Below are 43,425 nucleotides of genomic sequence, written 5' to 3'. Positions count from 1 at the left end.
CCCCCCCCGCCCCGGCGGGGGGGCCGGGGGGGGGCGGGGGGAAGGGGGGGGTGCGCCGCCCCCCGGGGCGCGGCGGGGGTGGCGGGCTGTGGGGTTGCGCAGCACCCCTGGGCCGCGAGCCTGCGTAACAGCGCCGTAAGGAGGGGACCCGTAGCGCAGCGAGGGGCCAACGGCGGGGCGAGAATTTTTGGTTACTTTTTTTTCGCCTGAAAAAAGTGCCCCGCCGTAAGGGCGGAACCATAAGCCCAGACAACACCTATTCCGGATATGCCCACAAACCCCAAAGCCATTTGACGACCACTACCCCCCCATGCTCTCCTACGCAGATTCGTTTGGGTGCCCTTCACAGGGTGAAACGGGAAACCGGTGCGTCAGGAGCTACTACACTCCCTGACAAGTCCGGCGCTGCCCCCGCAACGGTAAGCGAGAGAAGAATCAGATCCACTGTGCCAGCAGTCCGGCATGGGAAGGCGATTCTTGCAGGCTTGAGCATCGCACAAGCCCCTCGCAAGCCCGGAGACCGGCCCAAGACAGACCTGACAAACCCGCGGTGGGCGGGCGCTGTTGATACCCTTGCGTGCTTGCACGCAGGGGTTCTTCGCGCATGCCTGCCTCGATTACCACAGAGGGAAGCGCCATGCCGATCACTACCGCCAGCCACTCAAGCGTCGTCACATCCACCCAGACCCAACGCCTGGTCGTCGCCATCAGCGCCGCCATCCTCGGCGCCTGCCTGGTCTACTTCGCCGGGTTCTCGCACATCGAAGCCGTCCACAACGCCGCGCATGACACCCGTCACAGCTCAGCCTTCCCGTGCCATTGAGAACCGACATGATCAAGCGCATCGCCCGTACCGCCGGCTTCACCGGCCTGCTCGCGGCCCTGTTTCTGACCCTGCTGCAAAGCTTCTGGGTCGCCCCGCTGATTCTCGAAGCGGAAACCTATGAACATGTGGCGCCCGCTGTCGAAACCCACGAACATGCCGACGGCGCTGCCGGCCACACCCACGACGCCGAAGCCTGGTCGCCGGAAGACGGTTGGCAGCGCGTGCTGTCCACCACCGGTGGCAACCTGGTGGTCGCCGTCGGCTTTGCCCTGATGCTGGCCGCGCTCTATACCCTGCGCGCACCGGGCCGCACTTCCGAAGGCGTGTTGTGGGGGTTGGCCGGCTTTGCCGTGTTCTGCCTGGCGCCGACCCTGGGCCTGCCACCGGAGCTGCCGGGCACCGCCGCCGCAGACCTGGCGCAACGTCAAACCTGGTGGGTCGGTACCGCCGCCTCCACTGCCGTGGGCCTGGCACTGATCGTGTTCGGCAAGAACGGGCTGCTGAAGGTTCTGGGTGCAGCCATCCTGGTGGTGCCACACGTCATCGGCGCACCACAGCCCGAAGTGCATGAAAGTCTGGCGCCTGAAGCACTGGAATCCCAGTTCAAGATCGCTTCGTTGGTGACCAATGCCTTGTTCTGGGTTGCCCTGGGCCTGATCAGCGCCTGGTTGTTCCGCCGTAAAAGCCAGGCCTGATGCACAAGGCCGTCGTGGCCGGTTTCGGCTGTCAACAGGGTTGCCCCGCCAGCGAGCTGGGCGCCCTGCTCGACCGGACGCTGCAGGAACACCACCTGCCGCGTTCGGCGCTGACGGGGCTTGCCAGCATCGAGCTCAAACGCAATGAGCCCGGATTGCAGGAATTGGCGGCACAACTCCATGTGCCCCTGGTGTTTTTCAGCGCCGCCGAACTGGCCCGCTTCGAACCCCGACTCAGCCACCGCTCCGCCCTCGCCCATCGCCATACCGGGTGCTTCGGCGTCGCGGAAAGCGCCGCGCTGGCGCTGGCCGAACAGCTCGGTGGTCCCCCCGCCGAGCTGACGGCACCACGCCGCACATCCGCACATGCCACCCTGGCATTGGCCACCCCAGGGCAAAATATTCGATAATCCGCCCCTGCCCTGCGCTGGCTACTTGAATTTTATTCAAGCACAACGCGTCTCCAGACTTTTTTCAGGAACCTTCCATGACGGTCTTCTTTATCGGCGCTGGCCCCGGTGACCCCGAGTTGATCACGGTCAAGGGCCAACGGTTGATTCGCACTTGCCCGGTGATCATTTACGCCGGCTCCCTGGTACCGGCGGCCGTGCTTGAAGGCCATTGCGCCAAGGTGCTGGTCAACAGCGCCGAATTGCACTTGCAGCAGATCATCGAAATCATCGAGGCCGCCCACGCAAAAGGCCAGGACGTGGCACGCGTGCACTCCGGCGACCCGAGCCTGTACGGCGCCATCGGCGAACAGATCCGCTATTTGCGCGAGCTGGATATTCCTTACCAGATCATCCCCGGCGTAACCGCCACGGCAGCCAGTGCCGCCCTGCTGGGCGTCGAGTTGACGCTACCGGCGATCTCCCAGAGCGTGATCCTGACCCGTTATGCCGACAAGTCGCCAATGCCCAGAGGCGAGGAACTGGCCAGCCTGGCCCGGCATGGCTCGACCATGGCCATCCACCTGGGCGTCCAGCACCTCGAGAAAATCCTCGAGGAACTGCGCCCGCACTATGGCGGCGACTGCCCGATCGCCGTGGTCCACCGCGCCACCTGGCCGGACCAGGACTGGGTCACCGGGACCCTCGACGACATTCTCGACAAGGTGCAGGGCAAGGGCTTTCGCCGCACGGCACTGATTCTGGTCGGCCGGGTGCTGGCCAATGACACGTTCTCCGAGTCGGCCCTGTACCGCGCCAGCCACGCCCACTTGTATCGCCCCTGAGTGGCAGGATCTGTGGGGTTATTGTCATTGCCGCCATAACGCTGAAAACGCACACTGACACTTCAACGACCTTGAGGTGTCTATGCACTCCCTTCGGCGCATTGCCTGCCTGATCTTCCCCGACGTGATGAGCCTGGATGTAACCGGGCCCATGCAGGTCTTTGCCAGCGCCAATGTGGAACTGTCGCGAATCGGCCAACCGGCGGCCTATGAACTGCTGATTCTGGCCGACAGCGCAGGCCCCGTGGCAACTTCCGCAGGGTTGCGCCTGCATGCCGATCAGGCCTGGCGTGATATCGACCCCGGGCAACTCGATACCCTGCTGATTCCCGGCGGCAGCAACATGCACGCCCAATGCGAAAACATTGCCCTGCGTACATGGCTGCAGGCCAGCCAGCCACGCATCCGCCGCCTCGGCTCGGTCTGTTCCGGCGCCCTGATCCTGGCCAGCGCCGGCTTGCTCGACGGCCTGATCGCCACCACGCACTGGGACGACATCGAAGCCTTGAGCCGTTACAGCGCCATCGACGTGCAACCAGATCGTTTGCATACCTATGACCCCGATAACCGCAACGGCAATGCTCATCTTTTCACTTCGGCGGGGGTGACCGCCGGCATCGACCTGGCCCTGGCTCTGGTCGAGGCCGACCTTGGCCGTGAGCTGGCCCTGGCCGTGGCCCGCCGCCTGGTCATGTTCCTCAAGCGCCCGGGCGGCCAGACCCAGTTCAGTGCCTGCCTGGCACCCCAGGCCAGCCGTGCGCCACGCCTGAGCAACCTGCTGGAATGGATTCCCGCGCACCTGCATGAAAGCCTGACACTGGAGACCCTCGCCACCCAGGCCGGGATGGCGCCGCGTACCTTATATCGGGTGTTCCTCAGCGAAGTGGGCGTCACGCCCGGCCGGCATATCGAACGCGTGCGCCTGGAAGCCGCTCGGGCGCTGCTGCAAAGCGGCCAGGCCTCCATCGGGCGCATCGCCCGGCAGTGTGGTTTCGGCCACCCGGAAAACCTGCGGCGCACCTTCCAGAAAAACCTGGGCGTCAGCCCGCAAGCCTATGCCGAACGCTTCGGCAGCCACTCATCGCTGCAATGAAGGAGAAGACCATGCTCGAACTACGCCCATTTTGCGAATGCTGCGGCGCGGATCTGCCGGGTGACAGTCAGGATGCTTTTATCTGTTCGTACGAATGCACCTTTTGCCGTGAGTGCAGCGAGAACTGGCTGGTTGGCCGCTGTCCGAATTGTGCGGGGGAATTGATGCCCCGACCACCGCGGGTCGGCACTGCATTGCTGAAAAATCCGGCTTCGACCCTGCGCATCGTCAAGGCACAAGGCTGCGCCCGGACCTCGGCCTGAGTTCGTAAAAATAAGCTCAGGATAAAAAAACGGCGCTCACGGGGCGCCGTTTTTTCTATCTGCAGCGAACGCCTTAGTAATAGGCGTTTTCTTTCTGCGAGTGGTCGGTCACGTCACGCACGCCCTTGAGCTCGGGGATGCGTTCGAGCAAGGTGCGCTCGATGCCTTCCTTCAGGGTCACGTCGGCCTGGCCGCAGCCCTGGCAACCACCGCCGAACTGCAATACGGCAATGCCGTCTTCGACCACTTCGATCAGGCTCACCTGACCGCCGTGGCTGGCCAGCCCCGGGTTGATCTCGGTTTGCAGGTAGTAATTGATGCGCTCGTTGATCGGGCTGTCGGCATTGACCATCGGCACTTTTGCATTCGGTGCCTTGATGGTCAGTTGCCCACCCATACGATCGGTGGCGTAGTCGACGACCGCGTCTTCGAGAAACGCTTCGCTGACGCCGTCGATCCAGGCGGTGAAGCTTTTCAGCCCCAGCGCGGTGTCTTCGGGCTTTTCTTCGCCCGGCTTGCAGTAGGCAATGCAGGTCTCGGCATACTGGGTGCCAGGCTGGGTGATGAATACGCGTATGCCAATGCCCGGGGTGTTCTGCTTGGAGAGCAGATCAGCCAGATAATCGTGCGCGGCGTCGGTAATAGTAATGGCGCTCATGGAAGTTCCTCACAGACTTGCGGGCAGTTTACGCCAAACGGGGCGCTCGAAAAAGTCCTAGTGTTTTTGTCGGGATATTGACAGACCGCTCCTCGTTCCCACGCTCTGCGTGGGAATGCATCCTGAGACGCTCTGCGTCGACGCTGGAGCGTCTGGTAAAGCATTCCCACGCAGAGCGTGGGAACGAGTTGGAGTCAAAGGTTTTCATAGCGATTCATGTCCAGCACGCCCGCCTCCACCGGCTCGGTTTCACGAATGTAGCTGTTCAAGTCATGGAAATACTGCCAGAACTGCGGATGACTGCGACGCACGCCCCAGCGCATGACGATGCGCTCGAAGTTTTCCGGGGTCTTGGCCAGTTCCATGTCCTCGACGAACTCCGGCACATCGCTGGCAGGGATATTGAACATGAAATTCGGATAGCTGCTCATCACCCCGGGGTAAATGGTCAAGGTATCGAGCCCCGGCTGATAGCGATAGGCCTCACCGAGCATGAATGCCACGTTACTGTGGGCCCGGTTGCGCAGCAAGCTGTAGACCACGCGCTTGCCGTTACTGCCTTCGATGCGCAGCATGTTTGCCTCCGGCAATTGGTCGATGACCTTGAGTCCGGCAGCCGGGCGTGAAGCCAGGCGGCTGAGCGCCTGCTCCACATCCCGGAACTCCTCGCCAATACCGGGCCGCGAGCAATAAGCCCCCTGGCAGCGGTTGATCGGGTCGGGCCTGGCGTTGAGGGTGCCGGCACGCTCGATGAGTTTGAGCGCGAAATCGCGCTTGGGGTCGTTCGGGTCGAGCTTCAGGCCAGTGGGCGTGTCGGTATCGATGCTTTCATAGTCCATCCACATCTTGATCTTGCCGCTGTTCTGATACCAGTCGCCGAGGATCCGGCTGCGCTGATCGGCCGGCATCAGGCGCAGGAAGTTGACCTCGGCGCCATTGCGGATCAGGTCGAAATACAAGCGCGTCTGTGCCTGGTGCGAGACGTTGCCGAACACGTCGAAGTTGACGGCCAACTGATAATAGGTGCGCTCGAACAACGGGTAGTCGAACAGCCACATCGTCTTCGGCACGTCGCCCACCAGCCCCTTGCTCACCGATGCACTGTCAAAATGCCGGAAGATCGTCAGCAAGGCGTTGTCGTTGCCGGCCCAGAGGGCCGACCAGCTCGGCGGCGGCATCTGGGCATAAGCTTCGCGGCGCAGGATTTCATAGTCGTTGCGCTTGTCGCGGTACTCATGCCACAGGGTCAGTACGCTGCCGACATTATCGATCTGCCCGGGCATGGCCAGCAATGGCGTGGCCTGGCCCCGGTAGTGGGCATCGGTGATGTAGCGATCATGGGCCGGTTCCTGGAACAGCGCCCAGAAGTTGTCGCGGATGACATCGGTGGCAATCTGGCCACGACACACCGGCCCGCGAATGAAGGTGCGCACGAAATACTCGGCGTTATCGAGCATGAACTGGTATCGCGCAACCGCCGGAATCGCCTCGAAGGTTTCGAACGGGTTAGCCCGATGGCGCGGACCGTACCCCGGCAATGCGCTGGCATGCCAGTTGCCGCTATAGAACAGTTGCTCCACGCGCTTGAGCTTGTTCGGCCCCATGGGGTACGTGATGTGGGTCTTGTGCACGATCACGCCCTGCACCGGCATCAAGCGGTAATAGAACACCGTGCCCGGCTCGTCATTGGGCCGGCGGCTGGCGATCAGGTCGATCGGCTGGCCGCTGGGCGTGCGCGAGCGAACCCACTGGAAGTAGTGCCCCGGCTCTCCCCCGCTGAAATAGATGTGCGCCAGGAACAGATGCTCGTACAACCAGCGCGCCACCAGCGCCTCGGTGGAGCCCGGGCGATTGAACAAGGCTTCCCACTCGCTGATCTGCGCGGCCTCTTTGGCGCTGGGCATGATGGCGTTCTGATCGACCGGAGCACCGGCGGCCAGCCAACGTTGCAGGGTCTGATACTGGCCATCGGTCAGGCCGGTGACGGCCAGGGGCATGCCCTCTTTGGGATGCGACCTGGCATACCCCTCGAACTCAACCGGTAGCGGGCAGGTATTGTTGCGGTTCAGCCCCAGCACGATCTCTTCGGGCAGCTTGGCATTGGGTTGCACGGGGGTGGTATGGCCCAGCTCGAGCATGCGCGCCATCAGGGCCGCCTGGCTGCCTTGGGCGTCGAGCACCGAGTAGAAACCCTTTTGACGCCAGGCGGCGCTGCCGTGGGCGTCGTAGAACAACCGGGTCGGCGCCTCGGCCACACTGCGACCGCCGTCATACACCGGGATTTTCGAAGCACCTCGCGCCGCGCCTTCGCCGCTGCCCAGGTTGAGCTGGCAGGCGGCGTCGTTGCAGGCATGGCAGGCTACGCACTTCTCCGTCAGGATCGGTTGAATATCCCGGGTATAGGAAATAGCGGGACTTGCAAGAGGGGCTTGCCCAAGCGCCGAACTGCAAACAAGCAGTGCGAAGGCGCTGGCAAGGAAGCGATGGAGCATGTGCCGGTGTCCTGAAATTTAAAAGCTCGACGATTCTACCCGTGGGCGACACCCTTCAACTTGAGCGAAATTCATGAAAAGGGTATGCATGCTTAAATACCGCGCAGGTTTGTTATGATTCGGCATCTTTTGCATTCGCCCTATCAGGTAGTCCTATGTCTGACCGCAGCGCTCGTCTCCAAGCACTTCAGCAAGCCCTCAAAGAGCGCATTCTGATACTCGATGGCGGCATGGGTACTATGATCCAAAGCTACCGCCTGGAGGAACACGACTATCGTGGCACGCGTTTCGCCGACTGGCCGAGCGACGTCAAGGGCAACAACGACCTGTTGCTGCTGTCGCGCCCGGACGTCATCGCGGCCATCGAGAAAGCCTACCTGGACGCCGGCGCCGACATTCTCGAAACCAACACCTTCAACGCCACCCAGATTTCCCAGGCCGACTACGGCATGGAAGCGCTGGTCTATGAGCTGAACGTGGAAGGTGCACGCATCGCCCGCCAGGTGTGCGACGCCAAGACCCTGGAAACCCCCGACAAGCCGCGCTTCGTTGCCGGCGTACTGGGCCCGACCAGCCGCACCTGCTCGATCTCCCCGGACGTCAACGACCCGGGCTACCGCAACGTCACCTTCGACCTGCTGGTGGAAAACTACGTCGAGGCCACCCGTGGCCTGATCGAGGGCGGTGCCGACCTGATCCTGATCGAGACCATCTTCGACACCCTCAACGCCAAGGCAGCGATCTTCGCCGTGCAGCAGGTGTTCGAGGAAGACGGCGTCGAACTGCCGATCATGATCTCCGGCACCATCACCGACGCCTCCGGCCGGACCCTGTCCGGGCAGACCACCGAAGCGTTCTGGAACTCGGTGCGCCATGCCAACCCGATCTCGGTGGGCCTGAACTGTGCCCTCGGCGCCAAGGACCTGCGCCCCTACCTGGAAGAGCTGTCGACCAAGGCCGGCACCCATGTTTCGGCGCACCCCAACGCCGGCCTGCCGAACGCCTTCGGCGAGTACGACGAGACCCCGGCGGAGATGGCCGTGGTGGTCGAAGAGTTCGCCGCCAGCGGCTTCCTCAACATCATCGGCGGTTGCTGCGGTACCACCCCGGGCCATATCCAGGCCATTGCCGAAGCGGTGGCCAAGTACCCGCCGCGGGTCATCCCGGACATTCCGAAAGCCTGTCGCCTGTCCGGCCTTGAGCCGTTCACCATCGATCGCAACTCGCTGTTCGTCAACGTCGGCGAGCGCACCAACATCACCGGTTCCGCCAAGTTCGCCCGGCTGATCCGCGAAGAAAACTACACCGAGGCCCTGGAAGTCGCCCTGCAGCAGGTCGAGGCCGGTGCCCAGGTGATCGACATCAACATGGACGAAGGGATGCTCGATTCCCAGGCGGCCATGGTCAAGTTCCTCAACCTGATCGCCGGTGAGCCGGACATTTCGCGCGTGCCGATCATGATCGACTCCTCCAAGTGGGAGGTGATCGAAGCGGGCCTCAAATGCATCCAGGGCAAGGGCATCGTCAACTCGATCTCGATGAAGGAAGGCGTCGAGGCCTTCAAGCATCACGCCAAGCTGTGCAAGCGCTACGGCGCCGCCGTGGTGGTGATGGCCTTCGACGAAGTCGGCCAGGCCGACACCGCCGCACGCAAGCGCGAGATCTGCCAGCGCAGCTACGACATCCTGGTCAATGAAGTGGGCTTCCCGCCGGAAGACATCATCTTCGACCCGAACATCTTCGCCGTCGCCACTGGTATCGAAGAGCACAACAACTACGCCGTGGACTTCATAGAAGCCTGCGCCTACATCCGCGATCACCTGCCCTACGCATTGTCCTCTGGCGGTGTGTCCAACGTGTCGTTCTCCTTCCGTGGCAACAACCCGGTGCGCGAAGCGATCCACTCGGTGTTCCTCTACCACGCGATCCAGAACGGCCTGACCATGGGCATCGTCAACGCCGGTCAGCTGGAGATCTACGACGAGATCCCGCAGACCCTGCGCGAGAAGGTCGAGGACGTGGTGCTCAACCGCACCCCGGAAGGCACCGACGCCCTGCTGGCCATCGCCGACGACTACAAGGGTGGCGGCGCGGTCAAGGAAGTGGAAAACGAAGAGTGGCGCTCGCTGCCGGTCGGCAAGCGCCTTGAGCATGCTCTGGTCAAGGGCATCACCGCCTTTATCGTCGAAGACACCGAAGAGTGCCGCCAGCAGTGCGCGCGCCCCATCGAAGTCATCGAAGGCCCGTTGATGAGCGGTATGAACGTGGTCGGCGACCTGTTCGGCGCCGGCAAGATGTTCCTGCCCCAGGTGGTCAAGTCGGCACGGGTGATGAAGCAGGCGGTAGCCCACCTGATCCCGTTCATCGAAGCGGAAAAAGGCGACAAGCCCGAAGCCAAGGGCAAGATCCTCATGGCCACGGTCAAGGGCGACGTGCATGACATCGGCAAGAACATCGTCGGCGTCGTCCTGGGCTGTAACGGCTACGACATCGTCGACCTGGGCGTGATGGTCCCGGCGGAGAAGATCCTGCAGACCGCCCGCGAGCAGAAGTGCGACATCATCGGCCTGTCCGGATTGATCACCCCGTCGCTCGACGAGATGGTCCACGTGGCTCGCGAGATGCAGCGCCAGAACTTCCACCTGCCGCTGATGATCGGCGGCGCGACCACCTCCAAGGCGCACACGGCGGTGAAGATCGAGCCCAAGTACAGCAATGACGCCGTCATCTATGTCACCGACGCCTCGCGCGCCGTGGGCGTGGCCACGCAACTGCTGTCCAGGGAGTTGAAGCCGGCCTTCGTCGAGAAGACCCGCCTGGAATACATCGAAGTGCGCGAACGCACCGCCAACCGCAGCGCCCGCACCGAGCGCCTGAGCTACCCGGCAGCCATCGCGGCCAAGGCCAACTTCGACTGGAGCAGCTACCAGCCGGTCAAGCCGACCTTCACCGGGGTCAAGGTGCTGGACAATATCGACCTGAACGTTCTGGCCGAGTACATCGACTGGACGCCGTTCTTCATCTCCTGGGACCTGGCCGGCAAGTTCCCGCGCATCCTCACCGACGAAGTGGTCGGTGAAGCGGCCACCGCGCTGTACGCCGACGCCCAGGAAATTCTGCGCAAGCTGATCGACGAGAAGCTGATCAGCGCCCGCGCCACCTTCGGCTTCTGGCCGGCCAACCAGGTGCAGGACGACGACATTGAAGTCTACGGCGATGACGGCAAGCCCCTGGCGCGTCTGCATCACCTGCGCCAGCAGACCATCAAGACCGATGGCAAGCCGAACTTCTCCCTGGCCGACTTCGTCGCGCCCAGGGAAAGTGGCGTGACAGACTATGTCGGTGGCTTCATCACCACCGCCGGCATCGGCGCCGAGGAAGTGGCCAAGGCTTACCAGGACAAGGGCGACGACTACAACTCGATCATGGTCAAGGCCCTGGCTGACCGCCTGGCCGAAGCCTGCGCCGAGTGGCTGCACCAGCAGGTGCGTAAAGAGCACTGGGGTTACGCCAAGGATGAGCAACTGGATAACGACGCGCTGATCAAGGAACAATACATGGGGATCCGCCCTGCCCCGGGTTACCCGGCGTGCCCTGATCACACCGAGAAAGGCACCTTGTTCGAATTGTTGGACGACAATGGCCAGAGCGGCGTGACCCTGACCGAGCATTACGCCATGTTCCCGGCGGCGGCTGTGAGCGGCTGGTATTTCGCCCATCCGCAGGCGCAGTACTTTGCCGTGGGCAAGATCGACAAGGACCAGGTGCAGAGTTATTCGGGGCGCAAGCACCAGGATCTGGCGGTGAGTGAGCGGTGGTTGTCGCCTAACCTGGGGTATGACAACTGATTGCGACTGCTTTGCGGTCGATCGCTGGCAAGCCAGCTTCCACAGGGGTAGGTGTTGTGCGAAACCTGTGGGAGCGGGCTTGCCCGCGATAAGGGCCAAAGGCCCTTCAAAGGCCTACACTGATGGCATCACCCCAGCCATCAGGAGCCCCTCATGGACGACCCCGCTCAACACAAGCCACCGACCTTCTGGCAAATGCTGCACAGCGTCATCGCTGCCGCCTTCGGCGTGCAAAGCGCCAGGAATCGCGCCCGCGACTTCACCCACGGCAAGCCCGGCCACTTCATTGCCCTGGGTGTGCTATTCACTGTGCTGTTCGTGCTGGTACTGATCGGCGTGGTGAAGCTGGTGTTGCATCTGGTCGTGGCCTGAACGGCAAACCGCCCGCAGGTCTCCCTGCCGGCGGTGCCGTTGTCGCGCGCATGCTTTAGCCGCTACTGGTGGCTGACCCAGTACACCGCAGTCGATACCGCCAGGATGATCAGAAACAGAATTGCCCATGCATCAACAGTGCTGTCGCTTTTCCTTGCCTTGGTCGAGTTTCCCATTGCATCGCCTCTTGTGATTTCTTATTGGGGAATGCACATGTCACGCTCTGCAGTTAAGTTCAGCATTGTCCATAACTCAAGCAGGGATATTGACGGTTACTTTTAATACCTGCTCCGTCAAACGCCCGATCAATTCGCGCTCACTTCGCTGTTGGGAATGATTGAGCGCATGGATGGCCCTGAGATACTGGTCATCATTGATAGCAACCTTCTGCACCGCACCATTGGCGTAAAGTGAGTCCAAGGGCATTTCCAGAGACTCGGCCACTACGCCCAGGCCCTCCTGCGAAACGTTAGCGGGCAGAACATTCGCAGTCTCCAGGCAGGCGTCCAGATATTCCAGACCAAGATGCCAGGGTTGTGCCGCCTTCTCGAAATCAGCGGCATAGCGGGACTTGAGAAACTCGATCCAGAAGTCCTGCTGGACGCCCCACTGGGGCAAAGCCGTGGTTTGCTCCCTTGAGCGGATCAGTTGCGCCGTTTCATCCAGCATTGCCGGGGTTACCTGCTCGGCCAGGTCCAGGTACAGCGCATTGGCCGGTTGATCGGGCAACTCCAGTGATCGCGCCAGGCCGATTCGAAACGCCAGCAGCACTTCGATGTCGTCGACATTGTCCCCAGACGCCGCCCTGCGCCATTGGTTGATTATCCGCCTGGCCGCGATGTCGACTTCATCGAGCCGAAACAGCTGCCTGGCCAGGTTGGCCATCCGCTCGTTGTGCTCCTCGATAGGCAATGCCTCCAGACGCAGGTCGTAGACCCGACGCTCGACTTCCAGCTGGCTGAAGACCAGCGCGGCCCGATCGGCGCAGGTCTCCTCCCCTCGTGCCAGGGCATACAGACGCTCGCGCAAATCATGGGAGTCGGCAGCGGCATCGAGCAGGCCCCAGACCCGCTGTCGTGACGCGAGGGAGCCTGGATCATGCTCGGCCGTGTCCCGCAAACGTTGAAGCACCCGGAAAAAGGGTTGTGCGCTCTCCTGCTCCTGCATCTCTTGCCAACGCTCACGCTGCTCATCCGTGGCGCCCTGCAGCCATTCGCTGATGTCTGCAACCTGCTCGGCGCTTGAAACCGATGAACCACTGCGTCCTGCGCGATAGTTTCCGCCCCGTGCGACAAAGTCCTGCAGCGCTTCAGCCGAAAGCGGGTTACCGTCAAGGTTGATATGCCACATGCGTTGCATGCCAGGCAGCACCGTCTCGAGCCGATTGAAACTCAGGTTGACGGCGTGGAGACTTTCCAGATGGGCCAAGCCCGCAGGCCACTGGGTCAGCCCGGTGTTTTCCAGGCTGAGTTGAACCAGATGACGCATTTGCGAGACATCGGGTGCCAGCCCCAGGGGATTGTCATTCAGGCTGAGGATTTCAAGCTCGGTCAACCTGGCCAGGGCCTGCACGTCCGCTGGCAACAGAACGATCCAGTTGCCCGACAGGTAGAGCTTGGTCAATTGGGTCAGTTCGGCAATTGGCCCAAAGGCACCGGCAGGAAACAGGCTCGCGTTGCCGGCCAGGTTCAGCGAGCGCAATTGCCTGAGCAGCGCCAGTTGTTCAAGCACTTCCAGCGTCACCGAAAGGCCATTTCCGGACAGGTCCAGCGTGTGCAGAAAGCGCAGGTCACGCAAGCTGGCAACTGCGCCGGTGGTCAACTGGATGTGATTATCGGCCAGCAGCAGCTCGCGCAACTGCGACATGTTGCGCACTGCCTCGGGAATAGTGGTCAAGCCGGTCTGGTTCAGCACCAGTGCCCGAACGCCTGTGAACCCGCGCAAGAAAGCCTCGCCGTCGTCACCCAGAGCAACGTCATGGAGCGCCAGTTCAGTCACATGTTCGAAACCTTCACCAATAGGCGGCAGCGCACCAACCTCCAGCTCGGAAATGTCCAGGCGATAGCCCTCATAGGCGTAGGCCCGTGCGCCGGGCAGTGGGTTTCGTTGCCAGCAATCCACAAGCTTGTCGGCCAACAATCGTCGCGCAACGGCATCCGTGCCGTTTTGCTCGACCCAGGCGGACAGGCTGCCCTTGAGTTCGCGCAACTGCTGCTCAAGACGACTGACCTCGGTCGCCAGCGGGATCCGCGCAAGGCTCAACCCGGCCTTGAACTCGTGAAGCCGTGCGACACTGTAACTGGGGAACAACGCTTGCAGGCGCAGGTCCATATCGATCAACGGCCGGCCGACCACACCGCCCAGCGGGTAGCCCAGTCGTCCACCGGACAACCGTTGCAAAGCGCGAAAAACCGGCCGCAAGGGCTGCATGCCGAGCATCTTCGCGGCATCGCTGCGCCGCGCGACAAGTTTATCGGCGAGCAACCGACGCAAGGTTGCAGCGGCATCGGCCTCCTCCAGCTTCAGCAACTGTCGCCGGGACTCCGGCATGGCTTCGACCAGCCGTGAAAACAGACCTTGCTGTTGCGCGCCCGGACTGACCGACGGATCGATGTGCCAATCCCGAGTACCGCCCGGCAGCTGTTCGAGCTGGCGCACGGCCAGGGTAAGGGTATCGATGTTGACCAGCTCATCGAAGTAAAAACCCAGCAGTGCCTGGCTCAACCGCGACTGTTGCAGGTAAGCGCGCGCACCTTCGCCCAGCCGCAACGCAATGCGCCCGGTCTTGAGCATTCGCAGGCGTTCGGACGATCGACTGAGGTCCACCAGCTCATTGGCACCGGTGATGGTCAACCCGGGAAAGTCACGCTGCAGCAATCCGCTCAATCGCGCCTGCCGAGATGATGCCTGCAGGTGCGGTAATGGCTGCCCGGGCCGATACGCCTCAAGCACATCAAGCAAAATCGCGGGTGTGGGCAAACCGCTGGTGTGGATGCGCGACAGACTCGCCTCGCTGACGCCACTGACCCGCCAAAGCGCCAGCAGGCTGTCATCGGGCAGGTCGTCGAACCCATATCCCAGGCGCCGTATCAGTTTGAGCGTTGGCCACTGCGCCGGCTTTTCACCCACATAATGCCAGGCGCCCATACCGTTGTGCTCCAGCAGCGGCTGGTAAGCCTGCGGATCGGTGGGGTGCTGAATTCGCCACTTTTTCAAGCGACTGTCGAATGCCGCCTCGTACAAATGGCCATCCATGGATACGCAGGTCTTGCCTGACACTTCATATTGGCCCAGTGCATTGGGCCTGAGCGCAGGCGTTCGCAAGACATCACTGCGGTACAACGAAAGATCAGGCTTCCATAGGCGCACTTGACCATCGGGCAAGGTCACCGCTTCCAGCCTACCGACGAAGCGTCCTGCGGCAACGACCGAGGGCTCGGCGTGCACAGCGCCCAGTGCAACCAGCAATGTGAGGTTCTGGGCCACCCCCGTCAGGTACTCGAGGGCCAGGTCGGTCTCATCGGCCTCCCAGGCTTCGATGCCATGAAACACATCGCCCAGCAACTGCGCTCCGGCCACCGGCAGCATGATCAACCCGAGCGTGGGTACGAACAGTGCGGCTGCATTGAGCACGTTCATGCCGATATCCAGCCAGTGCTGCACCCGCTCCAGGCGCTGCTGACTGTCGATCTGCGCGGTCGGCACCGCCAATACCTGCGCGTCGTCCTTGATCCGCAACACATGTCGGTCGTAATTACGACGCAACAGGTTGCCGCTGATCAGGTGCGCCTCCAGGTTCAGCCGTACTTTGGAGACATCAAGGGGCTGTATCACGCTCCCATGTGTCACGCGCAAGGCATTGAATCTTTTTTCGACCTCGTGCCAGTACGCCGGTCGGTTGCGCTGACCAACGAAACGGCTGAAAAACGACTGATAGCGACGCTTGCACAGACGCTCGCGCAATACCTCCATGACTGCACTGCGCGAGGTGTACTGATGGAACGTACCCTGCGAGTCGCCCGGGATGTATAGCAGACAAGGCTGGACTTCGGTGCCATCCGGCGCCGGTAGCTCGAACAGCAGCACCTCGTCGAGCGCCAGGCCCCACAGGCTCAGCCAGTACGCCTTGAAGCCCTGGGCAGGGCGAAAATGCAGGGCTGTCACCAACAGGTCATGAGCACTCTGGTCAAGGTGCCCCCGAAGCAGTGCCAGGTTGGCCTGGGCCAACAGCGCATTGCGCTGACAGTGCATCAGGGTGGCGCGCAAATTGGATTGGGCTGAATCCACCCCATCACCCGGCTGCGAGACTGGCTCGAAGATCCGCTTCAGGTGTTCCTGATAGCGCAGTCCCAGGTCCAGGCCCCGACAGAGCCTTGCGAACGCATCGGGGCCAATGGCAATCGAACGACCATCGGCGGACTGCAACTCCGTGCCGTGGTCGAAGGTTTCATCCGCACCGAAGTTCTGCATTGCCGCCTGCAGCAAGCTTTGCCGTACCACCTTGCGAATAGGTCCCGGCCGGCTGCTCGCCGCCCTTGAACTGCGAATCACATGGAAAAAGATCGAGGATGCCAGGTCGGGGACGAAGCCGAATTCGCGTAGCAGCGCGGCGGCCAACAGAGGCTCGGCGAATGCCTTGAGCCCTTGCCAGCCGGCCAGCGCCTGGCGTACCTCACGCTTGCTGCGCTCACTGCGTGCGATGGCTGCGCGCAATGTTTGGCGCTGCTCGATACTGGCGGCCGCCAACCACGACGGCACACGCTGCTGGGTAAAACGATCATGCGGCCCCGCACCGAGAGTGCCCGCGGCGGGTGACTGAGTGGCCGCAGTGCCGTTCACGTTGGTAGATGTACTGGGCATGGCGAGATTCCCGAACAGGTCAGAACCCGCAGGAAACCAGATCACCAGCGACCAAAGGCTTTACATATTTACTACCACACCGAGGCCGACAAACGGCCATACGCACCCATCGAACTGCTGGCATGCTTTGCACCGCCGTGCATTGGGGCAGACATTTAGTCTTTTTAGTTCTTTGCATATATTAAAACATCACTTTTGCGCATAACTACAAGCTGTTATCTTCTGCCCGCTCCGTCGAGGGAGTGCGCGGCCGTGCGCGCAGATTAGCTGTAAGCAGCCTGAGAACAGGACCTATATGTACGTATACGACGAGTACGATCAGCGGATCATCGAGGACCGCGTCAAGCAGTTCCGTGATCAGACCCGCCGCTATCTGGCTGGCGAGCTTAGCGAAGAAGAGTTTCGCCCCCTGCGCCTGCAAAATGGCCTCTATATTCAGCGGTTTGCCCCGATGCTGCGGGTGGCCGTGCCTTATGGCCAACTGACTTCGCGCCAGACGCGGATGATGGCCAAGATCGCTCGCGATTACGACAAGGGCTATGCCCACATCAGTACCCGCCAGAACGTACAGTTCAACTGGCCGGCGCTGGAAGATATCCCGGACATCCTGGCAGAGCTGGCGACCGTGCAGATGCACGCGATCCAGACCAGCGGCAACTGCCTGCGCAACGTCACCACCGATCAGTTCGCCGGTGTTGCCGCCGACGAGCTGGTCGACCCGCGCCCATGGTGCGAAATCGTTCGTCAGTGGACCACCTTCCACCCGGAATTCGCCTACCTGCCGCGCAAATTCAAGATCGCCATCAACGGTTCGGTCAGCGACCGCGCCGCCATCGAAGTGCACGACATCGGCCTGGAGCCTGTGCGCAACGAAGCCGGCGAGCTGGGCTTCCGCGTCCTGGTCGGTGGCGGCTTGGGCCGTACCCCGGTGGTGGGTGCATTCATCAACGAGTTCCTGCCGTGGCAGGACCTGTTGAGCTACCTGGATGCCATCCTGCGGGTGTACAACCGCTACGGCCGTCGTGACAACAAGTACAAGGCGCGTATCAAGATCCTGGTCAAGGCCCTGACCCCGGAAGTCTTCGCCGAGAAGGTCGAGGCCGAAATGGCCCACCTGCGTGGCGGTGCCACGACGCTGACCGAGGCTGAACTGCATCGCGTCGCCAAGCATTTCGTCGATCCGCAGTACAAGGCCCTGAACGACTTCGACAAGGAGCTGGCCGAGCTCGATCAGGCGCACCCGGGCTTCGCCCGCTGGCGCACCCGTAACGTGCGTGCGCACAAGAAGCCTGGCTATGCCGCCGTGACCCTGTCGCTCAAGCCGACCGGCGTTGCCCCGGGCGATGTCACCGACAAGCAGCTCGATGCGATCGCCGATCTGGCCGACCGCTACAGCTTCGGCCAACTGCGCACCTCCCATGAGCAGAACGTCATCCTGGCCGATGTCGAGCAAAGCCAGCTGCACGCCCTGTGGCTGGAACTGCGCGAAAACGGTTTCGCCACGCCGAACATCGGCCTGCTGACCGACATCATCTGCTGCCCGGGCGGTGATTTCTGCTCCCTGGCCAACGCCAAGTCGATCCCGATCGCCGAATCCATCCAGCGTCGCTTCGACGACCTGGACTACCTGTTCGACATCGGCGAGCTGGACCTGAACATCTCCGGCTGCATGAACGCCTGCGGCCACCACCACGTGGGCCACATCGGCATTCTGGGCGTGGACAAGAAAGGCGAAGAGTTCTACCAGGTCTCCCTGGGTGGCAGCGCCAGCCGCGACGCCAGCCTGGGCAAGATCCTCGGCCCATCCTTCGCCCAGGACGCCATGCCCGACGTGATCGAAAAGCTGATCGACGTGTATGTGGAGCAGCGTACTGAAGACGAGCGCTTCATCGACACTTACCAACGTATCGGCATCGACCCTTTCAAGGAGCGCGTCTATGCAGCGAATAATTAAGAACAACGAAATCGTCGACGAAACCTGGCACCTGCTGCCCAAGGACTTCAACATCGACGAGTTGACCAACTGCGACGACTACATTGTCCCGCTGCAGCTGTGGCGCGATCACAGCCGCATGCTCAAGGCCCGCGACGGCGGTCTGGGCGTGTGGCTGGATGCCGATGAAGAAGCCGAAGAGATCGGTGAAGACGCCAACGAGTTCCAGGTCATTGCCCTGAACTTCCCGGCCTTCACCGACGGGCGCAACTACTCCAACGCCCGCCTGCTGCGTGACCGCTATGGCTTCAAGGGTGAACTGCGGGCCATTGGCGACGTGCTGCGCGACCAGTTGTTCTACCTGCACCGCTGCGGTTTCGATGCCTTCGCCATCCGCCCGGACAAGGACCCGTACGAAGCGCTTGAGAGCCTCAAGGACTTCTCGGTGACCTACCAGGCCGCCACCGACGAACCGCTGCCGCTGTTCCGTCGCCGCTAAGGCACAAGCCCCGGCTGGATCAGCCGGGGCTTGCACATCAGCCTCCCCTTTGCATTTGCCGACAAACACTCAAAGTTCCGTGATTTCAATCTCCGGCACAGCCTCGTCCATGGCTTTGCGAGTAAGCTCTTCAATCAGCGTTTGAATTTCAGCCTTGCGCTGTGCATCCAAGGCTTCAGTCGATTTCAGATAATGTTCACTGGTCATCGTCTGACTGACATCATCCAATTCCGCCAAGCGTTCGTGGAAGGGTTGCGTGACCTGCTCGAAACGTTCGGAGTAAGTTTTTTTCAGAAATTTACGCCAAAAATCACGCTGACAAATCGATACAAATTGTGCCGTGGTCTGCTCGTTTGCCAGCACAGTTACCTTCGCGGCATCGAGCATTGCCTGGCTGACGTTTGCAATTCGCGTAAACCGCACGGCCGATGGCTGCCCCGGCAAGTCCAGCGCTTCACGAAGGCCCACGCGGTAAGCCAGTCGCACCTCCACCTGATCGAGCCTGTCGATTTCCCATTCTCGTTGCCGGGCTGAAAGCTGGGTTTTTTCGTTGATAGCCTTGATGCGCGCAGCAATGTCCTCCAGCGCAATACGTTCGACCTCATCGAGTCGATACAAACCAGCGGCCAGGCTCAACAAAGCCTGCTCCTGAGCCGAACCCGCAGCCAGGGTAGCCTTGTATACCAGCACCCGGACTTCCAATTGACTGAATACCAATGACGCGCCATCGGCGCACGTTTGCGGCTGCGCCGACAGTTTGAACAAGATCGCACGTAATTCGGTATCGCCGGTGACCTCGTCAATCATCCCCCAGACACGTGATTTCAGGTCTGCATAGCCATCGCCCTGGAACTCTCCGCTTTCGCCCAGCGTGTCGAGGATCCTGAAGAAGTCTGCCGAACCCGGCTCTGCGACCAGATCAGCCCATATGACGCTTTTCAGCTCGATCTGCTCGGCCGATTCGTCCCGCAGCCAGCGAGCAACCAGCGTGACAGGCGCTGCTGCCGTGATCGGAGCTCGAGCCTGGATAATACCCATGGCAATACCGGCACGCTGCAGATACTCAGCCAGTTGCTGAACACTCTCCGGCGACAGCGGATTGCCATCCAGGAAGGTCACACGGTTGACTTGGGTGACGGCCTCGGCGCTCTCGGGTAGCGGATTGAGAATGCCTTGCGGCAAGCTTTGAATCCGGTTGTCACGCAGATCGAGCTGCGTGAACAACGTCGGCTGTGGTCGTTCGAAAACGCCGGTTGGCCAGCGTTCGATCCCGGTCGCGCGTAGTGTCAATATGCGCAAGTCCGTCATCAGGCTGACGTCCGGCACATCACCCAGCGGGTTGAAATCGAGTGCCAGGATCTTCAAGCCGCTCATCCCGCGCAGCTGCTCCAGACCCTGGGGTGTCAGGCGAATCTGGTTGTGTGACAGATACAATTTGGTCAACCCCGCCATTTCACTGATGGCTTGCGGGAATTCAGTCAACTTGTTGTTCGCCATATTGAGCCAGCGCAGTCGGGGAAAATGCCTCAGGAAAGCATCCGGCGATCGGAGCAGGCGCATATTGGTCAACGACAAGGACGCCACATGGCTGAGATCCGCCGTGAGTTCCGGGAGTGGCCCCAGGGTATGGAAGGACAGGTCGAGTTGGTAACCGATGAACTGACCATCACCACTGTGGAGCCGCTCGGTTTGCCGTTGCCAGCAGCGCAGGATGTTGTCAGCGACCTGCCGCTTGCTTTGCGATGAAACCCTCAACGCATGGGTCTCACTGGTGGTGTGCCAGGAAGGACTTTGTACCCAGGCGTCCAGATCCCTGCTCAATGTTGCGAACTCAGCCTCACGCCTGAGCAACTCCTGACCTGCCTGCGCCTCTGACAGTCCAAGCGTGGACAGGAACTCCTCGGCCTGGGTTGCCGTAAAGCCGGGATAGAGTCGGCTGACCCGGGTCAACAGTACACCGCGCGTGGTGACCGCCCCTCGCCCGCTCAAGGGATAGCCCAAACGCCCGGCCGCCAAACGCGTCGGGACCTGAAACCCGGGCCTTGTCGCGCGCTGCCCGAGCGCCCGCGCGGCGCGACCACGGTCCTTCACCGCCAGCTCGGCGACCGCCTGGCGCAGCTTCTGGCTTTCATCGAGCCCATACCCCAATGCCTGGCGTTGGGCATCCGGCAATGCATGCAGAATCGAAGGAAACAGATTATTGCCCGTGCTGGCCAGGCCATTGAGTGAATTACCGTTATCGTCATAGGCACGATACCCCCCACCCTCCTTGACCAGGTACCTCACCATGGCGGCATCACGGCTGCCAACCTCATCGAGCAGTTGTCCTGCGGAACTGCCCTGGCGCACTTCAAGACGCACATCCTTTGACCAGCCAGGCAACTGTTCGAGCGTGCGCAGCGCCAGCGTGTCGCTATCTGCCACGTTCAGGTCCTCAACATACAAGCCCTCAAAAGCACGATTCAGGCGTAATGGCTGTAGATACGCCCGAGCCTCCTCTGCCAGTCGCAGCGGTACGCGTGCACTGTCGGTCATCCGCTCTCGTTCGACGCCGCTGGCCTGTTCGACAAGTGACTGCAAGATGGATCTTGGCAGGCCTGGAAAATCGCGCTCCAGGACCATCACCTCGGTCGATGCAGGTGGTTGCGTCATGAGCGGGTCCACTGCCTTGCCAGTCTCCAATCGCCGCAGCGTCTCGGCCAGCAATGGCGGCACCGGTTGATGGTCGACATGCATTTGGCGCAGTGCATCCTCATCGATACCACTGATCCTGAAGGCCTGCTCCAGTTGCGCATCCGTCAGGGTGTCCACGGAGTGGCCGATGCGCCGCAGCAAGGTCGGTCGGTCCCAGCTCAGCGGGTTTTCATGGACCAGGAGCCAGGCGCCACGACCGTTATGCGCCAGTAGCGGCTGGTAGGCTTGCGGATCGCTGGGGTGTCTGATTTGCCATTGCTTGAGTCCGGTGTTGTAAACCTGCTCATAGACCTTCCCTTGCAGCCGAATGTAGTGCCTGCTGCCCACCACGTATTGTCCCTGGGCATTGGCTGTGTACGGCGCAAGCTCGACGTCCTGCTGGTAAGGCGTCATGTCCGGTTTCCATAAACGTCGCTGGCCGTTGGGCAGCTTGACCGTCTCCAGGTGATCGGTAAAACCCACGCCTTCGGCCGGCAGCACAGACTCGCCAACACCCTGGGCGCCACCGAGGGCGGCAAGCAGGGCAAGGTTCTGCGCCACCCCCATCAAATAGCCCAACGCCTGGTCCGTCTCGCCGGCTTCCCAGCTTTCCACTCCGTGGAAAAACGCCCCAAGCAACTGCGCCGCGGCCACCGGCATCATCACAATCCCCAGCACGGGTACGAACAGCGCGGCCGTATTGACCACATTCAGCCCCAGTTCCAGCCATTGCTCCAGACGTTGCAGACGCTCGTTGGCATCGATGTCCGCGGTGGGAACCGCCAGCACCCGTGCGTCATCCCTGATGCGCGCCAGATGCTGATCGAAACAATGGCGAAAGACATTGCCTACGATCTGAGTATCGTCGAGGTCAATTCGTACATGGGAGGGGTCGACGGGCACCAACTGGCCAGATACCAGACGCACCGCGTTGAACAGCTGCTCGACCTTTTGCAGATACGCTCCCCGGTTGCGCTGCCCCACAAATCGACCGAACCAGGCTTGATAAGTACGCTTGCGCAATCGCCCACGCAGGGCCTGTATGAACGCTCTGCGCGAAGGGTAATGGCGCAATGCACCGTTGACGTCATCGGGTATATACACCAGGCAAGGCTGTACACCGTCGTCATCTGCTCCCTGGACTTCAAACAGCAATATTTCATCCAGCGCGAGCCCCCACAGACTCAATCTGAACACTCTGAAGCCCGGCCCCGGATGCGGGTTCAGGCCCGCCAGCAACGCATCATGGGCTTGCTGTCCGATGTGCCCCTGAAGAAGCGCCAACTCAGCTTGCACCGCCAGGGCATCACGCTGGCAGATCATTACACTGGCTCGCAGATTGCTGCTGGCTGCATCCGGCGCCTCGCCTGGCAGCGAGACGGGCTCGAAAATTGTAGTCAGGTGTTGCTGATAGCGGCGCCCCAGGTCCAGCTCCCGGCAAACCCGGGCAAAGGCTTGTGCATCGATGCCCAGGAGACCGTCCCCCTGGCGCAACCCGGTTCCGGCAGCGAAGGTTTCACCGGACGCGAAGTTCTGCAATGCGGCCTGTAACAGGCTTGACTGCAAGACTTTGAGAACAGGGCCCGGACTGCTGGTGCCAGCTCGCGAACGGCGAAACAGATGAACAAAGTTGGTGTGTTCAAGGTCCGGGCTCTGCCCGAACTCACGTTGCAGGGCATTGCTCAACAGGGGCTCGGCGAATGCCTTGAGGCCTTGCCAGCCGGCCAGGGTCTTGCGTACTTCAGCCTTGCTGCGTTGGCTGCGCAGGATGGCAGCGCGCAGCTGCTGGCGTTGCGCGGAGCTGGCGTTGCGTAACCAGTCGGGCAGGTGCTGCCGGATGAAATGGTCGTGCACGCCCTCCGCCGTCACGATGGCGGTGGGCAGTGCTTGCGAAGTGGTTTCGTCGTGAATATCTCGCATGTCGTCTGGTCCTGATGATTCCTTTTGGGAACCGTCATCCAAACAACATGCCGCCCTCACGAGGGGCTATATATTTAGGGGTATTTACCAGAAACGCTGCTGGGTCAACTTGCTCCAGGCATTGACCACCACGCGCTCGATCGAGCTGCTGGCCGCCAGGCCGACACGCTCCTGCAGGCTCTTGCGCTCGGCATAGTGAAGATGATGCAGCTCGGCCTCCCTGGCGCGTTCGCACAGGTACTCGTCACTGGTCTTCAATTCGTCGATCAGGTGCTTGTTCAGCGCCGCAACACCCAGCCAGACTTCACCGGTGGCCACTTCATTGATCGCCAGTTGCGGTCGGTAGCGGGACACGAAGTTCTTGAACAGCTCATGGGTGATATCCAGGTCTTCCTGGAACTTTTCCCGGCCCTTCTCGGTGTTTTCGCCAAACACCGTCAAGGTACGCTTGTATTCACCCGCGGTGAGCACTTCGAAATCGATGTCATGCTTTTTCAGCAGGCGATTGACGTTAGGCAACTGCGCGACCACGCCGATGGAGCCGAGTATGGCGAACGGCGCGCTGATGATCTTCTCGCCGATGCACGCCATCATGTAGCCACCGCTCGCCGCGACCTTGTCGATGCACACGGTCAACGGCACGCCAGCCTGACGGATGCGCGCCAGCTGCGAAGCTGCCAGGCCATAGCTGTGGACCATGCCGCCACCGCTTTCCAGGCGCAGCACCACTTCGTCCCGGGGCGTGGCCAGGCTCAGCAAGGCGGTGATCTCATGGCGCAGGCTGTCGGTGGCCGAAGCCTTGATGTCGCCATCGAAGTCGAGCACGAAAACCCGCGGTTTCTCCTCAGGGGTTTTCTTTTTCTTCTTCTCGGCCTTGGCCTGCTCCTTGCGCAGGGCCTTGAGCTGGGCCTTGTCGAGCAGGTTCGACTCCAGGCGCTCGCGCAGTCCCTTGTAGAAATCGTTGAGCCTGGTCACCTGCAATTGGCCAGTCGGTTTACCACGCCCTTTGCTGCGCAAGGCAGCAGCCGTGGCCAGCACCACCAGGATGGCGATGACCAGGGTGACGGTTTTGGCCAAAAAGATGGCGTACTCGGCGAGAAACTCCACAGCTACTCCTCAGTCGCTTTGCGCCCCTCTGGGTAAAGGGCTAGGGTATGTCTCAAGCATACCGACGTGCCTTGCCGGCTGCCAGTTGCGAAAGGGTTGTTGAATATTTTCAAACGACCTTTTCAAACAAGCGTATGTTTTTTATTGACAGGTCCCGGCCATCCCCATAACCTCGCCAAACCTTCAACGTACCGGGACGACACGTACGTGGGCAGCATCTACCTGATTAGACATGGCCAGGCCTCTTTCGGTGCAGACAACTACGATGTGCTGTCACCGGTCGGCATTCGCCAGTCCGAAGTACTCGGCATGCACCTGGCTCAATTGGGCCTGCGCTTCGATCGCTGCCTGGCCGGCGAGTTGCGGCGCCAGCAGGACACCGCCCAGCATGCCCTGGCCCAAGTGCAAGCGGCCGGCATCGAAGTGCCCCGGCTGGAAATCGACAGTGCCTTCGATGAGTTCGATGCCGATGCGGTGATTCGCGCATTGCTGCCGGCACTGTTGCCGGAAGAGCCCGAGGCCTTGCACATACTGCGCAACGCCAAAGAGAACCGCGCCGAATTCCAGCGCCTGTTCTCGTTGCTGGTGGCCCGCTGGGTCAGCGGCAACCATGATACTGACGGGCTGGAAAGCTGGCTCGGCTTCGTCGGGCGTGTACAAGCCGGCCTGCAGCGTATCCTTGAGCAGGCAGAGCCTTCCCATAACATTGCGGTCTTCACCTCCGGCGGCACCATTACCGCCCTGCTCCATCTGATTACTCAAATGACCGCCACCCAGGCTTTCGAGCTGAACTGGCAGATCATCAACACCTCGCTCAACCAGCTCAAGTTTCGCGGTCGCGAGGTGGCCCTGGCTTCCTTCAACAGTCAGACCCATTTGCAACTGATGAAGGCGCCGGAACTCATCACTTACCGCTGAGTACCGGCTAATCGCGACTTTCAACGGTCGCTGGAACCACTCAATAAGGATCGAACCATGACCTCTGTAGCTGACGCCGTTCAAGCAATGAAAGCCAAGTTCAACCCAGCCGCTGCTGCAGGCCTGGACCTGGTGTTCGGCTTTCGCATCGACGATACCAAAAACTTCTCGCTGATCGTCAAGAACAGCACTTGCGAACTGCAGGAAGGCGAAAACCCTGACGCTCAGGTGACCCTGGTGATGGACGGCGAAACCCTGGAAGGCATCGTCAGCGGCGAAACCGACGGCATGCAGGCTTTCATGGGCGGCAAGCTGCGCGCCGAAGGCGACATGATGCTGGCGATGAAGCTGAGCGAACTGTTCCCGTCCTGAGCTGTAACGCCGGATCGAAAAAAACCGAAGCCTTGCCTGCTTCGGTTTTTTTTCGCCTGACGCTCTATCAAGAGCACTGATTGACCAGCAACACCCTCGCCAATAAGGCCGTTCGGTGCTTGTGAGCACAGGCCCTGCGAATTAGATTAGCCAATAATCTCTGGCCTCAATTATAAGGGATAAGCATGTCGCTTACTGACCAGTCCACCCGCATTCGCTCAGGCGAAGAACTCGATGCCAGCCTGATCGATCCTTACCTCAAGGCTCATATTCCGGGGCTTGCAGGCGAGCCTGTGATCAGCCAGTTTCCCGGTGGTGCCTCGAACCTGACCTACCTGCTGGAATACCCGGAGCAGGAATTCGTACTGCGCCGGCCGCCCTTCGGCCACAAGGCCAAGTCTGCCCATGACATGGGCCGCGAATACCGTATTCTCAACCAGCTCAACAGCGGCTTCCCCTACTGCCCCAAGGCCTACGTGCATTGCACCAACGAATCGGTGATCGGTGCCGAGTTCTATGTCATGGAGCGGGTCAAGGGCATCATCCTGCGCTCGGACCTGCCGCCCGAACTCGGCTTTGACGCGGCCAGGACCGAAACCCTGTGCAAGAGCTTCATCGACAAACTGGTCGAGCTGCACCAGGTCGACTACAAGGCCTGCGGCCTGGCCGACCTGGGCAAGCCCGAAGGCTACGTACAACGCCAGATCAATGGTTGGAGCGACCGCTATGACAAGGCGCTGACCCCGGACGCGCCGAGCTGGGAAGCGGTCAAGGCCTGGCTCAGGGACAAGATGCCCGCCGACCACCCTCAGCCGAGCATCGTCCACAACGATTACCGCTTCGACAACGTGATCCTCGATCCGGCCAACCCCATGCAGATCATTGGCGTGCTCGACTGGGAACTGACCACCATCGGCGACCCGCTGATGGACCTGGGCAACACCCTGGCCTACTGGATCGAAGCCGGTGATCCGGCGCCGGTGCAACTGATGCGCCGCCAACCCAGCCACGCGCCCGGCATGCTGACCCGCCGCCAGTTCGTCGACTATTACGCCGAACGCTCAGGGATCGCGATCGACAACTACGACTTCTACTACACCTATGGCCTGTTCCGCCTGGCCGGGATCGTGCAGCAGATCTACTACCGTTACTACCACGGCCAGACCCAGGACAAACGCTTCGCGCAATTCATCGGGATGAACAAGCTGCTCGAACACATGAGCTTGCAAGTCATCAACAAATCCAGCCTCTGACAGCCATTACAACAAGGAAACACCATGTCCAAGACTCAGTTGTTCGACCTCGATGGCAAGATCGCATTCGTCTCCGGCGCCAGCCGTGGTATCGGTGAAGCCATCGCCAAATTGCTGGCCCAGCAAGGCGCGCACGTGATCGTCTCGAGCCGCAAGATCGAAGGCTGCCAGCATGTGGCCGACGCCATCATCGCCGCCGGCGGCAAGGCCACCGCGATTGCCTGCCACATTGGCGAGATGGAGCAGATCCGCGAGGTCTTCGCCGGCATTCGCGAGCAGTTCGGGCGGCTGGATATCCTGGTCAACAACGCGGCCACCAACCCGCAATTCTGCAATGTGCTGGACACTGACCTGGGCGCCTTCCAGAAGACCGTCGACGTCAACATCCGCGGCTACTTCTTCATGTCGATCGAAGCCGGCAAGCTGATGCGCGAACACGGCGGCGGCAGCATCATCAACGTGGCCTCGATCAACGGTGTTTCGCCGGGCGAATTCCAGGGCATCTATTCGGTGACCAAGGCCGCGGTGATCAACATGACCAAGGTGTTTGCCAAGGAGTGCGCGCAGTTCGGCATTCGCTGCAACGCGCTGTTGCCGGGTCTGACCGACACCAAGTTCGCTTCGGCGCTGGTGAAGAATGATGCAATCCTCAATAGCGCGTTGCAGCATATTCCTTTGAAACGCGTGGCGGCGCCGAGCGAGATGGCGGGGGCTGTCTTGTACCTGGCCAGTGAGGCTTCGAGCTACACGACGGGTGTTTCGTTGAATGTGGATGGTGGGTTCCTGTCCTAAGCCGCCGCACACCCCTCGTTCCCACGCTCTGCGTGGGAATGCATCCTGAGACGCGCCGCAAAGCGTACGTGCACGTCGACGCGGAGCGTCTGGCACGGCATTCCCACGCAGAGCGTGGGAACGAGGTAACGAGGTATAAATCTCTGTGGGAGCTGGCTTGCCAGCAATTCGGGCGCGCAGCGCCCGCGCTTTTCCGGCTACAATACGCCGCTTTACGCGCAGCCATTCCCCCATGCCCTTCGAACTCAGCGTCGACCTGACCACCCTCGCCATTCTCGCCGCCGTAGCCTTTGTCGCCGGTTTCATCGATGCCATTGCCGGTGGAGGTGGCCTGCTCACCACACCCGCACTGCTCACCGCCGGCCTGCCCCCGCATCTGGTGCTGGGCACCAACAAGCTCAGCTCGACCTTCGGCTCGGCCACCGCCAGTTTCACCTTCTACAAGCGCAAGCTGTTCCACCCCGAACAGTGGCGCCATGCCCTGGTCGGCACCCTGGTGGGCTCGGCGATCGGCGCGGTCACGGCCCATTACCTGCCCGCCGAATGGCTGAACAAGATGTTGCCGATCATCGTCTTCGCCTGCGGTGTCTACCTGCTGTTCGGCGGCACGCCGAAAGCACCGCTGGATGCGGACGCACCGATCAAGAAAAAGTGGCAATTCCCCCAGGGCTTCGGCCTGGGTTTCTATGATGGCGTGGCCGGCCCCGGCACCGGCGCATTCTGGACGGTCAGCAGCCTGCTGCTCTACCCCATCGACCTGGTCCGTGCCAGTGGCGTGGCGCGCAGCATGAACTTCGTCAGCAATGCGGCGGCCCTGACCGTGTTCATCCTCTCCGGCCAGGTCGACTGGCTGATTGGCCTGAGCATGGGTTCGGCCCTGATGGTCGGCGCCTTCTTCGGCGCCCGCACCGCCATCAGCGGCGGTGCCAAGTTCATCCGCCCGGTGTTCATCACCGTGGTGCTCGGGTTGACCGTGCGCCTAGCCTGGCAGCACTGGTTCGGCCAGGCCTAGGCGGCGCGCCACGTACAGGTCGATCAGGTAGCGGGCAATCGAGCGCCCTGCCGGCAATGGCGGTAGCGCATCGATGCGGAACCACTGGGCATCCTCGATCTCGTCTTCCTGACAGACGATCTCGCCGCCGGCGTATTCGGCATGGAAGCCCAGCATCATCGAGTGCGGAAATGGCCAGCACTGGCTGCCCACGTACTGGATATTGCGCACCTCGACCTGCACTTCTTCACGCACCTCGCGAATCAGGCAATCCTCGGCCGACTCGCCGGGCTCGGCGAAGCCGGCCAGGGTGCTGTAGACCCCGGCGACGAAGCGCGGCGAACGCGCCAGCAGGATCTCGTCGCCACGGGTGATCAGCACGATCATGCTCGGCGCGATGCGTGGGTAGCAACGCAGGTCGCAAGGCGCGCAAAACATGGCGCGCTCACGGGGGATCTGGGTCATGGCCGCACCACAGCTGCCGCAAAAGCGGTGCTCGCGGGCCCAGGTGCCGATCTGCGCGGCATACCCCAGGAGCTTGAAGATGTCGAAATCCCCTTGCAGCATGAACTGGCGCAGGCCCTGCCAGGTGCAACCCGGCACGTCCTGCGGGCTTCTCAGTTCCAGCAGGTAGACCGGCTCGCCATCGAAATGGCCAATGCCATGCTCGCAGAGCACGTCCAGGTCCTGACGCTTGAGCCATTCACGCGAGAACAGCACGCCGTTGCCGTCAAGGAGAAAACCCTGATTGCTGCGGGCAACCGCCCAACCACCGCTGATGCTCGTATCCAGTACTGCGGTTGTCCAACGCACAGACATGTTCAGGCTCCTTGGTTGCACGCCACGATCGCCGCCCCGTCAGTCGGCGAATTCCGGTTTCTGTTTGCTCATGCTGGCCGCCATGGCCACGCGCAGGTCAGTCGACTGCAGCATGGCGGCGTTCCAGGTAGCAATGTACTCCAGGCCGTCGTCGATTCGATGATCGCGCATATAGGTGATCATCTCCTTGGTGCCGGCGACGGCGATAGGTGATTTTCCTGCAATTTCACGGGCAATGGCAAAGACTCCGTCGAGCAGGCTGGCAGTATCGGGCCAGGTGCGGTTGACCAGGCCGATGCTGCGCGCCTCATTGGCATCGACGGTACGTCCGGTATAGGCCAGTTCACGCAGCATGCCGTCGCCGATAATCCGTGGCAAGCGTTGCAGGGTGCCGACATCGGCGGCCATGCCCATGTCGATTTCCTTGATCGAGAACTGCGCGTCTTCGGCGGCGTAGCGCATGTCACACGCGGCGATCAGATCAATGGCACCGCCCAGGCAGTAGCCCTGGATGGCGGCCAGTACCGGTTTGCTGCACTGGTCGACGGCATTGAACGAGGCCTGCATCTTGAGAATCTTGCGCCGCAGCAGGCGCGCGTTGCGGCCAACGTCCTTGCCCATCTCGTTGGCCACCGAGGCCAGCAGCATCAGGTCGATACCCGAAGAGAAATGCTTGCCCGCCCCGCTGAGCACCACGACCCGCACCGCGTCGGTGTCTTCGATCCACTGGAAAATCTCGACAATCTCGCTCCAGAACGCCGCATTCATGGCGTTGATCTTCTCCGGACGGTTGATCTGGACATGGGCGATGTTGTCCGCAAGTTCTACTTTAAACGCCTGGTAATCGGCCACGATTCAATCCTCGAAGTGGTTGCGTCAAATAACCGAAGGACTATATCAAGGCTGCCCGCGATGGCAGGCAGCACTTGTGCCAAAACCGGGACCGCTTGAACTTCGCTAGCATATAGGGCAAGTTGCGCGCCCTGTTGAACTATAAGGATACATCTTCAATGTCCGGCTCCTTGGCCCAGGCCTTTACTCGAAACTTTCTTGGGCACTCTCCGCGCTGGTACAAAGCGACCATCCTGCTGTTCCTGATCGTCAACCCGCTGTTGTTGTGGACCGCTGGCCCCGTGGCAGCAGGCTGGCTGTTGGTGGCCGAATTCATTTTCACCCTGGGCATGGCGCTCAAATGCTACCCGCTGATGCCGGGTGGACTGCTGATGGTCGAAGCGCTGCTGTTGAAGATGACGACACCCCAGGCCTTGTATGAAGAGTTGCAGCACAACTTCCCAGTGATCCTGTTGTTGATGTTCATGGTCGCCGGCATCTACTTCATGAAGGACCTTCTGCTGTTCCTGTTTTCGCGCCTGCTGCTGGGTGTCCGCTCCAAGAGCTTGCTGGCGCTATTGTTCTGCTTTCTCTCGGCGTTTCTGTCGGCCTTCCTCGATGCCCTGACCGTGACCGCCGTGATCATCAGCGCCGCCGTGGGTTTCTATTCGGTCTATCACCGCGTCGCCTCCGGCAGCAATCCTCGGGAAGAGTCGAGCTTCGACGACGATGGCAGCATCGCCACCTTGCACCGTGATGACCTGCTGCAGTTCCGCTCCTTCCTGCGCAGCCTGTTGATGCATGGCGCCGTGGGCACAGCGCTGGGCGGCGTCTGCACCCTGGTCGGCGAGCCGCAGAACCTGTTGATCGGCCATGAGATGGGCTGGCACTTCGGCGAGTTCTTCAGCAAGATCGCCCCGGTCTCCCTGCCAGTGCTGGTGGCCGGTCTGGTGACCTGTGTCCTGCTGGAGAAACTGCGCTGGTTCGGTTATGGCACCCTGCTGCCGGATAATGTGCGCCAGGTGCTGGCTGCCTACGCTGCCGAAGACAACGCCGAGCGCACCCCGCAACAGCGCGCCGCCCTGCTGGTGCAGGGGCTGGCTGCGCTGACTCTGATCGTCGGCCTGGCCTTTCATGTTGCCGAAGTCGGCCTGATCGGCCTGCTGGTGATCGTGCTGATCACCGCCTTCACCGGCATCACCGAAGAGCATCGAATCGGCCGCGCCTTCCAGGACGCCATGCCCTTCACCGCCTTGCTGGTGGTGTTCTTCGCCGTGGTTGCCGTCATTCACGACCAGCAGCTGTTCACCCCGCTGATTCAGGCCGTACTGGCCCTGCCGGTGGAGCAACAGCCGGGCATGCTGTTCATCGCCAATGGTTTGCTCTCGGCCATCAGCGACAACGTTTTCGTCGCCACCATCTACATCACCGAAATCAAGCAGGCCTTCCTTGATGGCCACATGACCCGCGAGCACTTCGAAGCCCTGGCCATTGCCGTCAATACCGGCACCAACCTGCCAAGCGTGGCTACACCCAATGGACAGGCCGCCTTCCTGTTCCTGCTGACTTCGTCCATCGCACCGCTGGTGCGCCTGTCCTATGGCCGCATGGTGTGGATGGCCCTGCCCTACACCATCGTCATGGGCGGGCTGGGCTGGTACGCGGTCAGCTACTGGCTGTAGGCTTCCTCCCGCTTTGTGCCCGGTCGCGTACCGGGCACTGCAGGCGGTGCAGGTTCAGCGCGGTATTGATGATGCCGATATGGCTGAACGCCTGGGGAAAATTGCCGAGCATGCGCCCTGAACGCGGATCGTATTGCTCGGCCAGCAGGCCAACGTCATTGCACAGGCTGCACAAGCGCTCGAACAACACCTGGGCATCGCCTTGCCGACCGAGCAATACATACACATCGGCCAGCCAGAACGAACACACCAGGAAGGTCCCTTCGCCGGGCGTCAGCCCATCGCAACCGGTGTCGCTGTCATAGCGCAACAGCAAGCCATCGCGCAGCAAACGCTTTTCGATCTGCGCCAGCGTTGCGACAAAACGCGGATCGTCGGCCGGCAGGAAACCGGTCAGGGCCATCTGCAGCAGGCTGGCGTCCATTTCCTGTGAACCATAGGCCTGCACAAAGCACCCCAGGGCCTTGTCGAAACCGCGCCGGCAGACCTCACGATGAATCCTGTCAGCCACCATCCGATAATGTCGGGCCTGCGCTTGCCCTTGTTCGGTGGTGTCGGCAAGGTGGGCCGCACGATCGAAGGCCACCCAGGCCATGACCTTGGAATGGGTGAAATGCTGCGGTCCTCCGCGCACCTCCCAGATGCCTTCGTCGGGCTTGTGCCAGACTTTTTCGAGATATTCCAGGATGACCCGGGCGATCGCCGAGCTGCGAGGATGACGCGCCAGGCCGCCCTTGACCGCCTGCGCCAGGGCATCGGCCAGCTCACCATAGATATCCACCTGGCTCTGCACCGCCGCGGCATTGCCAACCCGCACCGGCGTCGATCCTTCATAACCGGCGAGCCAGGGCAGGCTGTACTCGGTCAACCGCCGCTCACCCCCCAGGCCATACATGATCTGCATCTGCTCCGGGTTGCCAGCCACCGAGCGCAATAACCAGGCGCGCCAGGCACCGGCCTCTTCGTAATAACCAAGGTGCATGAACGCCAGCAAGGTCATGGTCGCATCGCGCAGCCAGCAATAGCGATAGTCCCAGTTGCGCTCGCCGCCCAGGCGCTCGGGCAACGAGGTGGTGACCGCCGCGACCATCCCGCCGGTGGGCTCGTAGGTCATCGCCTTCAAGGTAATCAGCGAGCGTTTGACCGCCTCGCTCCACCTCCCGACCGGCGGGCAACGGTCGGAGAATGTTCGCCAGAACGTTTCTGTTTCAAGCAGCGCTGCTTCAACGTCAAAGCCTGCCTGCAGCGGCAGGTTGGACGCCTGGTACGACAAGGCGAACGCCAGACGCTGCCCGGGCCGTACGTGAAAGCGACTGCCCGTGTGGTAGTCCAAACCTTGCAGTTCCGTGGCGCTGCGCAACACCAGCATTTCCGGGCCGGCCACAGCGGTCAGGGTCAGGGGTTCGGCTTGCTCGACCCATGGCACGTTGTTGCCATAGTCGAAGCGTATGGCCAGATCCATCTCGAACTCGACTTCGCCGTCAAGGCCGACCACGATGCGCACCACACTGTCGTGAGCGGCCATGGGCATGCAGTCGATCAACAAAGCCCGGCCACGGTCCGTCTCGAAGGTGGTTTCGAGAATCAACGTGCCTTCGCGGTAGCGGCGAGTCACCCGGCATGGCGCTGCCCTGGGGCCGATTCGCCAGCGCCCGTTCTCGGCATCGCCAAGCAAGGCGGCGAAGCACGCCGGGGCGTCGAAGCGCGGAAAGCACAACCAGTCCAGAGAGCCGCACTTGTCGATCAGCGCTGCGCTGCGGCAATTGCCGATCAGTGCATAGTCTTCGATCAAGGCGGCCATAGGGGTGCCGTCAACCTATGCTGTGCCAGACCCGCTTGTCCCGGGCGAGCAAGTCATCGGCGGCGGCCGGGCCGTTCTCGCCGGCGGCGTAGAACTCCACCTCGCCGGCTTCGCGCCAGGCATCGAGGAAGGGTTGCACGGCACGCCAGCCGTTCTCGATGTTGTCGGCACGCTGGAACAAGGTCTGGTCGCCCGTCAGGCAGTCATAGATCAGCGTCTCGTAGCCGGTCGAAGGCTGCATCTGGAAGAAGTCCTTGTAGGCGAACCCCAGTTCGACGTTTTCCATTTCCAGCTTCGGCCCCGGTCGCTTGGCCTGCAAGTCGAACCACATGCCCTCGTTGGGCTGGATCTGGATCTTCAGGTAGTTGGGCTTCAAGCGCTCGACCTCGGTATCACGAAACTGCGCATAAGGCGCCGGCTTGAAGCAGATGGCGATCTCGGTATCGCGCACGTTCATGCGCTTGCCGGTGCGCAGGTAGAACGGCACACCGACCCAACGCCAGTTGTCGATCATCACCTTCAGCGCCACATACGTTTCGGTCTGGCTCTGTGGGTCGACCTTGGGTTCCTCGCGATAACCGGGCACGTCCTTGCCCGCGACATTGCCGGCGGTGTATTGCCCGCGCACTGAATGCTTCAAGGCCTGGGCCTTGGACCAGGGCCGTATCGCGCCGATCACCTTGGCCTTTTCACCGCGCACCGCATCGGCGCCGAAAGCGGCCGGTGGCTCCATGGCGACCATGGCCAGCAGTTGGAACAGGTGATTGGGCACCATGTCGCGCAGGGCGCCAGTGCTGTCGTAGAAATTGCCACGGGTCTCGACGCCCACGGTTTCTGCCGCGGTGATCTGGACATGGTCGATGTAGTGGTTGTTCCAGAAGGCTTCGAACAGCCCGTTGGAGAACCGGCTGACGAGGATGTTCTGGACCGTTTCCTTGCCCAGGTAATGGTCGATGCGGTAGATCTGCTTTTCGCTCATGACCTTGAGCAGGCAGGCATTGAGCGCCTCGGCCGTGGGCAGATCGGAGCCGAAGGGTTTCTCCACGACCACGCGGCGAAAACCGTCTGCCTGTTCCTGCAGCAAGCCAGCGGCGCCAAGGCGCTGTACCACTTCGCTGAAAAAACGCGGCGAGGTGGCCAGGTAAAACACGGCATTCTCGGTTTGATGGGCCTGGATCTTCTTGCCGATGGCAGCGTAGGTCGCCTCATCGAGAAAGTCCCCGGCGATGTAGCTGATGCGGGTGACCAGTTGACTCCAGAGTTTTTCATCCAGTGCCGCGGTGCCCTTGCTGTGGCACTGTTCCTCGATGAAGGCCCGCAGCTTGGCGGCGAACTCGGCGTCGCTGGCTTGGTTGTGATCGACCCCGACGATATGCAGGCCATTGTCCAGCAACCCGTCGCGACTGAGGTTGTACAGGGCCGGCATCAGCAGTCGCTTGACCAGGTCGCCATGGGCGCCGAACAGAAACAGAGTGGATGCCGGTGCAGCTTCTACGTTGGTATTGGTCATTTAGGCGTCTCGATATGGCCACCGAAGCCGAAGCGCATGGCCGAAAGCAGTTTGTCGCCATAGGTGCTCTCCTGGCGCGAACGAAAGCGTGCGAACAGCGCACCGGCCAGCACTGGCACCGGCACCGCCTGCTCCACCGCCGCATCGATGGTCCAGCGCCCCTCCCCGCTGTCGGACACCGATCCACTGTAGGCCGCCAGTTGCGGGTCGGCGACCAACGCATCAGCGGTCAGGTCCAGCAGCCAGGACGACACCACGCTGCCACGGCGCCAGACTTCGGCGATCTCGGCCAGATTCAGGTCGAAGCGCTGGTCCTGCGGCAAGCTGGGAGAGGACTTGGTCTTGAGGATGTCGAAGCCTTCGGCATAGGCCTGCATCAGACCGTACTCGATACCGTTGTGAATCATCTTGACGAAGTGACCGGCACCCGCGGGGCCTGCATGGATATAGCCGCGCTCGGCACGTTCATTCGGCCCGCTGCGCCCGCGTGTGCGGGGAATTTCGCCGACACCCGGTGCCAGGGCATCGAACAGTGGATCGAGGCGCTCGAGAATGGACGTCTCGCCGCCGATCATCATGCAATAGCCGCGTTCCAGGCCCCAGACTCCGCCGGACGTTCCGACATCGACATAGTGCAGCTGCTTTTTGGCCAGGGCCGCTGCCCGGCGAATATCATCTTTGTAGAAGGTGTTGCCGCCATCGATGATGACATCGTCCGGCTCGAGCAAGGTGCTGAGTTGCTCGATGGTTTCCTCGGTCGGCGCACCGGCGGGCAACATCACCCATACCGCACGTGGCTTGGCCATTTTCCTGACCAGGTCAGCCAGGTCTTTTGCACCCTTGGCCCCCTCCGTTTCCAGCCCGGTGACCGACGACTGCGTGCGGTCGAACACCACTGTCTCGTGCCCGCGCAGCATCAGTCGCCGTGCAATGTTGCCGCCCATGCGGCCCAGTCCTACGATACCTAGTTGCATGTGCCGATGCTCCAGTCGGTTGGATTGAAAATGCCTTGTGCAAGGCATGCCCTGGATACACAAGGTTAGTCCAGTGTGGTGAGATGGGGTTTCCTGGGGGAAATGCCGCCACTTCCTGGCTGCCTCGACGAAGCAACAATTCGAAAAAAATCCACCCCGACCACCAAAAATAAAAAAGTTCCATTGCAGCCAAAAAGAATTCAAACTTGCCCCCGATTGAGATTCGAGCCTGGGCACACTCTCGTTGCCAGCGTCTGCGATCTCGTGTGTAACAAGCCATTTGCGAGGTGTGCAATGGGTACGGTTCTGCCAGCAAGTCCTCCCCAAACCCTTTACGTCTCTGTGCGTCGTGATGAACTGCGTCAGTTGAAGGACGAGCGCGACGCGCTCAAGCAACAGGTTGTGCAACTTCAGCAGCTGCTGCGGCAGGCTCGCCTTCAGGAAGCCTGATAGCTGCAGGCACAGCACACTTCGCTCTACTGGCGCGCGGTCGTCCCTTACGGGAGGACTGCGGTCGCTTGATCCCGCAATAAAAACATCCTGTTACTCAATAATCGAGCCAGCCCACTTCTTCCCGGAATGTGCCGGCCGCTAGACTGTGCCCGTTTCGAATCTGGCCGCACGCTTTTACCGGCCACACCCTCCCTCTTCCCAAGGAAGCGTCATGAAACGGACTTCTGCTCTTTTGTCTGCTTTAGCCGCGCTCGGCATCAGTACGGCCCAGGCCGAGGCGATGCAGTGCCAGCCAGTCAGCCAACAACAGGTTGTGGCACTCTTCGAGCGCTGGAACGAGACACTGAAAAGCGGCAATGCCGAGCAAGTGGCAGCCCTCTATGCAACCGATTCCTTGCTGCTGCCGACCGTGTCGAAAACACCCCGCCTGACACGCGAGGAAAAAGTCGATTATTTCCAGCACTTTCTCAAGAAACGGCCAGTGGGCAGCCTCGACAGCAGCTACGTTCAGGTGGGTTGCAACAGCGCCGTGCATGCGGGGCTCTATACCTTTCGTTTCGATACCACTGGCGAAGAGGTGAAAGCCCGCTACTCCTTCACCTATCGCTGGGATGGGGCGAAATGGCTCATCAGCAGCCACCACTCTTCGCTGCTGCCAAGCACCTGACGCGCAGCAACGATCACCTCTAATGTCCGCCGGAAGCGCGCGAATGCAGCGCTTTCCGGCCTTGCCGATAAAGCCGGACGGGTCTGACGCTCGAACCGGAAGCCAGCTACATCCCGGGCACCTCCCGAGTGCCCAGAATGCCTCCACGGCAAAACCATGCCCAACAACAACCCCAAGAACAACATGGTTACCTGATGGAGCGCATCATGAAGCACACTCTCGCCCGCAACCTCGGTCTTATCGGAGGCACGGGCTTGCTGCCAATACTGGCCCAGGCTGACTTGATCAGTGACAGCAAGGCCACACTGGAATCGAAGAACTACTACTTCAATCGCGACTACCGCGAAAACACCGGTCAATCCAGACGTGAAGAGTGGGCCCAGGGCTTTCTACTGAATCTGCAATCGGGTTTTACGGAGGGCACGGTCGGATTCGGCCTGGATGCAGTCGGCATGCTCGGGCTGAAGCTCGACTCCAGCCCCGAACGCTCCGGCACAGGCCTGTTGTCACGCGAGGCCAAGGCCGGCCCGGGCAAGCCCGGTTATGCCAGACGCGCCCATGACGACTACGCCAAGCTGGGCCTGACCGCCAAGGCACGCCTTGCCAGGAGCGAGCTGCGAGCAGGTCAACTGCTGCCAGACCTGCCGGTGCTGCAACCCAACACCAGCCGGCTGTTCCCCCAGACCTTCGAGGGCGCCCAGATCACGTCCAACGACATCGAGGGCTTGAACCTGCGCCTGGGTGAAATCGATCGGGTCAAGCAGCGAGATTCGACCAACTATGAAAAGCTTGGCCTTACCGGCCAGAATCGCAGCTACAAAAGCGCCGCCAGGAGTGACGAGTTCCGTTTTGCCGGCGCTGACTACCAGATCACCCCGGATCTGATTGGCAGCTACCACTACGCGCAATTGCAGGACATCTACGAGCAGAGCTTCATCGGCCTCAAGCATGGCCTGAAACTGGGCCCTGGTTCACTGAAGAGTGAAGTCCGCTATTTCGACGCCGGTAAAAATGGCTCGGGGCTGGCCGGCGAGGTCAATAACCAGGCACTCAGTACCCGGCTGACGTACAACTGGCAGGGTCATTCGCTGGGTGGGGGCTATCAGAAACAGTCTGGTGATACCGCCTTTACCTACGTCGACGGGACCTCCAGCTACCTGTTCACCGAATATCAGTTGAACAACTTCTCCCAGACCCGAGAGCGCGCCTGGCATGCGCGTTATGCGTACGACTTCGCCAGCCTCGGTGTACCGGGGCTGTTGTTTTCGACACGCTATGCCAAGGGGGATCAGGCGCAGATCAAAGGATTTGCCGGTGAGGGCCGCGAGTGGGAGCGTGATATCGACCTGGGCTACACGGTGCAGAGCGGCCGGTTCAAGGACGTATCTCTGCGCTGGCGCAATGCGCAAGTCAAAAGCAATTATCAGCGCGATTCGAGCGAGGATCGGGTGATGTTGAGTTACATGATCAGGCTTTGGTGACATTGCGGCCGCTGCGCGCCCGAGCGCAGCCTGGCGGCAGCGGCTACAAGTGTTCGGCCTGACGCGGTCGTTGTAGCCGCTGCCGCAGGCTGCGCTCGGGCGCGAAGCGGCCGCAAACTTGCCGCCTCGATCAGCCTTGCTTGGCGAGGAAGCACCCCACCGCCTCACGATCCGGCGCACTGGCCAGCCCCATGTACGGCATATAGGTGCCTGGCACGTAGCTCTGGGGCTGACCGATGAACTGATCGATCGTCTCGGCCTCCCACTTCACCGCCTTGGTCTTCATGGCCTGGGAGTAGCTGAAACCTGCCAGCGAGCCTGAGGTACGCCCCACCACGCCGTGCAGGCTCGGGCCCATGACGGTCTCGCCCTCTTTCGTGGAGTGGCAGACCGAGCATTCGCCAGCGAACACCTGGCTGCCCTTTTCCACCTGGGCAGGCGCGCAATCGGCGGCCATGGCCAGCGCGCCGTTGAACAGGGCGAAGGCGCTGAAGCTGGCCAGGAAGAGTGTGCGATTGCGCTTTTTATTATTGCTGAACATGAACGTACTACCCAAAGTTTACTGACGTTCAGATTCTTGCCACATATTGCGTGTAACGTCTTTTCCTGCCTGCCAGTTTTATTGGCAAAACTGCCAAGCCTCCCCAACGGCATTTCGTCGGCCCGAGCCTCGGTTTCGCCATGCTGTGTTACAACGGGCATATTCATGGAACCATCGGTCCACAGGACGATCTTCAGAGGAACTCCCCAGGGCCACTGACTGCCCTGAACAACAGCGAGGTTGATCCCATGAACACCCTTCACTGTGTCCATCGCAACTACACCATCACGCCTTACGTCGAAGAACACCCCGGCATTCCGACACCCTGGGCCGGCGGTTGCCTGATCACCGATCCAGAAGGCCACACCAGCCGGCGCTTGCCGCTGCCGATAAAAATGGCCTTCCTGTCCGAGCGAGACAAGGCCGTACACGCCTCCATCGCCCATGGCAAATGGTTGGTCGATCAGCAATTGGACAAGGGAAAAGCCCTGTTCTGAAAGACAGGGCCTGAAAGACAGGTGCAGCCCGCAAGGCTGCACCGAACCTTTTTTCAGACGCTCTGCTGAGCGCCTTCGAACCAGGCCAGCTTCTCGCGAAGTTGCACCACTTCGCCGACGATCACCAGGGTCGGGGCATGCACTTCATGCTCGGCCACAAGCTTGGGCAGGTCAGCCAGGGTGCCGGTAAAGACGCGCTGGTTGACCGTGGTGCCCTGCTGGATCAACGCCGCTGGTGTGTCGGCAGCACGACCGTGCCTGATCAACTGTTCGCAGATGATCGGCAGACCAATCAGCCCCATGTAGAACACCAGGGTCTGGGCCGGCGCCACCAGGTCGCTCCAGGGCAGATCGCTGGTACCGTCCTTGAGGTGGCCGGTGACGAAACGCACCGATTGGGCGTAGTCGCGGTGGGTCAGAGGAATCCCGGCATAAGCCGCGCAGCCGCTGGCCGCCGTGATACCCGGCACCACCTGGAACGGAATGCCCTGGGCCGCCAGCTCTTCGATCTCCTCGCCACCACGGCCGAAGATGAACGGGTCGCCACCCTTGAGCCGCAGCACGCGCTTGCCCTGCTTGGCCAGTTCCACCAATTGCTGGTTGATCTGATCCTGAGGCAAGGCATGGTCGGCGCGGCGCTTGCCGACATAGACACGCTCGGCATCGCGACGGCACAACTCGAGAATCGCCGGCGCCACCAGACGGTCGTAGAGCACGACATCGGCCTGCTGCATCAAGCGCAGGGCGCGGAAGGTCAGCAGATCGGGATCGCCAGGACCGGCGCCGACCAGGTAAACCTCACCGGGCGCATGGGGTGGCGCGCCGTTGATCTTATCGACCAGCAAACGCTCGGCTTCTTCACCACGCCCGGCCAGTTGACGGTCGGCGATGGGGCCCTGGAACACTTCTTCCCAGAATGCCCGACGCTGGGTCACGTCCGGATACAGGCTTTTCACCTGACGACGAAAGCGTGCGGCCAGGCCGGCCAGCTCGCCATAGGCCGAAGGAATCCAGGTTTCCAGCTTGGCCCGGATCAGGCGCGCCAGCACCGGCGCGTCCCCGCCGCTGGAGACCGCCACCACCAGGGGCGAGCGGTCGACAATGGCCGGGAAGATCACACTGCACAGCGCCGGCGCATCGACCACGTTGACCGGTACGCAACGACGCCGGGCATCGGCCGAGACCCGGGCGTTGAGCGCCTGGTCATCGGTGGCGGCAATGATCAGCTGGCAACCGTCGAGGTCGGCCTCCTGATAACCGCGGACAATGGCATCCCCGCCGCTGCTTCCTGCAAGCTTTTCAAGCTGCGCTTCGATCTCTGGCGCAACCACGCGCAGTACGGCACCGGCGTCGGCCAGCAGGCGAGATTTGCGCAAGGCAATCTCGCCGCCTCCCACGACCAGCACGCGGCTGCCCCGCAGGTTGTGAAACAGCGGCAGGAACTCCATTAACCGATGACCTCGAGGCCGCCCATGTAAGGCTTGAGCACTTCAGGAATGCGGATCGAGCCGTCGGCCTGCTGGTAGTTCTCCAGCACCGCAACCAGGGTACGACCAACTGCCAGGCCAGAACCATTGAGGGTGTGGACCAGCTCTGGCTTGCCGGTTTCCGGGTTGCGCCAGCGCGCCTGCATGCGGCGAGCCTGGAAGTCGCCGGTGTTGGAGCACGAGGAGATCTCGCGGTATTTGTCCTGGCTTGGCACCCAGACTTCCAGGTCGTAGGTCTTGACCGCACTGAAGCCCATGTCGCCGGTGCACAGGGCCAGGACGCGGTATGGCAGTTCCAGCGCCTGCAGTACTCGCTCGGCGTTGGCGGTCAGGCTTTCCAGGGCTTCCATGGATTTGCCCGGTTCGACGATCTGGACCATCTCGACCTTGTCGAACTGGTGCTGACGAATCATGCCGCGGGTATCGCGGCCCGAGGCGCCGGCTTCGCTGCGGAAGCACGGCGTGTGCGCGACCAGCTTGAGTGGCAGCTGTTTCGGGTCGAGGATCTCGCCGGCAACAATGTTGGTCAGCGACACTTCGGCGGTCGGGATCAGGTACAGGTCGGCTTCGCCGTCGCGGCTGATCTTGAACAGGTCTTCCTCGAATTTCGGCAACTGGCCAGTGCCTTGCAGCGCCGGCGCCTGGACCAGGTACGGGGTATAGGCCTCTTCGTAACCATGCTCGCTGACGTGCAGGTTGATCATGAACTGAGCCAGGGCGCGGTGCAGACGGGCAATCGGACCGCGCAGCAAGGCGAAACGGGCGCCGGACAGCTTGGCCGCGGTCTCGAAATCCAACCAGCCGAACTTCTCGCCCAGGGCGACGTGGTCCTGGATCGGGAAGTCGAAGGTGGTCGGCGTGCCCCAACGGCGCACTTCCACGTTGGCCTCTTCGTCTTCACCCACCGGAACCGACTCGTGCGGCAGGTTGGGGATGCCCAGCAGGATCGAATCCAGCTCGGCCTGGATCGCGTCCAGCTCGACCTTGCCGGTGTTCAGTTCGGCCGCCATGCGATCGACGTCCGCCATCAACGGGGCGATGTCTTCACCGCGCTGCTTGGCCTGGCCGATGGACTTGGAGCGTGCGTTGCGTTCGGCCTGCAGCTGTTCGGTGCGGGTCTGAACGTCCTTGCGACGGTTCTCCAGCGCTTCGATGCGCGCCACATCCAGGCTGAAGCCACGGGATGCAAGGCGGTCCGCTACGTCCTGGAGCTGGCTACGCAACAGTTTGGAATCGAGCATGTCGGTCTCTCGTTTGTCAAAGTTTGGTCAGGGACAGGCCGGCCCAGGTCGCGAGCAGCCCGCCGAATACGCTGACGGCCGTGTAGCCGAGTGCCAGAGGCACTTGCCCGCTTTCAAGCAGGCGCACCGTATCCAGTGAAAAGGATGAAAAAGTGGTCAAGCCGCCGAGAAAACCCGCGATCAGGCCCGCACGGACCTCGACGGGCACTTCCGGACGAAGCAGGAAAAGACCGTAAAGAAGGCCAATCAAGAGGCAGCCGACAATATTAACGGCCAGCGTACCGACATAGAAGTGCCGTGGCCAGTTCGACGCGACCCAATTGGTCGTGGCAAAGCGTAGCAGCGTGCCCGAAACACCTCCAACGCAGAGGGCGATGACAATCCGTATCAAGATTTTCTCCGCTGCCGGGGGCTATTGCGGTCCAAATCGGCCAGGTGCCTGAGCTTCTCGCCGATCTTCAACTCCAGGCCCCGTGGCACTGGCTGGTAATACTGCCGTGGCTCGAGCTGATCTGGAAAATAGTCTTCGCCGGCAGCATAGGCATCCGGCTCATCATGGGCATAACGGTATTCTTCGCCGTAACCCAGCTGCTTCATCAGCTTGGTCGGTGCGTTGCGCAGGTGCAAGGGCACTTCCAGCGA

Annotated in this window: 35 protein-coding genes and 1 riboswitch (1 of these 36 cut by a window edge); of the genes, 20 read left to right on the top strand and 15 right to left on the bottom strand. The window is 61.4% G+C overall.

Annotated elements, in window-relative coordinates:
• Positions 1 to 317: 317 nt before the first annotated feature.
• Positions 318 to 543: riboswitch (cobalamin riboswitch) on the top strand.
• 94 nt (positions 544 to 637) lie between these two features.
• The 6 genes from F2S13_RS17540 (at position 638) to F2S13_RS17515 (ending at position 4,111) form a co-directional block, all read left to right on the top strand.
• Positions 638 to 823: a CbtB domain-containing protein gene (locus F2S13_RS17540; RefSeq protein ID WP_166363083.1), complete on the top strand. Its 186-nt coding sequence runs from the start codon at positions 638 to 640 to the stop codon at positions 821 to 823.
• Positions 824 to 831: 8 nt separating this feature from the next.
• Positions 832 to 1,521: a CbtA family protein gene (locus tag F2S13_RS17535; RefSeq protein WP_166363081.1), complete on the top strand. Its 690-nt coding sequence runs from the start codon at positions 832 to 834 to the stop codon at positions 1,519 to 1,521.
• Positions 1,521 to 1,931 (top strand): cobalamin biosynthesis protein, encoded by a 411-nt coding sequence (locus F2S13_RS17530; RefSeq protein WP_166363079.1) that lies wholly within the window; start codon positions 1,521 to 1,523, stop codon positions 1,929 to 1,931. The genes F2S13_RS17535 and F2S13_RS17530 overlap by 1 nt, the downstream gene beginning before the upstream one ends.
• Positions 1,932 to 2,008: 77 nt before the next feature.
• Positions 2,009 to 2,755 carry a precorrin-4 C(11)-methyltransferase gene (cobM, locus tag F2S13_RS17525; protein ID WP_166363077.1) on the top strand — a complete coding sequence of 249 codons (747 nt, stop codon included), beginning with the start codon at positions 2,009 to 2,011 and terminating at the stop codon, positions 2,753 to 2,755.
• An 82-nt stretch (positions 2,756 to 2,837) separates the two neighbouring features.
• Positions 2,838 to 3,848, top strand: coding sequence for a GlxA family transcriptional regulator (locus F2S13_RS17520; RefSeq protein WP_166363075.1), 1,011 nt, complete (start codon positions 2,838 to 2,840; stop codon positions 3,846 to 3,848).
• A gap of 11 nt (positions 3,849 to 3,859) precedes the next feature.
• On the top strand, positions 3,860 to 4,111 hold the full coding sequence (locus F2S13_RS17515) for a DUF1272 domain-containing protein (protein ID WP_166363073.1): 252 nt from the start codon (positions 3,860 to 3,862) through the stop codon (positions 4,109 to 4,111).
• Between the two features lie 73 nt (positions 4,112 to 4,184).
• Here F2S13_RS17515 and nfuA read toward each other — a convergent pair whose 3' ends face one another.
• Positions 4,185 to 4,769 carry a Fe-S biogenesis protein NfuA gene (gene nfuA / locus F2S13_RS17510; RefSeq protein WP_166363071.1) on the bottom strand — a complete coding sequence of 195 codons (585 nt, stop codon included), beginning with the start codon at positions 4,767 to 4,769 and terminating at the stop codon, positions 4,185 to 4,187.
• 194 nt (positions 4,770 to 4,963) lie between these two features.
• Positions 4,964 to 7,261: a fatty acid cis/trans isomerase gene (locus F2S13_RS17505; protein ID WP_166363069.1), complete on the bottom strand. Its 2,298-nt coding sequence runs from the start codon at positions 7,259 to 7,261 to the stop codon at positions 4,964 to 4,966.
• Between the two features lie 155 nt (positions 7,262 to 7,416).
• Here F2S13_RS17505 and metH point away from each other — a divergent pair, with 155 nt between their 5' ends.
• Both metH and F2S13_RS17495 read left to right on the top strand, forming a co-directional pair.
• Entirely contained in the window at positions 7,417 to 11,109 is a 3,693-nt protein-coding gene (metH, locus tag F2S13_RS17500; protein WP_166363067.1) for a methionine synthase, read from the top strand.
• A 153-nt stretch (positions 11,110 to 11,262) separates the two neighbouring features.
• Complete coding sequence (locus tag F2S13_RS17495; RefSeq protein ID WP_166363065.1) at positions 11,263 to 11,481, top strand: DUF2970 domain-containing protein; 219 nt, start codon at positions 11,263 to 11,265, stop codon at positions 11,479 to 11,481.
• A 252-nt stretch (positions 11,482 to 11,733) separates the two neighbouring features.
• Here F2S13_RS17495 and F2S13_RS17490 read toward each other — a convergent pair whose 3' ends face one another.
• Complete coding sequence (locus F2S13_RS17490) at positions 11,734 to 16,341, bottom strand: NEL-type E3 ubiquitin ligase domain-containing protein (protein ID WP_166363063.1); 4,608 nt, start codon at positions 16,339 to 16,341, stop codon at positions 11,734 to 11,736.
• A gap of 295 nt (positions 16,342 to 16,636) precedes the next feature.
• Between F2S13_RS17490 and F2S13_RS17485 the strand changes: the two genes are divergently transcribed.
• Positions 16,637 to 18,295 (top strand): nitrite/sulfite reductase, encoded by a 1,659-nt coding sequence (locus F2S13_RS17485; RefSeq protein WP_166363061.1) that lies wholly within the window; start codon positions 16,637 to 16,639, stop codon positions 18,293 to 18,295.
• Complete coding sequence (locus F2S13_RS17480) at positions 18,279 to 18,773, top strand: DUF934 domain-containing protein (protein ID WP_166363059.1); 495 nt, start codon at positions 18,279 to 18,281, stop codon at positions 18,771 to 18,773. The genes F2S13_RS17485 and F2S13_RS17480 overlap by 17 nt, the downstream gene beginning before the upstream one ends.
• A gap of 69 nt (positions 18,774 to 18,842) precedes the next feature.
• Here F2S13_RS17480 and F2S13_RS17475 read toward each other — a convergent pair whose 3' ends face one another.
• Both F2S13_RS17475 and sohB read right to left on the bottom strand, forming a co-directional pair.
• Complete coding sequence (locus F2S13_RS17475; protein WP_166363057.1) at positions 18,843 to 23,366, bottom strand: NEL-type E3 ubiquitin ligase domain-containing protein; 4,524 nt, start codon at positions 23,364 to 23,366, stop codon at positions 18,843 to 18,845.
• Positions 23,367 to 23,450: 84 nt separating this feature from the next.
• Positions 23,451 to 24,473 carry a protease SohB gene (gene sohB / locus F2S13_RS17470; protein WP_166363056.1) on the bottom strand — a complete coding sequence of 341 codons (1,023 nt, stop codon included), beginning with the start codon at positions 24,471 to 24,473 and terminating at the stop codon, positions 23,451 to 23,453.
• A 207-nt stretch (positions 24,474 to 24,680) separates the two neighbouring features.
• Between sohB and F2S13_RS17465 the strand changes: the two genes are divergently transcribed.
• From F2S13_RS17465 to F2S13_RS17445, 5 genes are all read left to right on the top strand, one after another.
• The gene (locus tag F2S13_RS17465) at positions 24,681 to 25,391 is read left to right on the top strand and encodes a histidine phosphatase family protein (protein ID WP_166363054.1); all 711 of its coding nucleotides are present in this window, start codon (positions 24,681 to 24,683) and stop codon (positions 25,389 to 25,391) included.
• 57 nt (positions 25,392 to 25,448) lie between these two features.
• Positions 25,449 to 25,763, top strand: a complete 315-nt coding sequence (locus tag F2S13_RS17460) for an SCP2 sterol-binding domain-containing protein (RefSeq protein ID WP_166363052.1) — start codon at positions 25,449 to 25,451, stop codon at positions 25,761 to 25,763.
• Positions 25,764 to 25,948: 185 nt separating this feature from the next.
• Positions 25,949 to 27,016 carry a phosphotransferase family protein gene (locus F2S13_RS17455; RefSeq protein ID WP_166363050.1) on the top strand — a complete coding sequence of 356 codons (1,068 nt, stop codon included), beginning with the start codon at positions 25,949 to 25,951 and terminating at the stop codon, positions 27,014 to 27,016.
• Between the two features lie 24 nt (positions 27,017 to 27,040).
• Entirely contained in the window at positions 27,041 to 27,808 is a 768-nt protein-coding gene (locus F2S13_RS17450; protein ID WP_166363048.1) for an SDR family oxidoreductase, read from the top strand.
• 232 nt (positions 27,809 to 28,040) lie between these two features.
• Positions 28,041 to 28,820: a TSUP family transporter gene (locus F2S13_RS17445; protein ID WP_166363046.1), complete on the top strand. Its 780-nt coding sequence runs from the start codon at positions 28,041 to 28,043 to the stop codon at positions 28,818 to 28,820.
• Here the strand turns inward: F2S13_RS17445 and nudC are convergent.
• Both nudC and F2S13_RS17435 read right to left on the bottom strand, forming a co-directional pair.
• Positions 28,788 to 29,618, bottom strand: a complete 831-nt coding sequence (gene nudC, locus F2S13_RS17440) for an NAD(+) diphosphatase (RefSeq protein ID WP_166363044.1) — start codon at positions 29,616 to 29,618, stop codon at positions 28,788 to 28,790. The genes F2S13_RS17445 and nudC overlap by 33 nt on opposite strands.
• Positions 29,619 to 29,657: 39 nt before the next feature.
• Positions 29,658 to 30,470: a crotonase/enoyl-CoA hydratase family protein gene (locus F2S13_RS17435; protein ID WP_166363042.1), complete on the bottom strand. Its 813-nt coding sequence runs from the start codon at positions 30,468 to 30,470 to the stop codon at positions 29,658 to 29,660.
• Between the two features lie 158 nt (positions 30,471 to 30,628).
• Between F2S13_RS17435 and nhaB the strand changes: the two genes are divergently transcribed.
• Positions 30,629 to 32,131: a sodium/proton antiporter NhaB gene (nhaB, locus tag F2S13_RS17430; RefSeq protein WP_166363040.1), complete on the top strand. Its 1,503-nt coding sequence runs from the start codon at positions 30,629 to 30,631 to the stop codon at positions 32,129 to 32,131.
• On the opposite strand, the gene F2S13_RS17425 is transcribed toward nhaB, so the two are convergent.
• From F2S13_RS17425 to gnd, 3 genes are read right to left on the bottom strand one after another with little or no spacing between them, the layout of a single operon-like run.
• Entirely contained in the window at positions 32,115 to 33,932 is a 1,818-nt protein-coding gene (locus tag F2S13_RS17425; protein ID WP_166363038.1) for a glycoside hydrolase family 15 protein, read from the bottom strand. The genes nhaB and F2S13_RS17425 overlap by 17 nt on opposite strands.
• Positions 33,933 to 33,942: 10 nt before the next feature.
• Positions 33,943 to 35,442, bottom strand: a complete 1,500-nt coding sequence (gene zwf / locus F2S13_RS17420) for a glucose-6-phosphate dehydrogenase (RefSeq protein ID WP_166363036.1) — start codon at positions 35,440 to 35,442, stop codon at positions 33,943 to 33,945.
• The gene (gene gnd / locus F2S13_RS17415) at positions 35,439 to 36,464 is read right to left on the bottom strand and encodes a phosphogluconate dehydrogenase (NAD(+)-dependent, decarboxylating) (RefSeq protein ID WP_166363034.1); all 1,026 of its coding nucleotides are present in this window, start codon (positions 36,462 to 36,464) and stop codon (positions 35,439 to 35,441) included. Before gnd ends, zwf begins: the two co-directional genes overlap by 4 nt.
• 246 nt (positions 36,465 to 36,710) lie before the next feature.
• On the opposite strand from gnd, the gene F2S13_RS17410 reads away from it, so the two are divergent.
• The 3 genes from F2S13_RS17410 (at position 36,711) to F2S13_RS17400 (ending at position 39,017) form a co-directional block, all read left to right on the top strand.
• Positions 36,711 to 36,866, top strand: a complete 156-nt coding sequence (locus tag F2S13_RS17410) for a DUF6026 family protein (protein ID WP_166363032.1) — start codon at positions 36,711 to 36,713, stop codon at positions 36,864 to 36,866.
• 214 nt (positions 36,867 to 37,080) lie between these two features.
• Entirely contained in the window at positions 37,081 to 37,536 is a 456-nt protein-coding gene (locus tag F2S13_RS17405; RefSeq protein WP_166363030.1) for an SgcJ/EcaC family oxidoreductase, read from the top strand.
• A 206-nt stretch (positions 37,537 to 37,742) separates the two neighbouring features.
• Complete coding sequence (locus F2S13_RS17400; protein WP_166363020.1) at positions 37,743 to 39,017, top strand: OprD family porin; 1,275 nt, start codon at positions 37,743 to 37,745, stop codon at positions 39,015 to 39,017.
• Positions 39,018 to 39,147: 130 nt separating this feature from the next.
• On the opposite strand, the gene F2S13_RS17395 is transcribed toward F2S13_RS17400, so the two are convergent.
• The gene (locus tag F2S13_RS17395) at positions 39,148 to 39,474 is read right to left on the bottom strand and encodes a c-type cytochrome (RefSeq protein ID WP_246237924.1); all 327 of its coding nucleotides are present in this window, start codon (positions 39,472 to 39,474) and stop codon (positions 39,148 to 39,150) included.
• 332 nt (positions 39,475 to 39,806) lie between these two features.
• Between F2S13_RS17395 and F2S13_RS17390 the strand changes: the two genes are divergently transcribed.
• Positions 39,807 to 40,055, top strand: a complete 249-nt coding sequence (locus F2S13_RS17390; RefSeq protein ID WP_166363016.1) for a hypothetical protein — start codon at positions 39,807 to 39,809, stop codon at positions 40,053 to 40,055.
• Between the two features lie 53 nt (positions 40,056 to 40,108).
• Here F2S13_RS17390 and cysG read toward each other — a convergent pair whose 3' ends face one another.
• The 4 genes in view from cysG to F2S13_RS17370 are tightly spaced (at most 16 nt apart) and all read right to left on the bottom strand, a layout consistent with a single transcriptional unit that may run on beyond the window.
• Positions 40,109 to 41,503, bottom strand: a complete 1,395-nt coding sequence (gene cysG, locus F2S13_RS17385; RefSeq protein ID WP_166363014.1) for a siroheme synthase CysG — start codon at positions 41,501 to 41,503, stop codon at positions 40,109 to 40,111.
• On the bottom strand, positions 41,503 to 42,783 hold the full coding sequence (gene serS, locus F2S13_RS17380; RefSeq protein WP_166363012.1) for a serine--tRNA ligase: 1,281 nt from the start codon (positions 42,781 to 42,783) through the stop codon (positions 41,503 to 41,505). Before serS ends, cysG begins: the two co-directional genes overlap by 1 nt.
• A gap of 16 nt (positions 42,784 to 42,799) precedes the next feature.
• The gene (gene crcB / locus F2S13_RS17375; RefSeq protein WP_166363010.1) at positions 42,800 to 43,174 is read right to left on the bottom strand and encodes a fluoride efflux transporter CrcB; all 375 of its coding nucleotides are present in this window, start codon (positions 43,172 to 43,174) and stop codon (positions 42,800 to 42,802) included.
• On the bottom strand, positions 43,171 to 43,425 hold the final stretch of the coding sequence (locus tag F2S13_RS17370) for a replication-associated recombination protein A (RefSeq protein WP_166363008.1). The gene runs 1,071 nt beyond the window's last position; 255 of the gene's 1,326 nt are visible here — the last part of the coding sequence; its start codon lies off the right edge, out of view; the stop codon is at positions 43,171 to 43,173. The genes crcB and F2S13_RS17370 overlap by 4 nt, the downstream gene beginning before the upstream one ends.

The sequence above is a fragment of the Pseudomonas akapageensis genome, from assembly GCF_011355085.1.
In the GTDB taxonomy this organism is placed as follows: Bacteria; Pseudomonadota; Gammaproteobacteria; order Pseudomonadales; family Pseudomonadaceae; genus Aquipseudomonas; species Aquipseudomonas akapageensis.
This window is presented reverse-complemented; position numbering and strand designations above follow the sequence as displayed.

What these genes read in the sequence shown, in the direction of transcription:
- F2S13_RS17410 (WP_166363032.1), top strand. Translation starts at nt 36,711, where the DNA reads ATGGGTACGGTTCTGCCAGCAAGTCCTCCCCAAACCCTTTACGTCTCT.
- F2S13_RS17460 (WP_166363052.1), top strand. Translation starts at nt 25,449, where the DNA reads ATGACCTCTGTAGCTGACGCCGTTCAAGCAATGAAAGCCAAGTTCAAC.
- nudC (WP_166363044.1), bottom strand. Translation starts at nt 29,618, where the DNA reads ATGTCTGTGCGTTGGACAACCGCAGTACTGGATACGAGCATCAGCGGT.
- F2S13_RS17445 (WP_166363046.1), top strand. Translation starts at nt 28,041, where the DNA reads ATGCCCTTCGAACTCAGCGTCGACCTGACCACCCTCGCCATTCTCGCC.
- F2S13_RS17535 (WP_166363081.1), top strand. Translation starts at nt 832, where the DNA reads ATGATCAAGCGCATCGCCCGTACCGCCGGCTTCACCGGCCTGCTCGCG.
- F2S13_RS17520 (WP_166363075.1), top strand. Translation starts at nt 2,838, where the DNA reads ATGCACTCCCTTCGGCGCATTGCCTGCCTGATCTTCCCCGACGTGATG.
- metH (WP_166363067.1), top strand. Translation starts at nt 7,417, where the DNA reads ATGTCTGACCGCAGCGCTCGTCTCCAAGCACTTCAGCAAGCCCTCAAA.
- F2S13_RS17485 (WP_166363061.1), top strand. Translation starts at nt 16,637, where the DNA reads ATGTACGTATACGACGAGTACGATCAGCGGATCATCGAGGACCGCGTC.
- F2S13_RS17425 (WP_166363038.1), bottom strand. Translation starts at nt 33,932, where the DNA reads ATGGCCGCCTTGATCGAAGACTATGCACTGATCGGCAATTGCCGCAGC.
- F2S13_RS17505 (WP_166363069.1), bottom strand. Translation starts at nt 7,261, where the DNA reads ATGCTCCATCGCTTCCTTGCCAGCGCCTTCGCACTGCTTGTTTGCAGT.
- F2S13_RS17475 (WP_166363057.1), bottom strand. Translation starts at nt 23,366, where the DNA reads ATGCGAGATATTCACGACGAAACCACTTCGCAAGCACTGCCCACCGCC.
- F2S13_RS17400 (WP_166363020.1), top strand. Translation starts at nt 37,743, where the DNA reads ATGAAGCACACTCTCGCCCGCAACCTCGGTCTTATCGGAGGCACGGGC.
- nfuA (WP_166363071.1), bottom strand. Translation starts at nt 4,769, where the DNA reads ATGAGCGCCATTACTATTACCGACGCCGCGCACGATTATCTGGCTGAT.
- F2S13_RS17515 (WP_166363073.1), top strand. Translation starts at nt 3,860, where the DNA reads ATGCTCGAACTACGCCCATTTTGCGAATGCTGCGGCGCGGATCTGCCG.
- F2S13_RS17540 (WP_166363083.1), top strand. Translation starts at nt 638, where the DNA reads ATGCCGATCACTACCGCCAGCCACTCAAGCGTCGTCACATCCACCCAG.
- F2S13_RS17495 (WP_166363065.1), top strand. Translation starts at nt 11,263, where the DNA reads ATGGACGACCCCGCTCAACACAAGCCACCGACCTTCTGGCAAATGCTG.
- F2S13_RS17490 (WP_166363063.1), bottom strand. Translation starts at nt 16,341, where the DNA reads ATGCCCAGTACATCTACCAACGTGAACGGCACTGCGGCCACTCAGTCA.
- F2S13_RS17455 (WP_166363050.1), top strand. Translation starts at nt 25,949, where the DNA reads ATGTCGCTTACTGACCAGTCCACCCGCATTCGCTCAGGCGAAGAACTC.
- F2S13_RS17390 (WP_166363016.1), top strand. Translation starts at nt 39,807, where the DNA reads ATGAACACCCTTCACTGTGTCCATCGCAACTACACCATCACGCCTTAC.
- cysG (WP_166363014.1), bottom strand. Translation starts at nt 41,503, where the DNA reads ATGGAGTTCCTGCCGCTGTTTCACAACCTGCGGGGCAGCCGCGTGCTG.
- F2S13_RS17395 (WP_246237924.1), bottom strand. Translation starts at nt 39,474, where the DNA reads ATGGCCGCCGATTGCGCGCCTGCCCAGGTGGAAAAGGGCAGCCAGGTG.
- cobM (WP_166363077.1), top strand. Translation starts at nt 2,009, where the DNA reads ATGACGGTCTTCTTTATCGGCGCTGGCCCCGGTGACCCCGAGTTGATC.
- F2S13_RS17480 (WP_166363059.1), top strand. Translation starts at nt 18,279, where the DNA reads ATGCAGCGAATAATTAAGAACAACGAAATCGTCGACGAAACCTGGCAC.
- F2S13_RS17530 (WP_166363079.1), top strand. Translation starts at nt 1,521, where the DNA reads ATGCACAAGGCCGTCGTGGCCGGTTTCGGCTGTCAACAGGGTTGCCCC.
- nhaB (WP_166363040.1), top strand. Translation starts at nt 30,629, where the DNA reads ATGTCCGGCTCCTTGGCCCAGGCCTTTACTCGAAACTTTCTTGGGCAC.
- F2S13_RS17405 (WP_166363030.1), top strand. Translation starts at nt 37,081, where the DNA reads ATGAAACGGACTTCTGCTCTTTTGTCTGCTTTAGCCGCGCTCGGCATC.
- serS (WP_166363012.1), bottom strand. Translation starts at nt 42,783, where the DNA reads ATGCTCGATTCCAAACTGTTGCGTAGCCAGCTCCAGGACGTAGCGGAC.
- F2S13_RS17450 (WP_166363048.1), top strand. Translation starts at nt 27,041, where the DNA reads ATGTCCAAGACTCAGTTGTTCGACCTCGATGGCAAGATCGCATTCGTC.
- gnd (WP_166363034.1), bottom strand. Translation starts at nt 36,464, where the DNA reads ATGCCTTGCACAAGGCATTTTCAATCCAACCGACTGGAGCATCGGCAC.
- zwf (WP_166363036.1), bottom strand. Translation starts at nt 35,442, where the DNA reads ATGACCAATACCAACGTAGAAGCTGCACCGGCATCCACTCTGTTTCTG.